At 59.9% G+C, this 57,306-nt stretch carries 55 protein-coding genes, 1 tRNA gene and 1 pseudogene (2 of these 57 only partly in view); 48 read left to right on the top strand and 9 right to left on the bottom strand.

The genetic code is table 11. The features are described from left to right. From BLV09_RS16580 to BLV09_RS16570, 3 genes are all read left to right on the top strand, one after another. Positions 1–141: the final stretch of a TRAP transporter large permease gene (locus tag BLV09_RS16580; RefSeq protein WP_100383505.1), read on the top strand. Its footprint begins 1,143 nt before the window's first position; 141 of the gene's 1,284 nt are visible here — the last part of the coding sequence; its start codon lies off the left edge, out of view; its stop codon occupies positions 139–141. 121 nt (positions 142–262) lie between these two features. Next, positions 263–838, top strand: coding sequence for a Spy/CpxP family protein refolding chaperone (locus BLV09_RS16575; RefSeq protein WP_146688102.1), 576 nt, complete (start codon positions 263–265; stop codon positions 836–838). 270 nt (positions 839–1,108) lie between these two features. Beyond that, a tRNA-Lys gene (locus BLV09_RS16570) sits at positions 1,109–1,184 on the top strand. A 252-nt stretch (positions 1,185–1,436) separates the two neighbouring features. Here BLV09_RS16570 and BLV09_RS38135 read toward each other — a convergent pair. Continuing rightward, positions 1,437–2,453, bottom strand: coding sequence for an integrase core domain-containing protein (locus tag BLV09_RS38135; protein WP_146688101.1), 1,017 nt, complete (start codon positions 2,451–2,453; stop codon positions 1,437–1,439). A gap of 463 nt (positions 2,454–2,916) precedes the next feature. Here BLV09_RS38135 and BLV09_RS16560 point away from each other — a divergent pair, with 463 nt between their 5' ends. From BLV09_RS16560 to BLV09_RS16520, 10 genes are all read left to right on the top strand, one after another. After that, positions 2,917–3,789, top strand: a complete 873-nt coding sequence (locus BLV09_RS16560) for an ABC transporter substrate-binding protein (RefSeq protein WP_146688100.1) — start codon at positions 2,917–2,919, stop codon at positions 3,787–3,789. An 80-nt stretch (positions 3,790–3,869) separates the two neighbouring features. Next, on the top strand, positions 3,870–4,907 hold the full coding sequence (locus BLV09_RS16555) for an ABC transporter substrate-binding protein (protein ID WP_146688099.1): 1,038 nt from the start codon (positions 3,870–3,872) through the stop codon (positions 4,905–4,907). Next, positions 4,907–5,740, top strand: a complete 834-nt coding sequence (locus BLV09_RS16550) for an ABC transporter permease (RefSeq protein ID WP_167558761.1) — start codon at positions 4,907–4,909, stop codon at positions 5,738–5,740. Before BLV09_RS16555 ends, BLV09_RS16550 begins: the two co-directional genes overlap by 1 nt. Continuing rightward, entirely contained in the window at positions 5,737–6,468 is a 732-nt protein-coding gene (locus BLV09_RS16545; RefSeq protein ID WP_197685054.1) for an ABC transporter ATP-binding protein, read from the top strand. The genes BLV09_RS16550 and BLV09_RS16545 overlap by 4 nt, the downstream gene beginning before the upstream one ends. A 189-nt stretch (positions 6,469–6,657) precedes the next feature. Then, positions 6,658–6,789, top strand: coding sequence for a hypothetical protein (locus BLV09_RS38490; protein ID WP_283806853.1), 132 nt, complete (start codon positions 6,658–6,660; stop codon positions 6,787–6,789). Between the two features lie 680 nt (positions 6,790–7,469). Then, positions 7,470–8,258, top strand: coding sequence for an ABC transporter permease subunit (locus tag BLV09_RS16540; RefSeq protein ID WP_167558760.1), 789 nt, complete (start codon positions 7,470–7,472; stop codon positions 8,256–8,258). Beyond that, positions 8,255–8,989 carry an ABC transporter ATP-binding protein gene (locus tag BLV09_RS16535; protein ID WP_146688096.1) on the top strand — a complete coding sequence of 245 codons (735 nt, stop codon included), beginning with the start codon at positions 8,255–8,257 and terminating at the stop codon, positions 8,987–8,989. The genes BLV09_RS16540 and BLV09_RS16535 overlap by 4 nt, the downstream gene beginning before the upstream one ends. 26 nt (positions 8,990–9,015) lie before the next feature. Continuing rightward, the gene (locus BLV09_RS16530; protein WP_146691157.1) at positions 9,016–10,098 is read left to right on the top strand and encodes an ABC transporter substrate-binding protein; all 1,083 of its coding nucleotides are present in this window, start codon (positions 9,016–9,018) and stop codon (positions 10,096–10,098) included. Between the two features lie 4 nt (positions 10,099–10,102). Continuing rightward, positions 10,103–11,482, top strand: a complete 1,380-nt coding sequence (locus BLV09_RS16525) for an LLM class flavin-dependent oxidoreductase (protein ID WP_146688095.1) — start codon at positions 10,103–10,105, stop codon at positions 11,480–11,482. After that, on the top strand, positions 11,479–11,934 hold the full coding sequence (locus BLV09_RS16520) for an OsmC family protein (protein WP_146688094.1): 456 nt from the start codon (positions 11,479–11,481) through the stop codon (positions 11,932–11,934). Before BLV09_RS16525 ends, BLV09_RS16520 begins: the two co-directional genes overlap by 4 nt. A gap of 644 nt (positions 11,935–12,578) precedes the next feature. Here the strand turns inward: BLV09_RS16520 and BLV09_RS16510 are convergent. Beyond that, a complete protein-coding gene (locus BLV09_RS16510; protein ID WP_146688093.1) occupies positions 12,579–13,922 on the bottom strand; it encodes an MFS transporter in 1,344 nt (447 codons plus the stop codon). Positions 13,923–14,103: 181 nt separating this feature from the next. Here BLV09_RS16510 and cyoA point away from each other — a divergent pair, with 181 nt between their 5' ends. The 8 genes from cyoA to BLV09_RS16470 all read left to right on the top strand — a co-directional run bounded on the left by cyoA (position 14,104) and on the right by BLV09_RS16470 (position 22,580). Beyond that, complete coding sequence (gene cyoA / locus BLV09_RS16505; protein ID WP_146688092.1) at positions 14,104–15,273, top strand: ubiquinol oxidase subunit II; 1,170 nt, start codon at positions 14,104–14,106, stop codon at positions 15,271–15,273. A 13-nt stretch (positions 15,274–15,286) separates the two neighbouring features. Beyond that, positions 15,287–17,290 (top strand): cytochrome o ubiquinol oxidase subunit I, encoded by a 2,004-nt coding sequence (gene cyoB / locus BLV09_RS16500; RefSeq protein ID WP_146688091.1) that lies wholly within the window; start codon positions 15,287–15,289, stop codon positions 17,288–17,290. A 20-nt stretch (positions 17,291–17,310) separates the two neighbouring features. After that, the gene (gene cyoC, locus BLV09_RS16495; protein WP_100387075.1) at positions 17,311–17,937 is read left to right on the top strand and encodes a cytochrome o ubiquinol oxidase subunit III; all 627 of its coding nucleotides are present in this window, start codon (positions 17,311–17,313) and stop codon (positions 17,935–17,937) included. Then, the gene (gene cyoD / locus BLV09_RS16490; protein WP_100383325.1) at positions 17,934–18,305 is read left to right on the top strand and encodes a cytochrome o ubiquinol oxidase subunit IV; all 372 of its coding nucleotides are present in this window, start codon (positions 17,934–17,936) and stop codon (positions 18,303–18,305) included. The genes cyoC and cyoD overlap by 4 nt, the downstream gene beginning before the upstream one ends. Beyond that, positions 18,302–19,105, top strand: coding sequence for an SURF1 family protein (locus BLV09_RS16485; protein WP_146688090.1), 804 nt, complete (start codon positions 18,302–18,304; stop codon positions 19,103–19,105). Before cyoD ends, BLV09_RS16485 begins: the two co-directional genes overlap by 4 nt. An 81-nt stretch (positions 19,106–19,186) precedes the next feature. Further along, on the top strand, positions 19,187–20,476 hold the full coding sequence (locus tag BLV09_RS16480) for an ATP-binding protein (protein WP_433994426.1): 1,290 nt from the start codon (positions 19,187–19,189) through the stop codon (positions 20,474–20,476). Then, positions 20,466–20,999, top strand: a complete 534-nt coding sequence (locus BLV09_RS16475) for a response regulator transcription factor (RefSeq protein WP_146688088.1) — start codon at positions 20,466–20,468, stop codon at positions 20,997–20,999. The genes BLV09_RS16480 and BLV09_RS16475 overlap by 11 nt, the downstream gene beginning before the upstream one ends. A 564-nt stretch (positions 21,000–21,563) precedes the next feature. Next, positions 21,564–22,580: a (Fe-S)-binding protein gene (locus tag BLV09_RS16470; RefSeq protein WP_167558759.1), complete on the top strand. Its 1,017-nt coding sequence runs from the start codon at positions 21,564–21,566 to the stop codon at positions 22,578–22,580. 216 nt (positions 22,581–22,796) lie between these two features. On the opposite strand, the gene BLV09_RS16465 is transcribed toward BLV09_RS16470, so the two are convergent. Then, positions 22,797–23,582 (bottom strand): 2-keto-4-pentenoate hydratase, encoded by a 786-nt coding sequence (locus BLV09_RS16465; protein ID WP_146688086.1) that lies wholly within the window; start codon positions 23,580–23,582, stop codon positions 22,797–22,799. Positions 23,583–23,779: 197 nt separating this feature from the next. Between BLV09_RS16465 and BLV09_RS16460 the strand changes: the two genes are divergently transcribed. Genes BLV09_RS16460 through BLV09_RS16415 form a run of 10 tightly spaced genes read left to right on the top strand, consistent with a single transcriptional unit; the run spans position 23,780 to position 32,651 of the window. Beyond that, positions 23,780–25,963, top strand: a complete 2,184-nt coding sequence (locus BLV09_RS16460) for a molybdopterin-containing oxidoreductase family protein (RefSeq protein ID WP_167558758.1) — start codon at positions 23,780–23,782, stop codon at positions 25,961–25,963. Between the two features lie 3 nt (positions 25,964–25,966). Then, entirely contained in the window at positions 25,967–26,839 is an 873-nt protein-coding gene (locus BLV09_RS16455) for a branched-chain amino acid ABC transporter permease (protein ID WP_146688084.1), read from the top strand. Beyond that, the gene (locus tag BLV09_RS16450) at positions 26,832–27,866 is read left to right on the top strand and encodes a branched-chain amino acid ABC transporter permease (protein WP_167558757.1); all 1,035 of its coding nucleotides are present in this window, start codon (positions 26,832–26,834) and stop codon (positions 27,864–27,866) included. Before BLV09_RS16455 ends, BLV09_RS16450 begins: the two co-directional genes overlap by 8 nt. A gap of 3 nt (positions 27,867–27,869) precedes the next feature. Further along, entirely contained in the window at positions 27,870–29,132 is a 1,263-nt protein-coding gene (locus tag BLV09_RS16445) for an ABC transporter substrate-binding protein (RefSeq protein ID WP_146688082.1), read from the top strand. Next, positions 29,129–29,890 (top strand): ABC transporter ATP-binding protein, encoded by a 762-nt coding sequence (locus BLV09_RS16440; RefSeq protein ID WP_146691156.1) that lies wholly within the window; start codon positions 29,129–29,131, stop codon positions 29,888–29,890. Before BLV09_RS16445 ends, BLV09_RS16440 begins: the two co-directional genes overlap by 4 nt. Further along, positions 29,868–30,569, top strand: a complete 702-nt coding sequence (locus tag BLV09_RS16435) for an ABC transporter ATP-binding protein (protein ID WP_167558756.1) — start codon at positions 29,868–29,870, stop codon at positions 30,567–30,569. The genes BLV09_RS16440 and BLV09_RS16435 overlap by 23 nt, the downstream gene beginning before the upstream one ends. Before the next feature lie 12 nt (positions 30,570–30,581). Next, positions 30,582–30,974 carry a RidA family protein gene (locus BLV09_RS16430; protein ID WP_146688080.1) on the top strand — a complete coding sequence of 131 codons (393 nt, stop codon included), beginning with the start codon at positions 30,582–30,584 and terminating at the stop codon, positions 30,972–30,974. Positions 30,975–30,981: 7 nt separating this feature from the next. Further along, positions 30,982–31,311, top strand: coding sequence for a ferredoxin FdxA (gene fdxA, locus BLV09_RS16425; RefSeq protein ID WP_146688079.1), 330 nt, complete (start codon positions 30,982–30,984; stop codon positions 31,309–31,311). An 18-nt stretch (positions 31,312–31,329) separates the two neighbouring features. After that, on the top strand, positions 31,330–32,103 hold the full coding sequence (locus BLV09_RS16420; protein WP_146688078.1) for a ferredoxin--NADP reductase: 774 nt from the start codon (positions 31,330–31,332) through the stop codon (positions 32,101–32,103). Positions 32,104–32,129: 26 nt separating this feature from the next. Further along, positions 32,130–32,651 carry a MarR family winged helix-turn-helix transcriptional regulator gene (locus BLV09_RS16415; RefSeq protein WP_167558755.1) on the top strand — a complete coding sequence of 174 codons (522 nt, stop codon included), beginning with the start codon at positions 32,130–32,132 and terminating at the stop codon, positions 32,649–32,651. Positions 32,652–33,031: 380 nt separating this feature from the next. Here BLV09_RS16415 and BLV09_RS16405 read toward each other — a convergent pair. Next, positions 33,032–33,980, bottom strand: a protein-coding gene (locus tag BLV09_RS16405; protein WP_100384214.1) for an IS630 family transposase whose coding sequence is annotated in 2 segments (ribosomal slippage) — positions 33,032–33,643 and positions 33,645–33,980 — 948 coding nt in all. Because the reading frame shifts where the segments join, the coding sequence is not laid out codon by codon here. Positions 33,981–34,203: 223 nt separating this feature from the next. On the opposite strand from BLV09_RS16405, the pseudogene bioD reads away from it, so the two are divergent. Next, positions 34,204–34,534 (top strand): annotated as a pseudogene (gene bioD / locus BLV09_RS38130) (ATP-dependent dethiobiotin synthetase BioD); the annotation flags it as partial. 903 nt (positions 34,535–35,437) lie between these two features. Here bioD and BLV09_RS16395 read toward each other — a convergent pair. Further along, positions 35,438–36,709, bottom strand: a complete 1,272-nt coding sequence (locus BLV09_RS16395; protein WP_146688076.1) for an MFS transporter — start codon at positions 36,707–36,709, stop codon at positions 35,438–35,440. 146 nt (positions 36,710–36,855) lie between these two features. Between BLV09_RS16395 and BLV09_RS16390 the strand changes: the two genes are divergently transcribed. The 6 genes from BLV09_RS16390 to BLV09_RS16365 all read left to right on the top strand — a co-directional run bounded on the left by BLV09_RS16390 (position 36,856) and on the right by BLV09_RS16365 (position 44,444). After that, positions 36,856–37,317: a MarR family winged helix-turn-helix transcriptional regulator gene (locus tag BLV09_RS16390; protein ID WP_146688075.1), complete on the top strand. Its 462-nt coding sequence runs from the start codon at positions 36,856–36,858 to the stop codon at positions 37,315–37,317. Next, complete coding sequence (locus BLV09_RS16385; RefSeq protein ID WP_146688074.1) at positions 37,314–39,380, top strand: FUSC family protein; 2,067 nt, start codon at positions 37,314–37,316, stop codon at positions 39,378–39,380. Before BLV09_RS16390 ends, BLV09_RS16385 begins: the two co-directional genes overlap by 4 nt. Next, entirely contained in the window at positions 39,377–39,586 is a 210-nt protein-coding gene (locus BLV09_RS16380; protein WP_146688073.1) for a DUF1656 domain-containing protein, read from the top strand. Before BLV09_RS16385 ends, BLV09_RS16380 begins: the two co-directional genes overlap by 4 nt. Before the next feature lie 50 nt (positions 39,587–39,636). After that, positions 39,637–40,482 carry an efflux RND transporter periplasmic adaptor subunit gene (locus BLV09_RS16375; RefSeq protein ID WP_146688072.1) on the top strand — a complete coding sequence of 282 codons (846 nt, stop codon included), beginning with the start codon at positions 39,637–39,639 and terminating at the stop codon, positions 40,480–40,482. A gap of 684 nt (positions 40,483–41,166) precedes the next feature. Further along, a complete protein-coding gene (shc, locus tag BLV09_RS16370; protein WP_244549122.1) occupies positions 41,167–43,209 on the top strand; it encodes a squalene--hopene cyclase in 2,043 nt (680 codons plus the stop codon). 680 nt (positions 43,210–43,889) lie between these two features. Continuing rightward, the gene (locus tag BLV09_RS16365; RefSeq protein WP_174556548.1) at positions 43,890–44,444 is read left to right on the top strand and encodes a UbiX family flavin prenyltransferase; all 555 of its coding nucleotides are present in this window, start codon (positions 43,890–43,892) and stop codon (positions 44,442–44,444) included. Between the two features lie 45 nt (positions 44,445–44,489). Here the strand turns inward: BLV09_RS16365 and BLV09_RS16360 are convergent, their stop codons facing one another. Beyond that, a complete protein-coding gene (locus BLV09_RS16360) occupies positions 44,490–45,002 on the bottom strand; it encodes a TIGR02444 family protein (RefSeq protein ID WP_146688071.1) in 513 nt (170 codons plus the stop codon). After that, a complete protein-coding gene (locus BLV09_RS16355; protein ID WP_146688070.1) occupies positions 44,999–46,663 on the bottom strand; it encodes a UbiD family decarboxylase in 1,665 nt (554 codons plus the stop codon). Before BLV09_RS16355 ends, BLV09_RS16360 begins: the two co-directional genes overlap by 4 nt. Positions 46,664–47,007: 344 nt before the next feature. On the opposite strand from BLV09_RS16355, the gene BLV09_RS16350 reads away from it, so the two are divergent. The 8 genes from BLV09_RS16350 to BLV09_RS38125 all read left to right on the top strand — a co-directional run bounded on the left by BLV09_RS16350 (position 47,008) and on the right by BLV09_RS38125 (position 55,033). Continuing rightward, the gene (locus tag BLV09_RS16350; protein WP_146688069.1) at positions 47,008–47,481 is read left to right on the top strand and encodes a hypothetical protein; all 474 of its coding nucleotides are present in this window, start codon (positions 47,008–47,010) and stop codon (positions 47,479–47,481) included. Positions 47,482–47,790: 309 nt separating this feature from the next. Further along, the gene (locus tag BLV09_RS16345) at positions 47,791–48,828 is read left to right on the top strand and encodes a zinc-dependent alcohol dehydrogenase family protein (RefSeq protein WP_146691153.1); all 1,038 of its coding nucleotides are present in this window, start codon (positions 47,791–47,793) and stop codon (positions 48,826–48,828) included. A gap of 49 nt (positions 48,829–48,877) precedes the next feature. Further along, the gene (locus tag BLV09_RS16340) at positions 48,878–50,260 is read left to right on the top strand and encodes an NAD-dependent succinate-semialdehyde dehydrogenase (protein WP_146688068.1); all 1,383 of its coding nucleotides are present in this window, start codon (positions 48,878–48,880) and stop codon (positions 50,258–50,260) included. Positions 50,261–50,358: 98 nt separating this feature from the next. Then, complete coding sequence (locus BLV09_RS16335) at positions 50,359–51,531, top strand: NAD(P) transhydrogenase subunit alpha (RefSeq protein WP_146688067.1); 1,173 nt, start codon at positions 50,359–50,361, stop codon at positions 51,529–51,531. Between the two features lie 19 nt (positions 51,532–51,550). Further along, positions 51,551–51,901 carry an NAD(P) transhydrogenase subunit alpha gene (locus BLV09_RS16330; protein WP_146688066.1) on the top strand — a complete coding sequence of 117 codons (351 nt, stop codon included), beginning with the start codon at positions 51,551–51,553 and terminating at the stop codon, positions 51,899–51,901. Between the two features lie 9 nt (positions 51,902–51,910). Further along, positions 51,911–53,362 (top strand): NAD(P)(+) transhydrogenase (Re/Si-specific) subunit beta, encoded by a 1,452-nt coding sequence (locus tag BLV09_RS16325; RefSeq protein WP_146688065.1) that lies wholly within the window; start codon positions 51,911–51,913, stop codon positions 53,360–53,362. Between the two features lie 51 nt (positions 53,363–53,413). Continuing rightward, positions 53,414–54,511: a zinc-dependent alcohol dehydrogenase gene (locus BLV09_RS16320; protein WP_146688064.1), complete on the top strand. Its 1,098-nt coding sequence runs from the start codon at positions 53,414–53,416 to the stop codon at positions 54,509–54,511. Positions 54,512–54,658: 147 nt separating this feature from the next. Further along, on the top strand, positions 54,659–55,033 hold the full coding sequence (locus BLV09_RS38125) for a hypothetical protein (RefSeq protein ID WP_433994403.1): 375 nt from the start codon (positions 54,659–54,661) through the stop codon (positions 55,031–55,033). 99 nt (positions 55,034–55,132) lie between these two features. Here the strand turns inward: BLV09_RS38125 and BLV09_RS16310 are convergent, their stop codons facing one another. Further along, positions 55,133–55,540, bottom strand: a complete 408-nt coding sequence (locus tag BLV09_RS16310; protein WP_146688063.1) for a hypothetical protein — start codon at positions 55,538–55,540, stop codon at positions 55,133–55,135. A gap of 49 nt (positions 55,541–55,589) precedes the next feature. Beyond that, entirely contained in the window at positions 55,590–56,279 is a 690-nt protein-coding gene (locus tag BLV09_RS16305; RefSeq protein ID WP_197685053.1) for a general stress protein, read from the bottom strand. A 525-nt stretch (positions 56,280–56,804) separates the two neighbouring features. Here BLV09_RS16305 and BLV09_RS16295 point away from each other — a divergent pair. Then, positions 56,805–57,002 (top strand): hypothetical protein, encoded by a 198-nt coding sequence (locus BLV09_RS16295; protein ID WP_146688062.1) that lies wholly within the window; start codon positions 56,805–56,807, stop codon positions 57,000–57,002. Then, positions 56,999–57,306, top strand: partial view of a response regulator gene (locus tag BLV09_RS16290; RefSeq protein ID WP_244549121.1) — the 5' portion only. It continues 97 nt past the right edge of the window; only the first 308 of its 405 coding nucleotides appear in the window; its start codon is at positions 56,999–57,001; its stop codon lies off the right edge, out of view. The genes BLV09_RS16295 and BLV09_RS16290 overlap by 4 nt, the downstream gene beginning before the upstream one ends.

Below are 57,306 nucleotides of genomic sequence, written 5' to 3'. Positions count from 1 at the left end.
AGCAGTATCGCCAAGATGGGCATCAGCGAAATCACCGTCGCGGTGTTGCCATGGTTGCTCGCGATGCTGGTGTTCCTGGGTCTGATTACCTATGTCCCGGAGATTTCGTTGTGGCTGCCGCACGTGCTCGGCATGATCTGATTGTGTTTCAATTAATGTCTACGGATTACATCTTGGTAAGAGAAGGTACTCTTTCTAATCTGTAAGTTGATTGCACGGGCAAGCGCGCCCATCCTCACGTGACCTTTCAAAGGAGGTTCGCATGAAGAAAGTTTTGCTCGCCGGCGTAGCGGCGCTCGCCCTTGCCGGTTCAACCGTGGTTTACGCCCAGCACCGTCCGTGGTTTCACGAACACATGCGGCTGAGCCCCGAGGACAGGGCGGCCTTTACCGACGCCCGGATCGCGGCTGTGCATGCTGGCCTCAAGCTCACGCCCGACCAGGAAAAACTGTGGCCGCCGGTCGAGTCCGCGGTGCGCGATTTCGCCAAGTTGCGGATCGACCGCGCCAATGCGCGCATGAAGGCGCAGGACGATTCAAAGGATGCGCAGAAGACTGACGATCCGGTGGCGCGCCTGCGTGAACGTGCCGATAACATGGCGACCTCGGCGGCGGCGCTGAAGAAGATCGCGGATGCGGCCGACCCGCTCTACAAGACGCTGGATGACGGCCAGAAGCGCCGCCTCAAGCTCCTGACCCATATGGAACGCCGCTTCGGCGGCGAAGGCTGGCGGCACCGCGCCTTTGAGCGGGGAATGGGCCGCGACGGCGACGGGGATCACGGCTACGACCGGGATGGCGGCAGGGACCACGACGGCCACGGCCCCGAGCGGCTCTGACGCCAGAGCGTTTTCCAGCGAAGTGATCCCGGTTCGCATCAAGAAAACGCGTCAATCGAAGATCTGGGTCTCGGTTCTGATTCAATCAGAACCGAGGCTCTGGGCCCCTTTTCCCGGTTGAAATGCAAGAAAAGCCGCCGGAATCCGGCGGCTTTTCGGTTTTCCCGAACCGGTAAAGCGGCCGTGGAATATCCCGCCAGCTTGCTGGACATCGGGGGGGCGCTTTGCTAAACGACGCCCTCTTGCGAAGGCTTTCCCGGGGCAAGTTCCGGGCGCATAGCTCAGTTGGTAGAGCAGATGACTCTTAATCATCGGGTCCCAGGTTCGAGCCCTGGTGCGCCCACCAAGCTTTTCAAGAGCTTAGCGGGTTTCACCGTTTGAGAAGCATCAACTAAAACGGTTTTTCAAACGGCGTTTTGTGAGCCGGTCTAACTCTCTGCTCCCCACAATGTGATCGGCGAAGGAGCGCTCGGGCGGCCGCGAGGTCGAAGTGAGGCTTCTTCCCTAGTCGAACTCGCCTTGCGTCGATCATTAAACAGATCAGGCTTGGCCCTCTCAAGGCTGAAACAGGGGTTCGATTCCTGTGTGTACCGAAAACTTAAACGCGGGCGTAGTGGTGGTGAAGTCCGCCAAGGATGGCGTGTGATTTGATGCTTCCGATTCGCTGAATTTGGCGAGAGACTGGTGCATCTTTGTCCAGTGACCGGTGCGTCCTGACGTCATTATAATAGCGTGCGTACGATTGCAGAATCTGGCGCAGATGCGCCTCGCCCAAGACGATGAAATGGTCAACACACTCGCGCCGGATCGATCCGATCAGCCGTTCAGCAAAACCGTTCTGCCAGGGCGAGGCCGGTGCAATCGGTTTGTCCCGAATGCCCATGGTTCGCAGTCGCCGTGTGACGACGGCGCCATAGATCCGATCGCAGTCCCGGATCATGTAGCGCGCAGCCTGATCCCAGGGAAATGCTTCCGTGATTTGACGCGCGACCCATTCTGCGTTCGGATTTGCTGTGAGGTTGATCAAGACCTGGTTCCTGCGGTCTAGCCGGACGATGAGCAAGGCATAGAGCAGGTCGAAGCGAATGGTCGGGACAACGAACAGGTCCATGGCGGCAATGTCTGGCGCGTGGTTATGCAAGAAGGTTGGCCATCCCTGGCTGGGTGGCGCCCGCCACTTGACCATGTACTTGGCGACGCTCGACTGCGCGACCTCAAACCCGAGCTTGAGCAGTTCGCCGTGAATGCGCGGCGCGCCCCAAAGCGGGTTTTCGACGCTCATCCATCGGATCAATACCCGCAACTCCGTGTCGATCTGCGGTCGCCCTCCCTGTGGGCGCGACTTCCACCGCCAGTAGCAGCGAAAGCCGGCCCTGTGCCAACGCACGAGCGTGTCGGGCCGAATGATGGAGAGAACCCGCAGGATTGATGGAAACCAGCGATACAGCTGGATCAAGAACCAGCGATCATGGTTCGTGAGCCGGACCCGACCGTGCAGCCTGCGCCTCAAGACATTCAACTGGTGTCGAAGCACCGCGTTCTCAGCTTCAAGCCGCAACTTCGACTTGAACGGTGAGGCCAGGACGGCCAGAGCGAAACAGAGCAGCCCGATCATTCCGCCAGCTTAGGCGATTCCATCACGTCATCAATTCGGATGAGGTTTTCGGTACACACACGGCAAGTATTTTTCCGACCCGCCAAAGCCCATTGCCCGACGCCATGATAGCAATGCTACTTGCGGAGGGCGCCGCCCTTACTGCGCCCGTTGTGGTTACGCGGATTCGTCGGGCGGTAGGTGTCGGTTGGGCGCCCGGAACAACAAGGCGAGGGTGCTGATTGCCCACTCCAACCAGGCAAACATCGGCCCAGCCAGCTTGCGTGCGCCGTCGGTGGAAAGCAAAAACCATTGTGCGTTGCGCCGACGGACAATGAAGATCTTCCGTCGTTTCGCGCCAATATGAAAGCACTCTCCTGCTTGGTTGGCTTAGCATGACATCCGAAACACGACGGCGTCGTTTCGCCTGACGCGGTCGGCGCGGGAGCCGAAATCAATTCTTTCAAGGCGACGGAGGTAAAAAATGGCTTCGATCAGCAACCTGAATCTCAAGATCCGCATCTCGCCCAATCCGCCGGTGTTCGACCTGCCGATCCTGGTCGCCCTGGAGCATGATTTGTTCAAGAAGGCCGGATTGGAGGTCGACTATTCGGTCAAGTACGCCGACCACGATAAGCTGGAACGAGATGTGCTGAAGCGGCAGAAGGAGGCGCTGTTCGAGGGTGGCGCGGCAGAAGCTTTCAATGTGTGCGAATGGGGCGGGATCGATCGCCTGGAGCGTGGCGCGGGCCGGGGAAAAATTGCGGCGCTACGGCCGGCGATTGCCGCGCAAGCGATCGTTTCGTTCGATTCTCAGTTGCAGTCGCCGCGAGATCTCGCCGGCGTTGCGATCGGGATCAACGACTTCACCGGATCGCACTATACAACGATCGGACTGCTTGAGGGCGCGATTCCGAAGGACGAGATCGTAACGACCCACATCGGAGCGCCGGAGGTACGGCTCTCGGCGCTGAAAGAGGGGCGGGTTCGTGCGGTGACCGTCATGGAGCCCTTTATCAGCCTGGCGCTGAAGCAGGGCGCTCATATCATTGCTTTGACGTTCTACCGCGGGGCCGAGGTGGTGTCGCCGGATCTGGAGCCGCTCGATCTCGACAAATACTTCAAGGTGCTCGACCAGGCCGTCGATCTGATAAACGCCGATTTCGCCCGATACGCTCACTACATCGTGGCGATCGCGAAGGACGAGATCAGCCCCGACGAACTCGACGGCCGTTTCGTCCGTTACACTCACGCACAGCGATATTCGACTGACTTGTTCGACCCGGCGTATCATTGGATGAAGGAACGCGGCTTTACAGACGGCAGAAACAGTCACGAATCGCTCGTCGTTTCTTGACCGCGCTGTTGGATTCGACGGTGAGCAGTGATCACTCGCCGCGCCGAAACGGCGCGGCGAACCTTTCTAAGGACCGATCCATGTCCAAGGCGGCAACGGGACACCAGGTGTCGCGATGCTATTTCTCGTTGTCGCGGCGCGACGTCCTGGCAGGCATCGCCGGTGCGGTGGCTTATCCGGCCGTCGTCTCGTCCGAGGCGATGGCGCAGGCGAAGCCGGTCGTGAACGTCACGCTCTCGACGCCGGGAAGCGCGGGCTCGATCTGGCGCGCCGCCATCTCCAGTCTCGATCCGTCCTTGAGTTCGAGCTTCGACATCAACTGGGTGGCTGGCGATCCCGGGCAGATGCAGGTGCAGCTTGCGGCCGGATCTCTGGACGTAGGAGTATTCGGTGCGATCGGCCTTGCGACGCTGGCGCGTAGGGGAAGCGACATCACGTTGTTCGGGCCGGCACTTAACAATCACGGCCGCATCATCGTGAAGGCCGACAGCCCGTTTCATCAACCCTCGGATCTCGTCGGCAAGAAAATCGCCACCCAGCCGAAAACCACCGAGACCTATCAGCAAGCTCGCGTGGCGCTCTCGCTGCTCGGGATCGATATCGATCGCGACTTTGAAACCATATTCGGCCCGCCAACGGCCAATCTGGCGCTGTTCGACCGCGGCGACGTGGATGCCGTCATCGTCATCGAACCGACGGCGACCCGTGCCGTCGGCTCAGGGGCGCGCGAACTGGCTAAAATTGGCGACATTTGGCGGCACGCCTCCGGTGTTGACGCTGCGCCATTCCTGGTCGGATTGGCTGCGAAGCGCACCTGGCTGGACTCCAACCGGGCGCTTGCTACGTCCGTCGCTCGGCTTTTTGCGGCAGCCAACGGCGCCTTGCGCGACAATCCGAACCTCTTCATCGAGCATGCGGCGGAGATGGGCCTTCGACCAAAGGAGACCGCCGCGATCAATCTGCTTCCAGGTAGGCTGGCCGATGTCTATCCCACGGAGTGGGACCGGAGCGTATGGAACGCCATCGACCGGCAGATCGAGGTCGCGGTGAAGCTTAGGTTGCTCGATGCGGCTCCGCAGCGCCCGCTCTACGACGGCCTGGCGCTCGGAAAGGCATGATGGCCGATATCGTACAGGTGGAGAGCGCCAAAAGGCGGCAAGATAGGGGGGCTCCGAGGCTGTCGGCGCTGCGGCGCCTAGCAGCGGTTTGGCTTCCATCCATCGTCTTCTGCGTCTGCCTCCTGGGGCTGTGGGAAGCGCTGGCACGCGCCACGGCGAGCCCGCTCGTTCCGAATGTGAGCGAGGTGCTCGGCGAGGTGCGGCGTCTCGTCATCGGTGGCTTCGCGCTTCGTCAGATCGGAATCACGCTGGGACGCATCCTCGCGGGGTTCAGCGTCGCCTTCGTGATTTCGCTCGTCGTCGGTATCGCGGCAGCAAGAAGCGTGACGTTCCGCAGGTTTTGCGATCCCGCCATCATTCTTGGCCTCACGGTGCCCGGCCTCGTCTGGGCTCTTCTCTGCGTCATCTGGTTCGGAGTCGGTCTGACCACGCCCATCGTGGCGATCGCGCTGGGTATCGGTCCGGTCATGGTCCTGCATGTCCTCCAGGGAATGAAAGCCGTCGATTCCGAGATCGTGGAAATGGCGCATGTCTTCAGGCTTTCGACGCGCGACAAGCTTATCCATATCTGGATCCCCAGTCTGACGCCGCATCTGATCGGAGGCGCGCGCGTCGGCCTCTCATTGGGATGGAAAGTGATCGTTCTCGTCGAACTCTTCGGTCTTTCGAACGGTGTCGGCTACCAGCTAAATTCCGAATTCAGCTCGCAGAACGTCGCCGGAGTTCTTGCCTGGACGATCGTGTTCTGGGCGGTGATGGTCGTGATCGAATACGGCGTCCTGCAGTCGCTCGAACGCGCCTCTTCGAAATGGCGACGGGTGTCCGACCTGTGAGTGCGTCGATTAAGTTCTCGGGGATCGAAAAGGGCTTCGTTCGACAAAACTCCGGCCGGGTCGAGCAGGTTCTGCATGGCTTCGAACTGGAGATCGAGGATGGCGAACTGGTCGCCCTCGTTGGTCCATCGGGCGTCGGCAAGACAACGCTGCTCCATATCGCGGCCGGACTGCAGCGGCCGGATAGCGGTCGTATCGATACGGGGCCGGGCGGTGCGTCCGCCCGCGTCGGCATGGTCTTCCAGCAGCCGCGGCTGCTGGACTGGCGAACAGTGAGAGCCAATGTGGATCTGGTGTCGAAGGCAGCCGGTCGGGGAACGGCGCGGACTGTGGGCTTGCTGACGCAAGTAGGGCTAAGGGACTATCTCGACGCATACCCTCTCGCGCTATCGGGCGGCCAACGCCAGCGGGTTGCCATCGCCAGAGCGTTCTCGATCGAACCGGAGATACTGCTTCTCGACGAGCCGTTCAGTGCGTTGGATGAATTGACGGCGCGTCGGCTGCGAATCCTGATGCAGGACATGTGGCTGGAAGCACCGCCGACGGGTCTGCTGGTGACGCATAACATGCTCGAAGCCGCTTTCCTGGCCGACAAGATCGTCGTGCTCGGTGGCAAGCCCGCTCACACGATCGCGACGATCGCGATCGACCTTCCGCGACCCCGCGATCCAGAAAATCTCGAGTTGTTCGCTGTCCATCGTCGCATCATGGGCCTGCTCTCCCATTAGCTTCCTTCAGGGGTCGCGATGTCATCGCGGCGCTCGCGCTGGGAGGTCTAGGGACGTGCGACCGCTCGCGCCGGGCCGGCTATTCCGGCTTAAATTGGTTTGCCGGCCGCGGTAGGCCCAAATGCGAACGGAGCGTGTTCCCGCTATACAAGCTCCGGAACGGGCCGCGGCATTGAGTTCCGGTATTACTTGCTGCAGAAAGTCATCGAAGCCGTCTGGAAAGTACAGCGGCAGGATATTGAAGCCGTCCGCGGCTTCTTCGACGAATCACTGATCGAGGGTATCGGCGATATCCATCGCCGTCCGGCACAGCCCCAGTGACCGCGCGCGGCAGCCGTCACGTTATACGGGTCGCGCTGCGTCATCTTCCCGCGCCGCGCCTTCGGCTTGTTTACGTTTTCCAACAACCGGCTTTGCTACAGCGCTTACTCCTTGCATTTAATTTGCCTTGATCGAAGCAGCGCGGCGTCGTTGTCCTTCGGAATCGCCTTTAAATGAAACGACTATTTTCAATCAATGGCGGATGCGACAGATGGGAATCGGAGGCGCTCCGCTTTCGCAGCCAGACCCCGCTTAGACGGGATTTTGGCATTACGCGGCCGGCTTCGGAATTGACTCCTCGGCCAATCACAAGAATCGGATGTTACATGTCGCTGATTTGAGCCTACGATGTGCTCGTTTCGCATGATCGGGCGTCCCACTGCGCGCGACGGAATGGCTTTTCCGATTGTTCAGCCTCCAGAGCACAGGCGTGGTGTTGTATCTCGAAATTTGAATTTTGATGCCATCGTGCCGTGCATGAAATTCTGCAAGGATGTCGAGGTCATTCTCGATCAGGAACAACACTCGACATCATGACCGATGCATCGTTGTCTCAGTTCTCGTGCATCCTTGCGACGCCCGAGCGCATAATTGTTGATGAGGCTACGCGGCCCAGGGATGAATTGCGCGTTGTGACGGTGGTAGCGGACATCCCCCTGCCGGGTCGCGTTCGTGAGCCCGTGTCTTTAGATATTGCGGTCTGGCGACGCACGTTTCTGCCATGGCTGTTGCCGTTCGGGCTGATCGGGCTCTGGCAATTGTTTTCCGTGAATGGAATCATCTCGACAGCGATTGTCCCGGCGCCTTCCGAGATATGGAGCGCTGCAGGGCAACTCGCGGGGCGGGGAGAACTGCAACACGACATCCTGGTCAGCCTGAGGCGGGTCCTGATTGGCTTTGGGGCAGGTGCCACGATCGGCCTTTTGCTCGGCGTCATCGTCGGCCTGTCTGAACTGGCTCACGACATTGTCGATCGCTCGCTTCAGATGATACGGACCATTCCGCATCTCGCGCTCGTACCGCTCATGATCTTGTGGTTTGGGATCGGCGAGGAGCCACGCGTGCTGCTGGTGGCGATGGGATCCTTGTTTCCCGTCTACATCAACACTATAGGCGGTATTCGCAATGTCGATCCCAAGCTGATTGAGCTTGGACGGTCCTACGGGCTCGGGGGCCCGGCGCTGGTTTGGTCGATTATCCTGCCAGCCGCGCTGCAACCGATTCTGATCGGCATTCGTTACGCGCTTGGGGTGGCGTGGCTCACGCTGGTTGTCGGCGAGACGATCGCATCGCGCGACGGCATCGGCTACCTCGTTCAGAATGCGCGTGAATTGCTGCGCATCGACGTCATCGTCCTTGCGATTGCTCTCTATGCGATCGCCGGCTGGCTGGCTGATTTACTGACCCGTATGGTCGAGCGCCGCCTGCTGCGCTGGCATCCGAATTACGCGCGGCGGATCGCATCGTGAGCGGCGCCGATGTGACCTTTCGCGGAGTGAGCAAGTCGTTCGGTGAACGACGGGTGCTGGGCCGTGTCGATCTCGAGCTTGCCGCCGGCGAATTCATTTCCATCATCGGCCCCAGCGGGGTCGGCAAGTCGACGATGCTGCGCCTTGCCGCCGGGCTTGAGCTGCCAAGCAGCGGGCGCATCGAGTTGCGATCGAAGTTGCCGCGGCCGGACGTGCGCATGATGTTCCAGGAGGACCGTTTGCTGCCGTGGCGGACGGTGCTGCGCAATGTTACGCTCGGGCTGAAGGGACGCGAGCGGGACGCCCGCGACATCCTTGGTGCCGTCGGCCTTGAGGGACGGGAGAATGAATTTCCGGTGGTGCTCTCCGGCGGCCAGCGCCAGCGCGTAGCGTTGGCGAGGGCCCTGATTCACGAGCCGGATGTCCTGCTGCTTGATGAGCCGTTTGGCGCGCTCGACGCCATCACGCGAGCAGCCATGCAATTGCTGCTCGAGTCCCTGCTCGCAATGCGGCCCCGCACCGTGATCCTTGTTACGCACGACGTGGAAGAGGCGCTTTTGTTGTCCGACCGCATCCTGGTGATGCGCGACGGCGGCATCGCCCGTGACCTCAAGCTCGATCAATCGCGGCCACGACATCGCGGAGATTCAATCCTTTCCGCGCTGAAGGAAGAGCTGTTCGACGACCTGCTTGCGGCTGAAAACGCCATCGACCTGTCGAAGGTGGCATGAGTGAAATCACACCAGGGACGGCCTGCATGACCTCGAAGTTTCCACGAACCAACCTGCCGCGTCCATCCCGGCGGGAGCTTCTTGCCGCATCCGGCCTAGCCTTGCTCGGCGGCGGCCTGCCGCGCATCGGCACGGCCGCGCGGGCCGCGGACGCTGCGCCGTCACAGTTGACGGTCGCCGTGATCGGCGACGGTCGCACCGGCATTTGGGCTTCGCTGCGGGCCGGTGTCGGCGGCCGCAATCTCGAAGCTAAGCTCGGCACCAGGATCGTCTGGCAACCTGGTTTCACCGCATCGCTTCCGGTGATGGAAGCGGTCAAGGCCGGCGCAGTCGATTTTACTTTTGCGACTGCGACCGCCGTCGCGAATGCGGTGCCGGCGCGCGTGCCGATCGTACCGCTCGCTGCCTATCCGCTGCCCATGAGCGAAGTCGATTTCCTTGTCCAGGCCGGTTCTTCGATCAGGTCTGCCGCCGATTTGAAGGGCAGGACGATCGCCCACCAGAACGGAACGACGGGCACTTACAGCCTGATCAAATATTTGGAGACGGCAGGCCTGCGGTTGACGGATGTGACAGCGGTGAGCCTGAGCGGTGCCGACGCCTATACCGCCTTTGCCCAGGGCAGTATCGACGGCTGGATCCATTGGCAGCCGGCGACTGGACTGGCGCTCGCCAAGCTCGGGACCAAAGCGAGGCTGTTGCCGGCCGTCAAAACCTACGACTACGCGTTTTATGTGGCGCGGGCCGAGGTGGCGGAGAGATATCCGCAGACGTTCGCGAAGTTCGTGAAGATCATCCGTGAGACGCAAGCCTATGTCTTCGCCCATCCGGCGGAGAGTGTGAAGCTGTGGGCGTCACAGGGCGGGTTTCCGCCCGACGGCGCCGAGCAGGCCGTCTATGAGCAACTTATCAAGGACGCGCGTCTGTCGGAGTCGGGAGCTGTCGATCTGAAGCCGGTCGACGAGGCCGCCGCCGTTTCCACGCAAAATCTTGCCGACAGTTTCCAGGCGCTCGGGGTCCTGCCAAACAAGATCGATGTTCGCGGTTTCCTGCTGTCATCGAAATTCGATGCGGCCAAGCAAGCCGTTGCTGCTGAACTCGGAGTGTAATTGCATGACTGCCTATCATGATGGATCGATCCGGCTCGCCGCCTTTGTAACCGCCGGCCCCGGCCGTCCGGGAGGCTGGCGCTATGCCGCGTCCGAATCCGGATGGCTGGATGCCGAATACTACAAGCACATCGCGCGCACGCTCGAGCACGGCCTGTTCGATATGGCGTTCTTCGCCGATATCCTCGCGGTACCGGATCGCTACCAGGCCAGTAATGACAGCCAACTGCGTTACGGTGCGCTGGGATCGTTGCGGCTCGACCCGGTGGTCGTGCTGGCGATCATGGCTTCCGCGACGCGCCATCTTGGTCTCGCCTCGACGCGTTCGACCAGCCATTACGAGCCGTTCGAGGTAGCGCGTTCGTTTGCGACCCTCGACCATCTCAGCGCCGGCCGCGCCGCCTGGAATGTCGTGACTTCCTTCCAGGATGCGGAAGCCCGCAACTTCTCGAAGGGAGAACAGATTCCACGCCATAAACGCTACGATCGCGCGGACGAGTTCCTCGAAGTTGTCTTCAAGCTCTGGGACAGCTGGGATGACGATGCGCTGGTGCTGGATCGCGAAACGCCGCTGTTCGCCGACCCTGACAAGGTGCACTACATTGACCACAAGGGGGAGTGGTTCAATGTGCGCGGTCCCTTGAATGTGGCGCGGCCGCCGCAGGGCTACCCGGTGATCATCCAGGCCGGCGCGTCCGACCGTGGTCGCGACTTTGCCGCGCAATGGGCCGACGTCATATTTGTCAGCCATGACTCGCTTGACAGCGCGAAGGCGTTCTATCGCGAGTTGAAGGAGCGTGCGAAGGCGCATGGACGGGATCCCCGCTCGCTCAAGATCCTGCCTGCCGCAACCCCGCTGGTCGGCGAGACCAAAGCGATCATCGACAGCAAGAGGCAGACACTGAGCGATCTCGTCAATCCACATGCCGGGCTGTCGACCTTGTCCTATCACCTTGACGTCGATCTGGGACTGTTCCCGCTCGACGCTCCGCTGCCGGACGTCGAAGTTCCGGGTGTGCAGGGCCACTATCAGGAGGTGCGCGAAGCCACCGCGCGCGACGGGCTTACCTTGCGCGAACTCGGCAAGCGTTATGGCAGCCGCTACGAGGGCGACTTCGTGGGAACGCCCGATCGTGTCGCGGATGGGCTGGAACGTTGGTTCAGGGAGGGCGCGGCGGACGGCTTTACCATCAGCGCGCCCCATCAGCCCGGCGGATTTGAGGAATTCGTGCGATTGGTGGTTCCGGAATTGCAGAAGCGGGGCCTCTATCGCACTCAGTATGAGGGAAAGACCTTGCGCGACAATCTTGGGCTTGTGCGGCCGCAGTCGGGAGCATGGCGCGCGCAGGCGGCAAAGAAACACAAGGTGAAAGAGCCGACATGACGATCATCGAAGACGGAATAGGCGGAGCCGAGCCGATCACAGGAAACGACATCACCACGGTTAGCGCGGTCACCACGAGCACCGATGGCCGCTTCATTGTCGACGCCAACGGCAAGCATTTCGTTTCTGATACCCGTGCCTCGATCGGTGGACCCGGTGAGGCAGTCCAGGCGGGCGAGTTGCTGCTGTCGGCACTCGCGTCCTGCGGCCTGGGGCTGATCCAGACCCACGCCCGAAGCCAGGCGATCGAACTGGGCGAAGTCGGCGTCACGGCAACCTTTAAGCGTCACGCCGACGATCCGACGCGTTACGAATATATCCGGCTGGTCGTGGCGCTGGAAGACAGGATCAGCCGCGAGACCGGGGATGCGTGCCTCAAGCACTTCTCCGATAATTGTCCGATCTACAATACGTTGCGGCGCGGCGGTCCCATTTCGATCGAGCGGAAGTAGGGGCCGGGCCGAAGATGGGGCATGACTCGGAGGAACATGGCAGCCAGGCGGCGTTGGGGACGACTGCGGCAGGTCCTTCGAATGAGCTCCAGCGGTCCACATCAATTCAAAACGATTTTCGACAATCTTCGCGACCCAAAGGGCCCGCGAAGCTCGCGTCGATCACCCGCTCTAGACCGACTGAGGTGCAAGCTGATCAAAACCGAAATATCTTGGTTTGGAGAAGAGGTACTGAACGCGCGTGCGGAAAATCGGCGACGATGGCGAAAAAATAGGACAGGTCGAACACAAGGCTTGCGAAGATTTGCGCGGTGAAATGGTCAGACGATCAGTCGGCAGGAGCGTTCCGCGACGGCGATCTCCACCGCGGTTTAACCAGTCGCTTAAACCAGGCTCGGGACATCGACTCATGACTGAAGGTCATAGGTTCAAATCCTGTCCCCGCAACCACCGATACCGACACTCCCGTAGCGCAAGCTGCGGGAGTTTCGCGTTTCCAAGTCTTTCCAATGGCCTGTGCCTCGATCCAGTCGAGCGTCGAGCCTTATTCGCCGCTCAGGGTGGCATCGATTTCGCCGCGGGCGCAGCGCAATCTTCTCGGGCCCGCGCCCGGTCTCTTCCGCCGCATCGCTGGCGATCATTGCTCAATGGGCGTCCAATGGTCCAGCTTGATCAGCGCGATCAAGTCTGCGGCTAATTCCGAGGGCCAGCAGGGTGCAAGCGGCGCCGGAGAGCAGATAGCCGCCGACCGACAGCAAGCCGAATCTGCTTGCTAGGACGAGGGCGACAAGCGGCGCAAAACCGGCGCCGAACAGCCATGCGAAATCCGAGGTCAGCGCGGACGCCGTATAGCGGTTCGCGCGCGAAAAGTTGGAAGCGACCGAACCGGAGGACTGGCCGAACGAGACGCCTAGCAGCACGAATCCGAGCAGCATGAACAGCGTTTCACCGAAACCTCCGCCGTTGAGCAATTGCGGTGCAAATCCGCTGAATGCGGCAATCGCCACTGCTGATGCTCCGAGCAGCGTCCGCCGGCCGACGCGATCTGCGATCGGTCCGGATGCAATGATGGCGGCTACGCCGAACGCCGCAGCGACCATCTCAATGATCAGGAACCGATCAGGTCCCTCCTGTGTAAACAGGAATACCCATGAGAGTGGGAAGACAGTCACCATATGGAACAGCGCGAAACTCGCGAGCGGCGCGAAGGTGCCGATGACAACGTTGCGTCCTTCCGCTTGCAACGTTCTCGCGACAGGTTCTGGTTCAAGATCGCGGCTGCCGAACAGTTCGGAATATTCCGGCGTGACGACGATGCGCAACCGCGCAAACAGGGCGACGACGTTAATCGCGAAGGCGACGAAGAACGGGTAGCGCCAGCCCCAATCAAGAAAATCGGCCGCGGACAACGTGGTGATGAAGAAGGCGAACAGCGCGCTTGCGACCATCAGGCCGAGTGGTGCGCCTAGTTGCGGGATCATCGCATACCAGCCTCGCCGTCTGGCCGGTGCATTAAGAGCAAGCAGGGAGGGCAACCCATCCCAGGTGCCGCCGAGCGCGAAGCCCTGACCAATTCGCAGCACCGACAGCAGTACGGCGGACGCGGCGCCGATGCTCTCATATCCGGGTAGGAACGCCACCGCGACCGTGGACGTCCCCAGCATGAACAACGCGATCGTCAGTTTCACGCCACGTCCATAGACGCGATCGACCATCATGAAGATCGTGGTGCCGACCGGCCGAGCGATGAAAGCGAGCGCAAAGATCGCGAACGAATACAGCGTTCCCGTCAGTGCATCGACATAGGGAAAGACAAGCTTCGGAAAGACCACGACCGATGCGATGGCATAGACAAAGAAATCGAAGAATTCCGAGGTCCGGCCGATGATGACGCCGATGGCGATCTCACCAGAACTCACGCTGTCGTGAGCATCTGATCCTCGCGAAGTCTGTCCAGCAAGCGATGGCGCGGCAGTATTTGCGATCATGGCGCGCGAGATGTCCTCGAATTCTGACGGTCCATTGACGGAATGCCGTTGGGAGACGGCGGATTATCCGTTTGTGTCATCGATCGGCGATTTCAGGCATTGGGCAAATTGTCCAATGTGCCCGGCGGAGCGATGAGGTTACTGCAAGCCGCTGGAATTTGGAATTGTCGGCAGGCCCGCCTTGAAGCTTCTTCGAACTGTTGCTCTTGTCTCCATCTGCGGTCTCCTTGGCGGCTGCAACGCCGTGGTGCTTTCGCCATCCGGCGATATCGCGCTCCAGCAGCGCGATCTGCTTATCGAAGCCACCATATTGATGCTGCTGATCATCGTTCCCGTCATGATTACAACGGTCGTCTTCGCCTGGCGCTATCGCCAGTCGAACAAGACGGCGGTCTACCAGCCGGACTGGGACCATTCGACCTATCTCGAATTGATGATCTGGTCGTTGCCGCTGCTGATCATCATCTGCCTCGGCGCCATCACCTGGGCGAGCACGCATTTGCTCGATCCCTACCGGCCGCTGAGCCGGATTACCAGCGATCAGCCGGTGCCTGAGGATACCCGGCCGTTGCGGGTCGAAGTGGTCGCGCTCGATTGGAAATGGCTGTTCATTTATCCCGATTTTGGTGTTGCAACGGTCAATGATCTTGCCGCCCCGGTCGACCAGCCGATCGAGTTTCGTATCACGTCTTCCTCGGTGATGAATTCCTTCTATGTTCCCGCACTCGCCGGCCAGATTTATGCGATGCCTGCGATGCAGACCCAGCTCAAGGCCGTGATCAATAGCCCCGGCGTGTATGAAGGATTTTCGGCCAATTATAGCGGCGCCGGATTTTCAGGGATGCATTTTACTTTCCGTGGCCTTGATGACGCTGATTTCAAGTCGTGGATTGCCGAAGCGAAGACGCAGGGGACGCCGCTGGACCGGGCCGCTTATTTGCAGCTGGAGCGTCCAAGCGAGAACGAGCCGGTGCATCGCTATTCGGGCGCGGACGCGACGCTGTTCAAGGCGATCGTCGAACTCTGCGTTGAGCCGAGCAAGATGTGCACGAGTGAAATGGGCGCCATTGATGCGAAAGGTGGTCTCGGCATCACCGGTCTCGCCAACCTGATGCCGCTCGAATATGATAAGTATGCGCGTCGCGGCGCAGTGTTCGGCTCGGCGCCATCCTATGTCGCGAGCTTGTGCACGCCTGAAGACCCGGTCGGATCGAAACCAGACGCGCCGTTTTCGCCTGTGCCTGATACCGCACGGCTGGTCGGCGCCGGCTTGCCACGTCCCTCATTCACACCTTTGCCGTCCATGCCAGCTGCGCTGCCGATCGCGCACCATCGGTCGTCAAGCTCCTGAATCGGATCGTCTCATGTTTGCCGAATCGCCCTTTCTCAAGCTCGTCTTTGGCCGGCTCACGCTCGACGCCTTTCCGATCCATGAGCCGATTCTGGTCATAACCTTCCTTGTTGTTGCCGCCGGCGGCGTCGTCGTGCTCGGCGCCATCACCTATTTCAAGCTGTGGGGTTATCTCTGGCGCGAGTGGTTCACCAGCGTCGACCACAAGCGGATCGGCGTGATGTATATGGTGCTCGGCATCGTCATGCTGCTGCGGGGATTCGCGGATGCATTGATGATGCGCATGCAGCAGGCAATTGCGTTCGGCGATTCGCAGGGCTATCTGCCAGCCCATCACTACGATCAGATATTCACGGCTCACGGCGTGATCATGATCTTTTTCGTTGCGATGCCGCTGGTGACCGGCTTGATGAATTATGTGGTGCCACTGCAGATCGGCGCGCGCGACGTGTCGTTTCCCTTTCTGAACAATTTCAGCTTCTGGATGACGGTAGGCGGCGCGGTGCTGGTCATGATGTCGCTGTTCGTCGGCGAATTTGCACGTACCGGATGGCTGGCCTATCCGCCGCTGTCGGGGATTGCCTACAGTCCCGATGTCGGCATGGACTATTACATCTGGGGCCTTCAAATCGCGGGCGTCGGAACGACCCTGTCCGGGATCAATCTGATCGCGACCATCGTCAAGCTTCGTGCACCCGGCTTGACGATGATGAAGATGCCGGTCTTCACCTGGACCGCGCTTTGCACCAACATCCTGATCGTCGCCTCGTTTCCGGTGCTGACGGCCGTGCTGGTGCTGCTGTCACTCGACCGCTATGTCGGCACCGACTTCTTCACCAACGATTTCGGCGGCAATCCGATGATGTACGTGAACCTCATCTGGATCTGGGGCCACCCTGAAGTCTACATCCTCGTGCTGCCGGTGTTCGGTGTCTATTCCGAGGTGGCAGCGACCTTCTCTGGAAAGAGTCTGTTTGGCTACACATCGATGGTTTATGCGACCCTCTGCATCACCATCCTGTCCTATCTTGTCTGGCTGCATCACTTCTTCACGATGGGTTCGGGTGCCAGCGTGAACTCGTTCTTCGGCATCACCACAATGATTATCTCGATCCCGACAGGGGCCAAGATCTTCAATTGGCTGTTCACGATGTATCGCGGCCGAATCCGCTTTGAGCTTCCGATGATGTGGACCATCGCGTTCATGTTGACCTTTGTGATCGGCGGCATGACGGGGGTGATGCTGGCGGTGCCGCCGGCCGATTTCGTTCTGCATAACAGCCTGTTTTTGGTCGCCCATTTCCACAACGTCATTATTGGCGGCGTCGTGTTCGGTGCGTTCGCGGGCATCAGCTACTGGTTTCCCAAAGCGTTCGGCTTCAAGCTCGATCGGTTCTGGGGATTGATGTCGTTCTGGTTCTGGGTATCGGGCTTCTACTTTGCCTTCATGCCGCTCTACGTGCTCGGCTTCATGGGAGTCACGCGGCGGCTACGGCATTTCGACGATCCGTCGCTACAGATCTGGACTCTCATCGCAGCATTCGGGGCGATCCTGATCTTCCTCGGCATCCTCAGCTTTCTGGTTCAGCTCTATGTCAGCATCCGCAACCGCGAAGCCTTGCGCGACCTGACTGGAGACCTCTGGAACGGCCGGACGCTTGAGTGGTCGACGTCGTCGCCGCCGCCCCCTTACAACTTTGCCTTCACCCCGGTGGTGCACGAGCTCGACGCGTGGTGGGATATGAAGACGCACGGCTATCGTCGCCCGCTGGAAGGGTTCAAGCCGATTCACATGCCGAGCAACACCGGCGCCGGCGTGGTCCTGGCCGCGATCAGCATGGTCTTTGGCTTCGCAATGGTCTGGTACATGTGGTGGCTCGCGGCGCTGAGCTTCGCTGCTCTCGTGGCCACGGCCATCGCGCACACCTTCAACTACGATCGCGATTTCTATTTCCCGAAAGAGGACGTGGTGCAGACCGAGGGTGAGCGGACACGTCGTCTCACAGCGCAGGCCTGACGATGAGTGCAACCGACACGATGACGACGATCGCCGCATCGGGCGGCGGGCAATCGCGGATATTCCACGTAGAAGACGAGCATCACGCCGAAGGCGGCAGCACGATGCTCGGGTTCTGGCTCTACCTAATGAGCGATTGCCTCATCTTCGCGATGTTGTTCGCGGCCTATGGGGTGCTGGGCGGAAACTACGCGGCCGGACCGTCGCCGAAAGATTTGTTCGATCTTCCTACGGTCGCAGTCAATACAGCGATGCTGTTGTTGTCATCGATCACCTATGGCTTTGCCATGTTGACGATGGAGAGGGGCCGCGTCGGAGCTACGCAAGCATGGTTGGCCATCACCGCAATATCCGGCATCGCCTTCGTGTCGATCGAGCTCAACGAATTTTCCCATCTGATCCATGAGGGGGCCGGCCCGCAGCGCAGCGCCTTTCTCTCCTCATTCTTCACGCTGGTCGGAACGCACGGCCTGCATGTGACCTTCGGGCTGATCTGGATGACGACGCTGATGGTGCAGGTCGGGCGGCACGGCCTGATCGCGGCGAATCGCCGGCGGCTGATGTGCCTCAGCCTGTTCTGGCACTTCCTCGACGTGATCTGGATCGGCGTCTTTACGTTCGTCTATCTGATGGGATTTCTACGATGAACGCCGATGCACATGCCGCCGACAGCCACCATGGCGACGAGCCTGCGCACGGATCTCTGCGGGGCTACCTGACCGGCTTTTTCCTGTCTGTCCTGCTGACGGCCGTTCCGTTCTGGCTGGTGATGGGCGGCGCGCTGCCCTCGAAGCAGGCGACTGCCCTGATCATCATGGCCCTGGCGGCGGTGCAGATTGTCGTGCACATGATCGCTTTCCTGCACATGAATGCGCGTTCTGAGAACGGCTGGATCTTGATGGCGCTGCTGTTCACTCTGGTTTTGGTGGGAATCACGCTGTCCGGCTCGCTTTGGGTGATGTATCACCTCAATGCGAACATGATGCTTGATCCCGGCATGAGTCAGATGCCGTGACAGTTGCGGTTGACGGCTTTCGCGGCGGCGCTGGCACCAAATCAACGTCCGTTCCGTTCAAGGATGCCGACGACAGCTTAGGATCGCGTTCGCTTCGCTCCCGCGCCGTCTTTGCCGTCTTTGCCTGCCTCGGCGTCGTAATCCTTGTCGGGCTCGGAATCTGGCAGCTTGAACGGCGGATCTGGAAGCTGGACCTGATCGCGCGCGTCGAGCGGCGGGTGCATGCCGCGCCGGTTCCGGCTCCCGGACTGGAGTCTTGGCCGCGCATCAACGCCGCCGCGGATGCCTATCGGCATGTGACGGCGAGAGGGCATTTCCTCGACGTCCCGCCGGCCCTGGCACTTGCCGTGACCGATCGAGGCGGTGGTTATTGGGTGCTTTCGCCGTTCAGGACCGACGAGGGTTTCACCATTCTGGTCAATCGCGGTTTCGTTCCCTCAGACCATGCATCATCGCCGGACCTTGGCAAAGCGATCGGCGAAGCGACTGTTACAGGGCTGCTCCGCGTCAGCGAGCCAGCGGGCGCGTTCCTCAGGCGCAACGACCCGGCCGCCGACCGCTGGTATTCGCGAGACGTCGCAGCGATCGCAGCGAGCCGAGGCCTTGGCGACATCGCGCCATATTTTATCGATGCAGATGCTTCCGGCGACCGGTCGAAGCTTCCGATTGGCGGATTGACCGTGATTGCGTTCCCGAACAATCACCTTATCTACGCGGTGACGTGGTTTGGCCTCGCAGCGATGCTGGCGGCATGGTGCGTTCACGCGGAATGGCGCGAACGCCGGCTGCGGAATGCGTGACCTGTTGCTGTTGCCGATCCGCGCGATCTGACGCAACATCGGATCAGACGTCCATCGTCCGTCGCATTCGTTCATCCAGGGATTTCGCGCATTTCGATCGACCGCATCACCGATAAAAGGAATCTGCTGCTGCTCGTCCAGTTGCGGTGGCTGGCCGTCGTCGGTCAGGTGGTGACGATCGCGGTCGCCACGTTCTGGTTCGGAATCAGGCTGCCGCTGACCCAGATGGCCGCCGTCGTTGCGTGCCTGATCTGGTTGAACATCGTCAGCGTCGACCGTTACCGGCGACAAAAGAATGTCAGCAATACCCAGCTCTTCCTGGCGCTCTTGCTGGATGTCACGGCGCTGACGGTACAGCTTTATCTCAGCGGAGGTGCGGCCAATCCGTTCGTTTCACTGTACCTGCTTCAGGTCACGTTGGGTGCGGTGTTGCTGAGTGCGTGGTCGACCTGGATTCTCGTCCTTGCGGCCAGCGGCTGCTTTATTCTGCTGACACTGGTTTACAACCCGGTCTTCTCCCAACATCCGCATGGCCAGGAGTTTCTCGGCCTGCATATCGAAGGCATGTTCGTTTGCTTTCTGTTATCGGCAGTCCTTCTCGTGCTGTTTATTGGTCGCATCAATCGTAACCTGCGGGCGCGCGATGCCCATGTGGCGCGGCTCCGGCAGCAGGCAGCGGAGGAGGACCATATCGTAAGAATGGGTCTCCTGGCGTCGGGCGCGGCGCATGAACTCGGAACGCCGCTGGCAACTCTCTCCGTCATTCTGAATGACTGGCAGCACATCCCTGAACTCAAGAACACGACGGAGCTGCAACTTGAAATTGGCGAAATGCAGGCTCAGGTCGAACGCTGCAAATCGATCGTGTCCGGCATCCTGTTGTCGTCAGGCGAGGTGCGCGGGGAGGGGGCGCTGCAAACCACCGTCAAAACCTTCATGGATGACTTAGTTAGCGAATGGCGTGCCGCGTGTTCGCCACGACGCTTCGAATATGTCAATGCCTTCGGCGATGACGAGGCGGTGGTTTCCGATATCGTTCTGAAGCAGGCCATTTTCAATCTGTTTGACAATGCGCTCGAAGCTTCGCCGGACCGTGTCATGGTTGAGGTTGGCCGTGCCAACAATGATCTCGTCATCACGGTGCGGGATGAAGGCCCGGGATTTACCGCGGAAATGCTGGCGGCGCTGGGAAAACCTTATCAGTCGAGCAAGGGTCGCCCCGGCGGCGGATTGGGATTGTTTCTCGTCGTCAATGTTGTTCGCAAGCTGGGTGGTGTTATTTCGGCGAGGAACGCAGCAGTCAAAGGGGCAATCGTCACGCTGACGCTGCCGCTTGCGTCACTTTTGCCTGGAGGCATTGATGGAGACTGAGCGCTCGCTGTTGATCGTCGAAGACGATGCTTCGTTCGCTCGGGCCCTTGGCCGCTCGTTCGAGCGGCGCGGCTATCAGGTCCGTCTGTGCCAGCGGACGGAGGATGTTGCCCAGCTCCTCGATAATTTTGAACCTGGTTACGCCGTTGTCGATCTCAAATTGCCCAGCGGCAACGGACTGGAGTGCGTGAAGTTGCTCCATGGGCATGATCCCGACATGAGAATTGTCGTGTTGACCGGGTTCGCGAGCATCGTGACGGCCGTCGAAGCCGTCAAGCTCGGGGCTTGCCACTATCTCGCAAAACCATCTAACACTGACGATATCGAGGCAGCTTTCCGAAAAGCGGAGGGCGATACGTCGGTTGAACTGACAAAGCGGCCGACCACGATCAAGAATCTTGAGTGGGAGCATATCCACGAGGTTTTGGCGGAAACAGACTTTAACATATCAGAGGCGGCGCGCCGGCTCGGAATGCATCGGCGAACTTTGGCTCGCAAACTCGCCAAGAGCAGGGTGAAGTGATGGATACCAGGTCGTTCGGCATTATCATCCTCTCGCGGGGCAGCACCGCCGTCAGGCGTTTTGGACGTAGCGATCGGCGCCGCCGTTTCCAGGACGGCCCCAAGACCGCATCGACCTTCGGACCTCCAGCCGAGTGCCCTAGCCGATTTTGGCGGGCGGTTCGTTGACCGGCAGTTGTCCCTCCGCGGTGGAGGAGAGACAAAAGTGGCTTGGGGAGGCCAAGATGTTCGGCCAGGCAGTAAGGTAATCCCAACCCTTGCAGTGCTGGCAGCTGAGCCGAGATCGTTCAAGGCTGCCGCGCTGGTGGTCATCTTTAGCGCTACGGCTTTAGCGTTGATCGACGGCGGATGACGCTGTTGAAGTCAACAGCCTTTCAAAATCATTCAACCCTGGCTGACCTCTTCCAGTAGCTATCGGCAGGTCTTTAGCCCCGTTCCGACCGGATTGCGTCCGTGCACAAAGATATTAGATTATCAAATTGCAATGTATTATAGCTATGTTACATACATACACCAAAAGGTGAGGTCCGTTGAGAACATTAGTCGGAAAACGCTGGAGGGATGCATGAACGATAAGAGATCCGTAAATGATGCAAGTGTTATAAATCCAGGCGAGTCTCCTGCCGAGTATTTCGGAAATGTTCGGGCTCTTGGGGATATCATGAGAAGTGATCCTTCACGCCCCTGGTTGACGAGTCTGCCTCAAGAGATCGTTTCACACCGTCTGGTGGTTTGGTTAGGGTGTAATATTCTGCGTACCGCGCATATGGCGGAAACGCTGGATGATATCTTTAAACGTATGGGTCTGGATTTCGTTTTGCTCGGCGGTCCGTCCCACTGCTGCGGCAGCGTACACACTGCCACGGGTCTGGTCGACGTTGCCGACAACATGCTTCAGAGAACAATGGACAAGTTCGATCAGTTTGGCCCAGAGCAATTGCTGTATTGGTGCCCTTCTTGCGACGACCACTTGAGCGGACACGATCAAAACTTGATCACGGATACGGCGAAACGGCGCCTTAACGTAACGACCTTCCTGGGAAGGTTTGTTCCGCAGAATCTCCTCGTCAATCCCGTTCCGCTTTCCGTCGCGATCCACAGGCATAGCGACTTTCCAGAGCAGGAAGAGGAAAGCCGGGCAGTGCACGAGTTGCTGTCCCGTATTCCCGGATTGCGAGTGGTCGACACTCCGTCGGCTGAAAAGCTCGGTCGACACTGCACCGTCCCGCGGATCAAGGATTTCGGCGAGGCTGAATATGTGAGGACGATGGAAGTCTGGGTGAACGAGGCAAGGCAGCTTGGTGCATCTCACATGGTTTCCATATACCACTCTTGTCATAGAAGGCTGACCCTCCTTCAACGCGAACATGACGGGGTGCGGGGGCTTGAGCTGGTAAACTATCTCACCTTGGTCGCCCGCTCGATGGGACTAGCCGAGCGCGAAGATAAATTCGGTCGTATCTCGAAGATGGATAAAGTTGACGATATGATGGTCGAGCTCAAGGTCGAGATAGACGAACGCGGCGTCAACGCCAACCTGATGCGGCGGGCGCTCGAAGATCAGTTCGAGAAACTCCGTTAGCATCTTTAGAAAGATCGATTGCATCACGTTGAACCGGCGAACGACAGGCGTCCCCGCGCTGTTCGGTGCAGGTGACGCTGATCGCGGCTTGATCAAATCTGCAGCTTCGCTGCTCGATCCGAGGAAGGTGACGCTTGTGCTCGATCGAGGCTTTCATCGGGTTCAGAGGCGTTCATTCGGTTCTACGTCGCCTGGACGCACGGCTTCTCTGAAGGTTTAAGAGACGCTCATGTGGACGGATCCGATTCCGTTCAGATCAAAAAGATAGGTTGCCCGATCCATTGGAAAGATTGTCTTGATCAGGCTCCCCGTCATGACGATCTGGCGTGCCTTCAGGCACTGATTTCGCGATGCCAGATGGTTGGCGAGCCAGGCTATCGACTCGAATGGATTTCCCAGGACGTCGCGTCCATGTCCTGTCCCGATAATCGTTGAATCCTTCCGCACCATTCCGGGAACGCTCGGCAGATCGGACCAGGTGTCGGTGAAATCCGAGAGGACAACACCTCCATTCCAGGAATTGTCCGCAAGCAGCGAGAGCACATCCAGCGTCGTATATTCCGCTGCTCGATCATCAACCAGCTCGATGCCGGCGCAGATACTCTCAATGTACGGCCGGATCGTCGTGGCGCTATGGGGGACTCCCGTGTCGGGGATATTCGCTCCGATCCGCATGGCAATTTCGAACTCCAGGCCCAGGCGGCCATAGTCCAAAAGCCTTACGCTAACGCCGGATCGATGAACGCGCCGGGAAAGGAACACTCCGGTGATCGGATGATCGATGCCGCAGAATTCCTGCATCGGCGCCGACGTCAGCCCGACTTTGTATCCCGCCACATCGCCATGGTCACGGCGAAGCCTCGCCACCAACTGGTCCCGGACGTTGTAGGCGTCGGAGATCGTCTGTATGCCCCATTGCGGAGCGAACGTCGTAAACTGGCGTTTCGCTAGATGCGCAGCGATCAGCATGTCCGCTGCGCGCCCGGCTGCTTTCTCATTCATCGCGGTTCTCCACTTTTTCAATTTTCTGCGCCGGATATCGGTTCGGTGCCGGCATTTGCCGCGTTCCTCGGCGGCTTGCTGCCAAAATAGGCCATAAATGGCTATCAAATCAACTTGCTATCTTATATTGCTATTTAATATAGCTAGATAGACAGAGTGGCTCACCTATCCGGCACAGCAATCCGATGCAGATGATGATGTTAGAGAAAAAGAGGCCATCTGCAATCGCAGCGAACAATACCTGCGTTGTTCCCAGCACCTGCTGGGAATGCGGCGCCATCTGCGGATCGCTGCTGACCGTCAAGGACGGAAAGGTCCTCAAGATCGCGCCCAACCCGGCGCATCCGGCCTCGAAAGGCGCCTTCTGCGTCAAGGGAATACGGGCCGCCCATGAATGGACATATCAGTCCTCCCGCTTGCGAAATCCGTTGCGGCGGGTGGGACCTCGCGGTAGCGGCAAATTCGAGACGGTGAGTTGGGACAGCGCGCTCGACCAGATGGCAGAAGGATTCGCAGGGGTCAGGACCGAATATGGACCGCTCGCGCTCGTCGGCGCCGTCAGCGGCGCATTCTTCAGCCGCGGACTGGTGATGGCGCTGCTGATGCGTGCGCTCGGCTCGCCCAACTGGATGATTAACCAGGATCTGTGCGGAGGCTGCAGGGCAGTCGGCGAGAAGATGACCGGCCTCGACATCACCGGCGGCGAAGATATCGAGCATACGGCGTGCGCCATGATTGTGGGGCGCAACCCTGCCGTGGCCGACCCGATCCAATGGATGGCGCTGAAGCGGGCAAAGACGCGCGGCGCGCGCATTCTGGTGATCGATCCGTTCCGCACCTCCGCGGTCGACATCGCCGATCTATGGCTACGGCCTCGCCCGGGCACGGACACAGCGGTCGCCATGGCCATGATCAAGGTCTGTATCGATGAGGGCCTGTACGATAGATCCTTCGTACGAAAATGGTGTCACGGCTTCGAAGAACTGGCGCAGCGCGTTTGCTCCTGCAAGCCGGCGTGGGCGGAGGAACATTCTGGCGTGGCGGCCGCCGATATCATCGCGGCGGCGCGTATGTACGGCGAGGGACCGTCGTGCTTTGTCAGCGGCCACGGCATCGATGCTTCCTCCAACGGCGTGCAGACGTTTCGCGCCTACAACTGCCTGGTCGGCATCAGCGGTAACGTCGACCGGATCGGCGGTAACCGTCGCGGCAAGAAGCCGCCCGGCTTCAAGACCTATTTCGATGTCTTGTTCGATCCGGCATTTCGGCTGTCGCCGGATGTTGAGGCCGAGCGAATCGGCGCCAAGGAGTTTCCGCTGTGGTCGGGTCCGCTCGGCTATCAGATGGCGTGCCACAACCCATCCGTGATCGATGCGATGCTGACGGGGCGCCCTTATCCCGTGCGTGCGCTGTTTGCGAGCGGCGTCAATATCGCGGTGACCTATCCCGATACGCCACGGACGATCGAGGCGCTCAAAAACCTCGACGTTTTCGTGGTTGCGGCACAGACCATGACGCCGACCGCCGCCTGGGCCGACCTCGTTCTTCCAAAGACGACAACGATCGAGGAAGAGCAGGTCCATATCCATCAGGGCGCTCCCTGCGTGACCTATACGCGCCCCGGCGCAGAGCGGGACGGTGACGTCAAATCCGATCTTGAGATCGCACTTGGGCTGATCGAGCGATTGGCGCCCCGCGGCGCCGCGGAGGCTCGTTTCATCCCTTGGGCCGAACAAACCGAATTCAACACCTATCTGCTGGAGGGCAGCGGCATCTCGCTCGACGATCTCAGGCGCGACGGGTTCGCCACCTTTCCCTATCGACTCGGCAATTTCGAGGAAAAGCCATTCGTCGGCCCAACAGGAAAGGTCGAGCTCTACTCCGAGAGCATGGCGAGCGTCGGTCTCGACCCGCTTCCTGCTCATGTGCCACCGAGCTATGTGCTCGACCGCGTCGCGGTGAACGACGCATTTCCGCTCGTGCTGCAGACCGGCCTGCGCGAGAAGACCTATCATCATTCGCGTTTCCGCGAACAGGCGTGGGCGCGGAAGGTATCGCCGGATCCGGTCGTCTACATTCACCCGGACACGGCTGAACGATACGGCGTCGCCGAGGGAAGCTGGATCACGGTGTTAACACCGGGCGCATCCGGTTCCTGCCGTCTCAAGGCCAAGCTTACCACCGACACCATGACCGGCGTCTTGACGACGGGCGTCGGCTGGTGGCTGCCGGAGGCACCGGCACCGCATTTCGGGGCACGCGATGTCAATATCAATGCCGCCTTGAGCTATTCGGGACGCTGGGATCCCGCGAGTGGGTCGGCCGACACGCGCGGGATCGCGTGCCGCATCGAGACAGCGCCTCACGTGGAGGTTGGGTGAGCCATGGACACGATTCCGCTCCTCATCTTCCAGTGCATGAACGGCGTCGTCTGGGGCCTGATCTTCGCGATGATCGTGCTGGGCCTCAGTCTGACCTTCGGGCTGATGAACCTGATGAACGTCGCGCACGGCTCGTTCTACATGCTGGGAGCGATGCTGACCGCGACCTTTGTCAGCGTGCATGGCTTGAATTTCATCCTGAGCGTGGTGCTGTCGGTCGCGATCGTGACGGTCGTCGGGATCGTCGTTGACAGGCTGGTGCTGGACCGCGTGGTGGGTGCCGAACCGTTGATCGGCCTGCTGTCGACCGCGGGGTTGCTGCTGCTGATCGACAGCTTCGCCCTTGCATTCTTCGGATCGGCGTCGATTTCCGTGGACGACCCGGTCTCGGCCTCGATCGAGATCTTCGGCACGTTTTATCCCGTCTACCGTCTGGTGGTCGCCGGCATTGCGATTGCCGCGATCGCGGGCGTGTTCTGTTTCCTGCGCTTCACACGTCAGGGCCTTTGGATGCGCGCGGTTCCGGAATCTCGCGACTTGTCATTGATCGCGGGTGTCTCGCCCCGGCGCGTAAACTGCATCACGGTCATCCTCGGCACGTTCCTCGCCGCTTTGGCCGGCGCGCTGGTGACGCCCATCGCAAGCGCGCAGTTCCAGATGGGGCTTACCATCCTGGGGACCGGCTTCATCGTGGTCGTCGTCGGTGGGGCCAAGAATCTGCTCGGCACCGTGACCGTGGCGATTGCGCTCGGCGTGGTGAGGGGCATCGCGGCTACCTTTGTGGAGCCGACCGCAGCCGAGGTGATCTCGCTGGTCGTGCTGCTGCCGTTGCTGGTGATCTGGCCAAATGGAATCTTCGGAGGGCGGCATGCGTAAGCACCCTCTGCTCGGCCATCTCGGCACCGGAGTTGGCATCCTTCTTCTCGGCGTGCTGGCGCTGCTGCCGGCGGTTTCAAGTCGCTACGCCATCTTCGTCACCGCGCAGATGCTGGCGTTTCTCTACATCGCGCTGGCGCTGGAGATGAGCCACAGCTTCGGACGCGTCTTGTCGTTCTGCACCGGTAGTTTCTTCGCCCTTGGTGCCTACTGCGCGTTTTATCTTTGCCAGTACGTGACATCGGAACTGATTTTGGTTCTGCTTGGCAGTGCGCTGGTGTGCTCGGCGGCGGGGATGCCGACGGCGGTCCTCGTCGTGCGCATGAAGGGCATTCATTCCGCGGTCGTCGGCACGCTGGCGATCGGCGCGATCAGCCTGTTGCTGGCCAATTCGCTCACGAACTATACCGGTGGCGAGGACGGCCTGACACTCAGGCACAAGGTTTCGCTGTTCGGCGCGCCGGCGTCGATCGGCGTCAGCATCGAGACCTATTATCTGGTGCTGGTTCCGGCGGCGCTCTATCTGCTGGCGTATCTGTTGCTGCGGGCGACACCTTTCGGGATCGTGATGCGCGCGGTCGGCGAGAACGGGATCCGCAGCTCGCAGCTTGGCTTCAACGTCGAATTGAGACGCATCGTGGTCTTTGCCGTGTCCGCTGCGATCAGCGGCTTCGGGGGTGCGGCATATTGCATGCTAATCGGCCATGTCTCGACGGCGTTGTTCGATCCGTTGCTTTCGCTTAATGCCGTGCTGTGGGCGACGGTCGGCGGCCTCGGCTCTCCGTTCGGGGCGCTGATCGGCATCATCGTCATCTACCCGACCGTCGAGCTCGCATCCGGCGTCATCCGGTATGTCGATGCGCTCGTCGGCGCATTGCTGATCGGAACAGCGCTGCTGTTTCCGCGCGGCGTCATTGGCCTGTTCGATCGTTTCGCCGATGTGGGCACTAATCCGGCCGAATCCGGCGATGCGCATGCATCCTTCCAAGCAAACGATGACGTCGTCGCCTTATCCCCAGGAGAGTAGCAGATGAAAAGAAGTGAATTTCGGACGTCACGCCGCTCCTTCATCAAAGCCACCGCGGGCATGGGCCTTGCGGCAAGCCTGTCTTCCCGTGCCTTTGGAGGCACCGATTCCGGCAATCCGATCGTGCTCGGCATTCAGGGCGATCTCACTGGCGCCCTGGCGCATGATGGCCTTTGGGAGCAGCGCGCCGTCGTAGCCGCGGCCAACTGGCACAACAAGCGAGGCGGAATAGCTGGTCGACCGATCAAGGTGGTCAGCGTCGATACCGAAACCAAAACCGATGTTGGCATCCGGCGGCTGCAGCAACTGATCCAGGAAGACGCTTGTGATTTCGTCGTCGGTTCGGGCTCTGGCGGCATTGGCGTCGCAAGCGTCCCGATCGCCAAGGACGCGAGCGTGGTCTACCTGCCGCTGTCGCGCACCGATTCGATCACGACCGAGACGGCCAATCCTTATCTGTACCGTTTCGTCGCCAACAGCTCGATTGCCGCACGGGCTTCGCAGAAATGGATGATCGACAAGATCGGGAAGAAGTGGAGCATCGTGCTCTCCGACATCGCGTTCGGCCATTCCCAGCGCGACGCGTTCACCGCAGCGCTGCAGTCGGTGGGAGGAGAGGTCGTTCAATCGATCGCGCTGCCGCCGAATGTGTCCGATCCGTTGCCATTTCTGCTGAAGCTGGATCGCTCGGTCGATGGCATCCTGACCGCGCTGTGGGGACCGGACTCGGTACGCGTCTATCCCGCGCTGGTGACGGTCGGGGTCGGCGCCAAGCCGAAATTCGCCGTCTCCAGCACGACCAACCTGTTCGACGTTCTTAAGATGGGAAAATCGGTCGACGGGCTCTACGCGTTCGACGAGGTGCCGTGGGAGCTGTCCGATTATCCGAACGCGGATGCGACGCGGACGGCATTCACCGAAATCGGCATCGGCCCGACCGGCCGCTCGGTCGAGGGCGACGACTACGTGATGTTGCCCAGCGCCGTGAGTTGCTGGGAATGCGTCTCCTTCATGAAGCGCGCGATCGAAGGATCGGGTTGGGCCTCGCGTGCCGACGGCATCAAGCTCTCCAATTGGACCGTGGCGAATCCGGCGATGCCGACCGGTGAAATGTTCCTTCGTCCCAATCTGACGGTTCGCTCTGCGGATCAACAGGCCTTCGCGGACGTCTATATCCTGCAGGTGCAGTCCGGGCACATGCGCGTGGTCAACAAGATCGCCGCCGGCGACACCATGTACAGCCCGACGGCTGCGATGACGCGATGAGCGACACCTCGGCATCGGTATTGCTCACGGTGCGTGACGTCAGGAAGAGCTTCGGCAACCATGAAGTTCTGAGAGGCGTCACGACGTCGATCGGAGCCAACGAGGTGCGAGCCGTGATCGGGCCGAATGGTGCGGGTAAAACGACCTTCATCAATGTCGTTACCGGCATCTATGCGCCGACGTCGGGCCGTGTGTCGCTTGCCGGAAGGGATATTTCCCGCGCGGCGCCGCATAGCATCGTCCGGGAAGGGATGGCCAGGACGTACCAGATCGCGAGCCTTTATCCGTCGCTCACCGTCGCCGAGAACATCGTGGTGGCCTGTCGGGCGGCGTCGAAATTCTCGAAGGCGAGAATGACAGATGCCATTTCGCCAAGAGAATATCGTGACAGGATGCTTGAGCTGTTCAATCTCACGCGTCTTGCAGGCAGGCAGGTCGCCGAAATCTCCCACGGCGATCAGCGGCTGGTCGAGCTGGCGGTGACGGCCTCGCTGAGGCCGCGGCTGATGCTGCTGGACGAGCCGACCGCGGGAATGAGTCCCGCGGAGACGCAACAATTCATCGAGCTCATCAATACCAGGTTAAGATCGAGCTGCGCCATCATGCTTGTCGAGCACGACATGAAGGTCGTCATGGGAACCGCTGACACGATCACGGTCCTGGCCAACGGCGCCGTGCTGGCGGAAGGCGGGCCGGACAGCATCAGGAACAACGCGAAGGTGCAGGAGGCCTATCTTGGCAGCGCTTTCGCTCACTGACCTGCACGCCTATTACGGAAAGGCGCATGTCCTTCAGGGCGTGTCGATCACGGTTGAATCCGGTTGCGTCGTTGGTCTGTTCGGACGAAACGGCGTTGGCAAGACCACGCTATTGCAGTCGGCCATGGGCCTTGGGCCCAGGGTCATCGGCGGAATCTTTCTCGACGGCGAGGATTTTAGCGGGATCCCCGCCGACCATCGTGCGCGCAGCGGTCTCGGTTATATGCCTCAGGGCGTGCGGGTGTTTCGCGACCTGACGGTCGAGGAGAATTACAGGGTTGCGGCTTATTCGGTGCCAAAGGCGCGCGATCTCGACGAGATCGTCGGCATGGTGCCCGAACTGAAGGACCTGCTGTCACGACCGGCGGGTCGGTTGAGCGGCGGCCAGCAGCAGCTGGTTTCGCTGATGCGGAGTCTGGCGACGAATTGCCGGTTCCTGATGATGGACGAGCCGACCGAAGGACTGATGCCTGCGATGGTCGAGCGCATCGCGGAAGTCACGAAGCGGCTGGCATCGGCGGGTTATGGCGTGCTGCTGGTCGAACAAAGTCTACTGCTTGGCGAGGCTGTCTGCGATCGGATCCATCTCATGGAAAAGGGACGGATCGTTCATTCCGGCAGATTTGACGAATTGTCATCGTCCGGCGCCATCGCTGAAACGCTCGGTTTGATTCACTAGAGAGAAAGAAAAATGGAAAAGCAGATCGTTGACGTCCCGGAATTCTCGGGATGGAGCAAATCATCGACCACGCCGGTGTCGTTCGTGGTCAAGGCCAATGGGCTGGTATTCGTCTCGGGTATCCCGCCACTGGACCCCGACACGGGAACCTTCTCCGTTCAGGACGTCGCGGCTCAAACGCGGCGCGTGATGGAGAACATCGGGCTTTGCCTCAAGGCCGCAGGCTCGTCATTCGATAAAGTCGTGCGCTGCACGGTCTATGTGACCAATGCCGCCTATTTCACAACGATCAACGAAATCTACGGAAAATTCTTTCCGGGCGCGCCGCCGGCGCGAACCTTCGTTGTCGTTGGCTCCTGGCCCGCACCGTTCGATGTCGAGATCGAATGCACGGCATTGAGCTGAGGCGCGCATGACCTACGTCGTCACCGAACAATGCATCCGCTGCAAATACACCGATTGCGTTACAGTCTGCCCGGTCGATTGCTTCCGCGAAGGTGCCGAGATGCTGGTGATCGATCCGGAGATCTGCATCGACTGTGCGGTCTGCGAGCCGGCATGTCCGGTAGAGGCTATCAAGCCCGATACGCATCCCGACGGCGCCAGGTGGAAGGACCTCAACGCACGGCTATCCGGCGAATGGCCCGCGGTGACGGTCAAGTCCGAGCCGATGCCGCAGGCCGAATTGTTCGCCAGGCAGCCGGACAAGTTCGAGAAATATCTAAAGCCTCAGATCGGTTGAGAAGTTGACGGAACGAGCATGTCAAACATCAGAGAATGCAAGATACTCAGTGTCTATCACTGGACCGAACGGCTGTTTTCCTTCACCGCGACGCGCGATCCCGGCTTCCGGTTTGTCAGCGGACAGTTTGCGATGATCGGACTACGCACCGGCGACGCGCAAATCATGCGCGCTTACAGTATGGTGAGCCCCAGTTACGCCGAAACGCTGGAATTCCTCAGCATCAAGGTGCCCGATGGACCGCTGACCTCGCGGCTGAAGCTGATCCAGCCGGGGGATGGGTTGCTGCTCGGTGCCAAATCGTCAGGTACGTTGCTGACGTCGAACCTGATCCCCGGGCGAAGGCTCTATTTGGTGTCCACCGGGACGGGTCTTGCGCCCTTCATGAGCATCATTCGCGATCCTGAGGTGTATGATCAGCACGAGCACATTGTATTAATTCACAATTGCCGCACGGTCGACGAACTGGCTTATCGCGATCTTCTGACCTCAGATTTGCGGGCTGACGAGTGGATCGGAGATGTTATCGCGCAGAAACTGATCTATCTGCCGATGGTATCGCGCGAGCCCTTCGACCATATGGGGCGGGTCACGGACCGGATGCGCGATGGCAGCTTGTTTCAGACCATCGCGATGCCGCCGCCACGTCTTGAGGACGACCGATTTATGGTGTGTGGCAGCCCGCTAATGCTTGCCGATTTCTGTCAAATCATGGATGAATGGGGTTTTCGGGAAGGCAATTCCAGTCGCCCGGGTCAATTCGTAATCGAGCGCGCCTTCGTGGACAAGTGATCTCGATTGGTGAGACAGATCGAGAAATGTCGAAAACAAAGAAGGTTGCACGCAAACTGAGCGTCGACGCCCGCTCGGTCGGAATCAGGGCGTTAGCCACGGAAGGCGACGAGCGCGCGTTCCGCGATTTCATGTCCGACATCTTCGCCGCCGCAGCGACGATGCAGACATTGCGCCGCTCGACGGCAAAGCCATTCGGACTTTCATCCACCGAGCTAGCCGTGATGATGGCCGTCGCGAAACTCAATTCCAGCCCCAGCATCCGGCGCCTCGCCGATCACCTCCACGTGTCGGCGTCCAATGTTACGGCTGATGTGGGCAAGCTGGTAAAGGCGCGGCTTCTCACAAAACTTCCCGATCCCGACGACGCTCGCGCCATAAAAATCGCGCTAACGGAAAGGGGCGCGAAGCTAATCCAGGATATGGCGCCCTCGCTCCGTGCGGTGAACGACCGGCTATTTGCCAACATGTCACGGAGCGATATGCTGATCCTGACGCGACTGCTCAGGCAGATCATCGTTGAGGGCGGCAGGCTGGTGGAGACGTAGGCCGACCTCCTGCCTTTCGTCTGTCCCGTCGGACAGCGAGAACCGACCGTTTGAAAGCAGAACTCAGAGCTTCGAGCCGCCATCGACGCGCAACGTGTTGCCGGTGATCCACCGAGCCTCGTCTCAGGCGAGAAATGCGATGGCGGCGGCTATATCATCAGGCTCGGCGATGCGTTGAGCGCCTGCATGCCCAACGTGAACTCACGACCGGCATCGCTCCGAGTTGGACGTGTCGGTGTCAACCACGCCTGGCGCGACGCCGTTGACACGAATGCCACGGCCGCCCAAGGCCGAAGCCAAGTGCTCGACGAGCGTATCGGTCGCGCCTCGGTGGCTGCATAGGCGGACAGCCTGCCACCCGTCGCATGCGCTAGAGCGTTTCACGTTTTGATGGAAGCGTAACCTGCGTTTACGAAGTAGTTGCTGCATTCGGCAGGGGATATGGTTGTGACGAGGCTGGCGATGTGCTGGCAGACGTCGTCGATGGTGCGTTTCTGGGCGGATCGCATCCAGTGCTTGATCTTTGCAAAGGTCTGCTCGATCGGATTGAGGTCGGGCGAATAAGGCGGCAAATACCAGAGCCGTGCGCCGGCGGCCTTGATGAGACGGCGCAGCGCGGCCGCTTTGTGACTGCCGAGATTGTCCATAACGACGATGTCGCCAGGCTTGAGCGAAGGCAGAAGGATCTGCTCGACATAAGCGCGGAAGCATTCGCCGTTGATCGGTCCATCGAACAGGCAAGGCGCGGTGAAGCTGTCGCAGCGCAGCGCGCCGAGGAAGGTCAGCGTGCGCCAGCGGCCATGCGGCGCAAAGCCTCGTATCCGTTCGCCTCTTGTGCCCCATCCCCGCAGCGGAGCCATATTGGTCTTGATCCAGGTCTCATCGATGAAGACGAGGCGGGAAGGATCAAGGCGGGCCTGCCACGATCGCCAGCGTTGCCGACGGCGTGCGACGTCGGAACGGCCTTGCTCAAGTGCGAACAGCGTTTTTTTTGAATCGCAGCCCCTCGCGGCGCATGAACAGCCACACCGCGTTATGCGAGACATGGACCCCGCGCGCAGCCAGTTCGTCCTTCAGCCGGTGCAGGGTCAGATGCGGCGTTTGCCTGATGCGCTCTCTGATGAAGTCGCCGTGCGGCTCCAAGCCCCGCTTGCGGTGACCACCCATCTGGCCGGGCTTCACCGAGCCGGTCGCCCGGTAACGCTGCGACCACTTGACCACTGAAGACACGGCCACGCCGAAACGCGAGGCCACCGCGCGGCTGCTCTCGCCCTTCGCCACCGCCGCTACGACGCGCTTGCGCAGATCATTGGAGAGCGGTTTGACCATCCGATGCTGGCCTCCAATCCAGCCCGCATCTTGAATCACAATCCGCTCGACAACGGAATCCCTCCCGATTCAATTAATCTGTGAACCGCTCTAGGGTCTGTTCTCCATCGAGGAGGTGGGCGATGCGCAAGAGCAGGTTCACTGAGGGGCAGATCATCAAGATTTTGAAGGAACACGCTGCTGGTTTGTCGGCGGGTACCCGCGGAAACCGGCCGCCAACCGGATCGTGGTAACAGGCACAGATACCGGGTCGGAAAAACGGTTTTACCGCGGGGCTCACCGATCTCCTCGGCGCGAACTATTGGAAATCGATTCAAGCCGGCTTGGAAGGAGAGATCGATACCCAGTTCGTCGCACGGCTGGGCAGTCTCTCAGCCGATCGCATCGTGCCGGAGCTTTACCGTCTTCGAACGCCCGCTTCGCCCTACCGTTCCGCCGAAATTGACGGAGTTCGCATCGACGCGGATTCGCTCGATGTGCCGGACACCGGGGAGCGACCGTTAGTGATCGAGGGCGCCGGCGGGCTGATGGTGCTGCTGATCCTCGCTGCGCTTGCCGAGGAACCGGTGCGCGCCGTTCTGGCAGAACACCCCGATGAGAAAACCATCTCGCTGCTGGCGATCTCGGTTTCGCATCTTGGGAGCACTGGGATCCGGAGCTGGAACTCCCGCTTGGACTTCAAGATGAACCCCGCCGCCCGGGCAGCAGAATAGACAGGGCAAGATGGGCGGCCGACCGTGCCGTCGACAAGATCCGCGATCGCTTCGGATGGGATGCTATCGGATACGGCTTGGTGGCGCTGGGCACCTCTCGTTGCGTTCCCGACGAGTTTCGCGAGCTCGCCGAAAAGGACCTGTGACCGTCACCACTACATCGTCGTCCAAAGGTACGCGCTTCTGAGACAAACCGGGCCGCAGCGACCGTCGTCTCCGTGAGAACGCCGCAACGGAATCGCAACGAATTGGGTGAAACGACCATAAACAAAACGTGGCGGAAACACCTGCCGCAGCAATAAAAATCAACAACTTAGAAGATGTTCACTGCGTTCGGGACGTAGGGGACTGTCCGCTTCAGACCGCCACGATCAGTGAGTGTCGGTATCGGTGGTTGCGTGTCCCCGCAACCACTTTTGTTATAACTCACTCACCGTCCCGGTCTAACCGCCGGGACCGATTTAGCTTTTCTGGGAAACTACGGATTGAGATAGAAGAGAAAATCGGGGCTTAATAAAGAATTTGGGGCAGGAGTTCGAATCTCTTCGGGAGCGCCAAACTCGGTCATTGTTGGGCACCACGGTGCCCGTTTTTCGTGACGCTCGATCAGATTGGAAATCACGTAGTTCGGTACCGTAATGCGGATTTGCTTGGACCTGATGCAGAAACAAAACGACACGGCCACTGACGCCGGAAGGCCAGCGACGGCTTTCTCCAACTGTAACGGGGGAGGCGCAGCCGCTGTTAGATTGGCTCTGGATGGGCGTGAGGTTTGTCCAGACTAGCAGTCTCAGGGCGGGACGACGCGAGCAATCCCGTGGCCGCGATGGCGCCGCACGCTGCGGTGGCGGCCATCGATAATGCCCATGTGGCGTATAACCGGCGATCGATCAGTGCGCCGCTCACGAGTGGCGCGAAGATGTTGGCGCCGGACATCAGCGACTGATTGAGGCCCATGATCATGCCTTGACGATGCGGTGGGACGCTGCGCGATAATTCCGCCGTGAGCGTTGTTCGAATAAACGTCGTGCCGAGGATGATCAGCGTCAGGAGGACGGCAAGAAGGCCAGTCCGGCCCACGATGGCTAGTCCGGAAAATCCCGCGCTCATGATCACGAAGGCAACCACGACGAGGGTTCTGTCGGACGTGAAACGACTGGCCTGGGTGATCAACAGGCCCTGGACGATGATATTGATAAAGCCGGCGTAAGCGAACACGGCGCCGAGTTCCCTGGCCCCGAAAGGATGCCCCTGCCAGCTGAAGCGGGCCGAAAGGAACAGCGCAACCTGGGATATGAACATCGAGTTGGCGAAGAAAAACAAAATCAGCAGGCCGAGCAGGCCCCAGGCATACGGCATCAGCAGCAATACGCGTGCAGCCTTCGGCTCTAGGGTGAGCTCGATGTCGCGTCGAGTGTCAAGTACTCCGGACGCCGGGCAGTCCGATGGAAGCAGCTTGATCGTGGCAGCGATGCTGATCAGCGACAGCGCCGCGGCGGCCCAGATCGGCGCCGTGACCCCGAACTGGACCAGAAATCCGGACAGGGCCGGACCGACCAGCAAGCCTGTTCCGATTGCACCACTGGTTGTGCCAAGTGCCTGCTTGCGCGCCCTCGGTTCGCTGTGCTCGGCCGCATAGGCATGCGCGACCGAGATGTTGCCCGAGGTCAGCCCGTCGATGATCCGTGCCAGGAAGACCAGTGTCAGGCTGTTGGCCGACGCAAGCAGCACGAAGCCGGCCAGGGTCCCGATCTGGCTGACGATCAGCACACGCCTGCGTCCGTATCTGTCTGACAGCGTCCCGACCACGGGTCCGGCAACCAGCTGGCACAGGGCATAGACGGAGATCAGAGACCCGACGATGAACGGGGTGGCGCCGAGCCGCTGCGAATAGAACGGCAGCAGCGGCAGGATGATTCCCATTCCTGTGGCGTCGACCGCGACGACGATGAATGTCGGAAGCAGCGCAAGGATCTGGGTGCGGCTGGCAATGGGGAAATGGTCTGGCGTCGTCATGACGTGGGTCCGGCGTGACGCGCGGGACATGTTTGGATCAGGCAGTGTTTCATGACGCGACCTCCCGACGTCGCTTTTTCGTGATTATCGACCTATTTCATCCTACATAGTTGTAACCTAATGATTAGGATGCTATCTAATTTCGCATGGCTCCCTCCCAGGCAAGCATCCATGCTGAAATCGGCCTTCTGATCTCGCGGATCGGACGGCTGTGGCGGCGCGAGGCGGATCAAGCGCTTGCCGCGCATAATTTGTCGGAGGCGACGGCAATTCCCCTGATGATTCTGTCGCGCCGCGGAAAATGCGTCCGGCAAGGCGTGCTGGCTGATGAGATGGGGATCGAAGGGCCTTCTCTGGTGCGGCTGATCGATCTGCTGCAGGCTGAAGGATTGGTGGAACGCCGCGAAGACCCAACCGACCGGCGGGCCAAAATGCTGCATCTCACGGCGCTGGGCGAGAGAAGGGCCGACGAGATCAACCGCGTGTTGCGTCGCGTCCGGGCCTATCTGTTGAAGGACATCTCGGGCGAAGACCTTGCCGTGACCTTCGAAGTCCTGCAGCGGATCGAGCAGCGGGCCAGTCGCTTGCTTGAGGCTGCTCAGTTATGAGTACGGATCAGCCGTTCCTGGTCCGTTACGCCGATATCGTCTTTTCTCTCAAGACGTTCGCGGCGGCTGTTCTGGCGCTGGTCATCGCGCTTGGGATGGATTTGCCGCGTCCTTACTGGGCGATGGCGACGGTTTACATCACCTCGCAGCCGCTTGCCGGCGCGACCAGTTCAAAGGCGTTCTATCGCGTGATAGGAACGCTGCTTGGCGCATCGGCCACGGTGGCGATGGTGCCCAATCTGGTCAATGCGCCGGAACTGTTGTGTCTGCTCATGGCGCTGTGGCTGGGCGTTTGCCTCTATCTGTCGCTGATCGACGGCACGCCGCGCAGCTATATCTTCATGCTGGCCGGATACACGGTGGCCTTGATCGGCTTCCCGGTGGTCTCTGATCCAGCGAGCATTTTCGACACGGCGTTGGCAAGGGTCGAGGAGATCACGCTCGGCATCATCTGCGCCAGTCTGGTGTCGACGCTGGTGTTCCCCCGCAGCGTCGCGCCCGCCGTTGCCGCGCGGGTCGACAACTGGCTGTTCGACGCCCGGCGTCTCAGCCAAGACGTGCTCAGCGGATGCGGCGCCGAACAGGCGTCACGGGATCGGCGGCTGCGCCTGGCCGCCGACGCCGTCGAAATCGACGCGCTGGCAAGCCACCTGGCCTACGACAGACTCGTCGACGCCAATGCCGCACGCGGGCTGCGGCTGCTGCGATTGCATATGCTCATGCTGCTGCCGCTGCTGGCCTCGATCAGCGACCGCATCGCGGCGCTTGGGGATAGTTTGCAAACGACGCAGCCGGAGCTCGCGCGCCTGCTCGACGATCTGACGCGCTGGATCGCAACCGACACCCATGAGCGGCAACCGGTCGACAGGCTTCGTGCCGCGATTGCCGCGCAACAGCCGACACTCGATGCTGGAGCGTCGTGGCGGCAGATCATGACCGCCAGTTTGCTGATCCGGCTGCGCGAACTGGTCGATCTGTCTCACGACTGCCGGGCTCTCCGGCGCGCCATCGCGACCGGTGACGACGCATCAGGCGTTGAATTGGCATTTCGTCCCGAGGCCGGTGCCGCGCTGGTCAGACATCGCGATCACGGCATGGCGCTGTGGTCCGCGGCGGGCGCCATGCTCGCGATCTTGATCTGTTGCGGCTTCTGGATCGCAACCGGCTGGGCCGACGGCGCATCGGCGCCAATGATGGCTGCGGTGGCCTGTTCTTTCTTTGCGGCCCAGGACGATCCTGCGCCCGGCATTCGCGGCTTCACATGGTGGTCGATAGTCTCCATGGCGGTTGTCGCGGTCTATTTGTTTGCCGTGTTGCCGCGGCTCCCGAACGTCGAGATGCTAATCGCGATGCTGGCGCCATCCTTCCTCGTGTTTGGCATCCTCATCGCGCGCCCGGCGACAGCCTTCATCGGCATGGCGCTCGCCGCCAACACCGCAAGTCTGCTGGCGCTACAGTCGACCTATAGCGCCGATTTTGCTCCGTTTGCCAATTCCGGATTGTCGTTTGTGATCGGGACGGCGGCGGCCGTGATCGTGACGAGACTGACGCGGTCGGTCGGCGCCGAATGGAGCGCGCGGCGCCTGATGTCGACGAACTGGACCACGCTGGCCGTCGCGGCTGAGCGGCGTGGCCAACGCGACAGGGCGGCATTTGCCGGCGTGATGCTGAACCGTCTCGGCCTGCTGGCGCCGCGCCTCGCCGCGATTGGCGACGGTGATCTTCGCGACGCGGACAGTCTCAGCGAACTGCGCGTGGGCCTCAACATCGTCGATCTGCGCCGTGCGCGTCACATGCTGGCGCCGCGGACGCTGCGCGCGATCGACGCCATGCTGGACCGGCTTGCTGCCGCGTTCCGCGGGCATGACGGCGGCCCGATGCCGCCTGAGCTGCTCCCGAGCATCGATTTGGCGCTGGCCGAAGCGATGATCGAGTCCGGCGATAACGTACGAGAGGATGCGCTGATCGGTCTGGTGGGCATCCGGCGCGGGTTGTTTCCGGACGCGCCGGCCTATCAGCCCGAGGCTCCCGATCCTGCACGCGTCAGGAGCGTCGCCGCATGAGATTCGAAATCGACGTCTTCGGGGTCCTGGTCCCCGCACTGCTGCTATGGCTTCTCGTCACCTCCGCGCTGTGCGCCATGCTGCGTCCGGTTTTGCAGCGAACCGGCCTCTATCGGATTGTCTGGCATCGCGCGCTGTTCGATCTCGCTGTGTTCGTCTGCCTGCTGGGGGGCGTCGTTTACCTGTCCTTGGAGTTTCTGTTGTGAAAAACGCTTTCGCATTGGCTCGTCGTTTCGCCGTCACGGCTCTCGCCGTAATGGCCGCAATCGTCGTCGGACATTATCTGTGGGTCTACTATATGGATGCGCCGTGGACGCGCGACGGCCGGGTCCGCGCTGATGTCGTTGCTATTGCGCCTGATGTGTCGGGCTTCGTCACCGAAGTCCTGGTGCACGACAATCAACAGGTGCACCGCGGCGATGTGATCTTCCGCATCGACCGGGCGCGCTTTGCACTGGCGTTGCAGCAGGCCGACGCGGTCGTCGCCGGCCGCCGTGCTTCGCTCGATCAGGCGAACAGCGACCTGAAGCGCTATCGCGGGCTCACCACCGATGCCATCTCGCAGCAAAAGCAGGAGCAGGTGCTGGCCACCCAGCTTCAGGCCAAGGCCGCCTATGATCAGGCGGTTGCCGACCGGGCGGTGGCCCAGCTCAATCTCGACCGCAGCGAGGTTCATGCCGCGGTGAACGGGACCATAACCAACATGGATCTTCGCCCCGGGACTTATGTAACGGCCGGCAAGGGCGTGATGGCTCTGGTCGATACCGACACACTGCATGTGGACGGCTATTTCGAGGAAACCAAACTGCCGCGCATCCACGTCGGCGACCGGGTCGCGGTCCACCTGATGGGCGATGCCGCACAGCTCACCGGTCACGTGGAAAGTATCGCAGCGGGCATTGAGGACCGTGATCGCGGCGAGGGGACTAACCTGCTTGCCAATGTCAATCCCACATTCAGCTGGGTGCGCCTGGCGCAGCGTGTTCCAGTGCGCATCTCGCTCGACGGTATCCCGGCCGATACCACCCTCGTGGCCGGCCGCTCCGCGACCGTTGAGATCATGCAGTCACGCCAGGCAACCGGTCTGGCGTTGCTGTTTTGACGGTGCGAAAAGAGCCACCGGGCGCTCGTTCGCTACCACCTCAGATCCAATGACAACTTCGGAAGGATCACTACTGGAAGACCAAATGAGCCTTTCACAAAACCCGCGGCCAAGGCACCGAACCTTGGATTATATAAGCAATTTCAATAGTATAAGAGTTCATAGTTTTATTCCGAATGGCGCGCCATTCAGAATAAAACTGCGAACTCTTATGTATTTGAAATATTGCTATAATTTAGAAAAGTGGCATGAAGCAACGCGCGCGAATGCATGGGACGAAGAGACGAGGCTGAACGAGCTGACGGAGATCACCAGGGCTGCCGGCATCCCCGCCACACAAGGACACGGCTCCATCGGTCGCGCCGATTTTGGCCGCTGCAGTCACCAGTCAAGGGCGAGATCGTCCACGCCTTTGGACCAGCAAGGGCAGCCGTCGTGGGCGCTTGCCAGCGCTGCCGAGGCCGAGATGTCGACCGCCGCGCGGCTGGAAAGGACGTCGGCCTTTGCGAGAATAGCGTCAGGACAGAACTGGATTGCTACCGTTTGGCGATCCTCGAACCCCGCGCCTTTGGCCTAAATCGCATGACCAGCATCTCGCGCGCCCAAAACCGGTTGGGGGCGGTTTTTTCGTCCTTGAGGCGAGTTGCCTCATGTTCTAAGCGTAGGTTTCGCATACAAAATCGCATGAAAATCCTGATGCATTCCAAAGACTTTGCGAGCCGTGAGGCTTTCGCAGCGAAACCGGGTCGCTTATCGCAGTCCATAGTGGCGGCGATCGACTGGCTGAAGAGAACCCAGGACCCGGCGGGGTTCTGGGTGGGAATGGTCGAGTCAAATTCGGCAATTGAGGCCGAGTGGCTCCTCGCAAGTCATTTCCTCAAATTCCCGCTGCCGTCTGAAGACGCGATCGTCAAAGCGCTGCTACAGCGACAGCGACCGGATGGTTCGTGGGGAATTTATCCCGGCGCCCCCGACGGTGACGTCAATTCCACGATCGAGGTGTATGCGGCCTTGAGGGCGAAAGGCTTTGAACCGCAATGCGATGAGCTCGTGCGCGCCCGTGCCTGGATATTGGCGCACGATGGCATTCGAAAAATCAGAGTGTTTACGAAATATTGGCTGGCGATGTTGGGGGTCTGGCCCTGGGAGCACACGCCCAACCTGCCGCCTGAGATTATCCGATTGCCGGTCTGGTTTCCGTTCAGCATCTATAATTTCGCACAATGGGCGCGCGCCACCCTGATGCCTTTGACCATCGTTTCGGCGCGCAGACCGTTTTGGCCATTGCCGGACGGGAGCAAGCTTGAAGAGCTTTTCCCTTGTCCTTACCACGAGTTTGACTTTTCAACCCCCGCAAAACCCGCCGGGGTTTTCTCGTTGGAGTGGCTTTTTCGGAAGATCGATCGCGCCCTTCACAAGGCGCAGGACTGGAAATTGATCCCGTTTCGAGAGACCACGATCAAGATCTGTCTAGAGTGGATTATCCGGCATCAGGATGCAGACGGCGGCTGGGGCGGGATTCAACCACCCTGGATCTATGGATTGATCGCTTTGGTCAACGAAGGCTACACCCTAGATCATCCAGTCGTTGCGAAAGGCATATCGGCTCTCGCGGCCCATTGGAGCTACGAACGGAACGGCGCCACGCACATTCAGGCGAGCGAATCCCCGGTGTGGGATACTATCCTTGCGCTCCTCGCACTTCACGAGGCCGGCGTCGGATCAAGCACGCCCGAAGTCCGTAAAGCGCTGGAATGGGTGCTCAACCAACAGGTCCTTGTCCCTGGAGACTGGTCCATCAAGATCAAGAATGTCCGCCCCGGCGGTTGGGCTTTCGAACGAGCAAATATTCACTATCCCGACGTTGACGATACCGCTGTGGCCCTTCTCGTGCTCGGAAAGTTGAGGACGACCGCGGGTGGATTGCGGGACCGGATCGAACGCGCAATTGAACTCGGCGTTGAATGGACGCTGGCTATGCAATGCCAAAATGGCGGGTGGGCGGCCTTCGATAGAGACAATAACAAGGAAATCATCTGCAAGATTCCCTTTTGCAACTTTGGCGAGGCAATCGATCCGCCGAGCGTCGACGTCACTGGGCACGTAATAGAGGCGTTTGCCGCGCTCGGCTATGACAAGACGCACCCGGCGATCGCCAGAGCATTGGCTTACGTCAAGCGGGAGCAGGAGGAAGAAGGAAGCTGGTTCGGGCGCTGGGGCGTCAACCATATCTATGGCACAGCCGCTGTCCTGCCCGCCCTGAAAGCCGTCGGTGAGGACATGACTCAGCCATTTGCGCGCCGAGCCGTGGACTGGATCATGTCACGGCAGAATAACGATGGTGGCTGGGGTGAAACTTGCGCTTCCTACATGGACCCCGAGCTGCGCGGCCGGGGCGCCAGCACGCCATCACAGACGGCCTGGGGAATCATGTGCCTGCAGTCGGTCCCTCCAAATGCCGAGATCAATGACGCCATTGAAAGAGGCATTGGTTATCTCTGCTCCAATCAGAAGGAGGATGGCACCTGGGACGAAGATTACTATACCGCGACCGGATTCCCGGGATACGGCATCGGGGTGCGCACCAAGTCGACCGCAACTGAACTCGCCGAGCGTCTCCAACAGGGAACAGAGCTGTCTCGCGGATTCATGCTGAGCTTCAACATGTATCGACATTATTTCCCTCTTCTTGCCCTGGCCAGAGCCGCCACTGCTCCCGGTCGTTGATTGGGGACACCTAGTCCGTACAAAGCGGCCACGCATTCGCCTTGTTGAATTCTGTCGAGTTTGCAGCCGCATTTTTGGCCGTCGTTTGTGAAGACGACAGCTCGCTCGTATTCACGCAGAATCCTCACGCTCGCTCCGATCAAGATGAAGGCGGCGAGCAGCAGAGCCGGTGTGAGATACAGAAGGTACGAATCCGAAAACAACATGACGCTGCGCCTTTTCAGAATAATCGATAGAGAGCCGGATCAAAGTCTCCGCGAAGCGTTTGCGCCTGGTGCCGATGGTCAGCCGGAGTGGCTCGACAAACGACGCGCTGCGATTCAGGCTACACATTGATGAGGCGGCCTCGATAGGTTCGGAAATTACCTAGGGACTCCATTATGGTGCTGCCGAAACAGTTTTCGGGAAAAAGAACGATTCGGTGCCGGTGCTGTCGCAATAGGCAGCGACAGGCGAGGACTGCGTTTAGGTATTTTCCGATGCTGGCGAGCCCGACGGTCGTCCTATATTGCCTAGATTGAGATGCTCAGTGTTGTTCGGTCGGAACGGGAGACAATCCAGGTGATCATGCGAACGTCGGTCTCACCAAGGGCGGTTTCGGGTCCAGTTGTGATAATGGAAGCGGGCGGCGGACGCCGATGGCGCCGCGCATGTCGGTATGCTGCGTGAGCCATAGCCCGATGCCGCTCCTCATCGGCATGACCGGCGCGTCCGGCGCAGTATTGGGCAAGCGGCTCCTGGAGATTCTCGGTGCACTCGGCATCACGACCCACCTCGTGATGTCGAGGTCGGCCGAGATCACCATCGCGAACGAGACCGACTTCAAGATCGCAGACATTAAAGCGCTGGCCACGCATGTGCATGCGGCCCGTGACATTGCTGCCAGTATCGCGTCCGGTTCTTTCCGCACACGCGGTATGATCGTCGCTCCATGTTCGGTCCGCAGCATGTCCGAGATCGCCAGCGGCGTCACCTCAAGCTTGCTGACACGAGCCGCGGACGTAACTCTAAAGGAGCGCCGCCGCCTGGTTCTCATGGTGCGGGAAACGCCGCTTCATCTCGGTCATCTGCGAACCCTGACCCAGCTCGCGGAAATGGGCGCGATCATCGCGCCACCGGTGCCCGCCTTCTACGCCCGCCCCGCCGATCTGGCGGAGATGGTCGATCATACGGTTGGCCGAGTGCTCGACTTGTTCGATATCGACGCGGGCACAGTCAGGCGCTGGTCGCGGTGATCACCGTGACCAATGTTGCAACTGAAACTAGTCAGCCGTCCGCCGTTATGATCTTGTACGGCCAGCATCCAGCGACCTCACCAGCAATGAACATTCCGCGTCGCGCAGTTTAAATCCGATCAGGGCGCTGTAGGCCAACAATCCTGCGCCAGCGGCGCAGGCAGCGGAAGGCTCAGGCTTGCCCTGAGCGTCAACCGAGTGGGCCTCCATGGCTGTATGAAGCAGGTACTCGGCTTCCAGTTCCACGCCCTTTACACGCTCGCGCAACGCCGCGGCCCCTGGGAAGTCCTCGTTCATTGCCTTTATCGCGCGCTGCACCGTTCGTAGCGGCCACACTACCTGATCGCGCCACGCATGGATAAGCTCGATGAGACGTATTAGCTCAGCCCTGTCCAATCGAAAGCCGCACGTAACACGCCAAAGGATGTACAGTATCGTTGCGATATCGGCACCCTCTTCATCTTGTAGCCGCAACAGGACCTGTTGCACCCCGAAAACCTTATAGAGCCGGAGGGAGGACGCCCAGAAGGCACCCTCCCGTTCACCTTCGGAGATCATGGAGCCGCGCCAAGCTTCGCGGGCGTTTCGACCGTACGAACGGGTGTCTCCGGCTTGAGGCCGCCGCGCCGCCGTGTCCAGGTATCATCCCCGTTTTTTGCCCAGGCGCCTTCAACAGCATTACGCGCAAATTTCTCCCAGGCGTCGGTCCAATCGCCAAGCGAATAGCCGTGCCAAGGCGACTTAACATTTAGAGCCGGCAAGCCGAGCTCCTTCCAAAGTGCCTGTGCCCGCTCCATGAACGCTCGGCCTGGCAATGCTAGCGGCGCCATCGGATATTTGAGCGTCGCATCAATAAGCAAGGTCGAGTCCAGCTCCCCTGGTCCAGACTTCGGGGCGTGGCCGGTCGAGCGGTAAGGCTCGACATGCACGTCTTCGATCGGGTTCGACCGGTAGGCGAGCGACCACATCACCGCGTCGGTATTGTCAGGATCGATATCCTCGCTAACTGCGATGACGAGCTTGCCGCAATCGGCCTGGCGGGCAGAGGCCCCCTGCAAGCCCCGCCAGACTTCGGTCCGTGGTGCGCCGTTGGCGAATTGGATGAAGATGATCGGCCGGAGATTGCTCAACGGCTCGTGCATGACCACCCGGAGGACGCTTTTGAGCGATAGATGGTCGCGCAGATGGTTCAGGAATAGTGGTTCCAGAGCCACCTTCTTGATGACGCTGGACTCGCTCGGGGTCACCTGGCTGATGATGGAGACGAAGACGGGAGAACGCTTGTGCGTAATCGCCGTTACCTCCATGGACATATTGAAGTCTTCAAGCGCGACATAGCCATTGCTCTCGCCAAAAGGACCCTCGGGCTCGAGCAAGTCAGTGTCGATAAGACCTTCGACCACGATTTCCGCATCTGCTGGTATTTCGAGATCGACCGTGACGGCTTTTGCTGTGCGGATTGCGACGCCGGCAAGGGCACCCGCCACCGACATTTCGTCCTGGTCGATGGCGAGTTTCTCTGCACCGGTGTAGGCGATCACCGGCGCAGCACCGATGACAATGGCGCAAGGCATCCTCTCACCTCGATCCCGGTATTTGCACCAGTGCAGGTACCCGCCGGCGCCGCCGATCCGTGACGACATGCGTACGCCGAGACGGTCCGTCTTTTTCAAAGCCGCACGATAGGTGCCAATGTTGCGGATACCATTATCCGGATCGGTTGTGATGCACAGCGTGGCGGTAAGATAGGGCGCCGCGTCAAAGCCGGGCGTGGAGATCGGCACCGGTAGGCTTGCCAGCCCACCGCCGGGCAACCGGAGATCACCACCTTTGATGACGACTTCCTGACAGGATGGAGAACTCACGATGATGGGAGCGATCGGGTTGGCAATGGCGTTCAACCAGTCTTTGCCGATTTCAGCGATGGAGCGCCCCATTCCTATTGCATAAATCCTTGGCGACGCGGCGTACGCTCCAACCACAACTGGGATGTCGTAACGACGCCCGTCGGAATCAACGACGTTGGTGAAGAGGAAGGCCCGGCGCTCGTCCTCAGGAATGCCCCCCAAAAACTGGCAGCGAACCAGCGGATGCAGCTCGGTGTCTTTGTTGACCGGGTGATCGATATGCACAAGCAGACCCTGTGCTTCCAATTCGGCGATATGGGCTTGTAGATCAAGGCTCGGAGGCTTGATCGCCTGAGTCCGTGAATCATCCATCTCGGAAGCGCTCCTGTTCTGGTAAACCGGTTATATTGTCGAGGCTAAGCGCGTTGCAATGCAGGCTACCTATGGATCGCGATCTCGACAGGTTCGGAAAATACCTAGGCGACAGCAGGTTCTGCCGAAGGCTCTCCTGAAATGATGGAACGAGAGCGGAAAAATCGGCGCTCGGTGTGGCGCCCGTGCCGTCACGAATGCGGAGGCGTTTGAGTAGTTTCCGATCCTGACGTGCCTGCCGGTCTTTCGGTAGGATGCGACTTCGGCCGGCTGGGAAACATCGATCGGTGCTTTCGGAACGGAGAATTCTCGTGGCCATGATGACGTGCGCTATACCAGGTTCCATGCTTGCACCCGAGTTTGAAAACTTTCTCTTTGCCTCGATCGGCGAGGACGTCAACGGCATGCAGGTGAGCGTGCTTTCGGGATTGGCTCAGTCCGACCTGGATCCGTGGCAAGAAGCTGCCAAACTGGCTCGATTACCAGGAAAGACCGCGATCGAGCGATTGGCCTCGCTCATTGAAGCGCTTCCGGCTAGGGCCTGGACGCATCCCGATGCGCGGGCGATTGCGACGCGCTTGATCGCTCTGCTTCCGCATCCGCTTGCCGACAATGCCGCGTCAAGCCAGGCGCCGCACAATCTAGGTGCGATGATGAGTTCTCGGCCCTGGTGGATCTACGTCATACTCATGTCCTTTGTGTTGGGCTCCCAATTCATCGTCGCAAATCACGAACTTCCGCCGACGGCGGATCGTTCGATCGCGAGCTCCGTAGGCGGCGCTATACCCCCGCACCCGCCAGTGAATTCCGTTCAGTGACCATCACTGCTCTGTTACGCCGTGTGCCATTTGCGAGTGCTTAGGAAATTCACGTAATCGTGACAGAAACGACGTGCCGCGTAAGAGCGAGTGCAGCGGTACAGCCTGATGAAGGCGAAGAGTGCGCTTATCGATCGAAGTCTCACTCAACCTCACGCCCCCCTGAGTAGTTTCCGAACCTGCCAAATCCCACCGAGATCGCTAGTCATGAACGCTTGAGCCAATCGTTAAGCTGAAGGTTTATAGGCCATGACCGAAACGACGATCGTAAAGACGAAAGATCGCACCCCAGTAGCTGTCACGGAAACGATGAAGGCTCTCGTCTATCGAGGTCCAGGCAAGAAAGCTCTGGAAGATCACCCCAAGCCGGATATCACCGCGCCGACGGACGCGATCGTCAAGATCACGAAAACGACAATTTGCGGCACCGACCTTCACATCCTCAAGGGTGATCTCCCAACGTGCCAGCCGGGACGTATTCTCGGCCATGAGGGCGTCGGAGTCGTTGAGAAGGTCGGGCCGGCCGTGACAGCATTCAAACCGGGAGACCGAGTGCTGATCTCATGCGTCAGCGCCTGTGGCAAATGCGACTATTGCCGCAAGCAGATGTACTCCCATTGCACAACTGGCGGCTGGATTCTTGGAAACACCATCGACGGCACGCAGGCTGAGTTTGTTCGAACGCCTTTTGCAGACACAAGCCTTTACCCCATTCCCGACGGGGCCGACGAAGAGGCGTTGGTGATGCTCAGCGATATTCTGCCGACCGGTTTCGAGTGCGGCGTATTGAACGGAAAAGTCGAACCAGGAAGCATCGTGGCTATTGTTGGCGCAGGGCCGGTTGGGATGGCCGCGCTACTCACAGCCCAGTTTTTCTCGCCGGCCGAGATCATCATGATCGATCTCGACGACAATCGCCTTGAAGTAGCCAAGCGCTTCGGGGCTACGACCGTCATCAACAGCGCCGACGGCAATGCTGTGGAGACGATCATGAAGATGACTGGCAAACGCGGTGTCGACACCGCGATCGAGGCGGTCGGTATTCCAGCTACTTTTGAGCTCTGCGAGAAGATTATCGCGCCGGGCGGTACCATCGCCAACATCGGAGTGCATGGCGTGAAGGTTGATCTCCATCTGGAAAGTCTGTGGGACCGCAATATTTCCATCACTACGCGGCTGGTCGACACAGTCACCATACCGATGCTGTTCAAGACGGTCCGATCTCGCAAGATCGACCCCAAGCTCCTGATCACGCATCGCTTCAAGCTCGACCACATCATGGATGCCTATGAAACCTTCGCAAGCGCCGCCAAGACCAAAGCGCTCAAGGTGATCATCGAGGCATAGCGAATATTCGTCCGGCCACCACGCAACAGCATTGAAAGAAAACCAGATCATGGCCTATCAAAGCCTCAACCCCGCCACCGGAAAACTCCTCAAGAAGTTCGACGAACTGACCGACAAGCAGCTCGAAGAGAAGCTGGCTGCGGCCGAGAAATGCTTCAAAACCTGGAAGCTCAAGACCTATGCCGAGCGGGCGGTCGTCGTCGCCAAGGCCGCCGTCTTAATGCATGAGAGGGTCGACGAGCTGGCGCACACCATGACGCTGGAGATGGGCAAGCGCATTGGGGAAGCCAAGGGAGAAGTGGAGTTCAGTTCGAATATCCTCGCGTACTATGCCAAGAATGCCGAGCGCTTCCTTGCCAATGTCGAGCTCCATCCGACGCTCGGCGATGGCCATATGGAGAGCAGCCCGATCGGCGTGATCTTCGGCGTGGAGCCCTGGAATTTTCCCTATTACCAACTCGCGCGGGTCGCCGGTCCGCATCTGATGGCCGGCAACGTCTTGCTGGTGAAGCACGCAGGCTGCGTGCCGCAGTGCGCGATCGCTTTCGAAAAGCTTTGGATAGACGCGGGTGCGCCAATCGGGTTGTATACCAATCTGCTGATTTCGCACGATCAGTCGGACGACCTCATCGATGATCCGCGTGTCAAGGGCGTTGCGTTGACGGGCAGTGTTGCGGCCGGCAGGAGTATCGCGGCGCGCGCTGGACAGAATCTCAAGCCATCCTCGATGGAGCTTGGCGGCAGTGACGCGTTCATCGTCCTCGAAGACGCCGATCTCGAACACACCATCAAATGGGCTGTCTGGGGACGGATGTACAACACCGGACAGACGTGCTGCGCAGCAAAGCGCTTCATCGTCGTCGAAAAGCTCGCCGACAAATTCCTGGAAAAGTTTCAGGCGGCGCTCGGAGCCCTCAAGGCCGGTGATCCCTTGGACGAAAAGACGACACTGGGTCCCTTGTCCACCGAATCTGCCTTGGTCGATCTTCTGAAGCAAATCGATGTAGCGGTTGCGCACGGGGCGAAAGTGCTCATGGGCGGAAAACGCGTCGATCGTCCGGGATCATTCATGCAGCCCACTATACTCACCGACGTCAAACCCGAAAATCCTGCCTTCAGAGATGAGTTCTTCGGTCCGGTTGCGATGTTTTTCCGGGTCAAGGACGAAGACGCGGCCATCGCGCTCGCAAACGACTCGGACTTCGGCCTGGGCGGCTCCGTCTTCACCAAGGACCTGGCACGGGGCAAACGGGTGGCGAGCCGTATTGATACCGGCATGATGTTCATCAACAACATCAGCTGGTCCGACGCCGAACTGCCATTTGGTGGCATCAAGAATTCGGGTTACGGGCGCGAGCTCGGCGATATGGGCATCCAGGAGTTCGTGAACAAAAAGCTGGTTCGCTACGTGTCGGCCGAAGCGCCGATGTAAGGCGCGATGAGGCGTTCGTTTCGGCTGGAATCCTTATCGATTGTCGTGACGCATTCGGCGGACCATCAAAGAACCCAAGGCAAGAAGCTGGAGCCCGCATGTACGTCAACGTCGCCGTTTTGAAGGAAACACAGCCGCACGAACGGCGTGTGGCTCTGGTGCCGTCCGTCGTCCCCAAGCTGGTCAAGCTCGGCGCGAAGCTTCACATGCAGGCGGGCGCGGGAAACGCCATCAAGTTGGCGGACGCCGCATTCAAGGATGTCACGTTCATGGCCGACCGCAAGGAGTTGGTCGCTGACGCCGATGTGGTGCTCGCGGTTCAGCCGCCTGCGCTGGAGGTTATCAACCAGATGAAGGAAGGCGCGATCCTGATTTCCTTCATCTATGCGAACAGGGAACCAGCGCTCGTTCAACTTCTTCTGGACAAGAAGATCACTTGCTTCGCCATGGAACGTGTGCCGCGTATTACACGTGCACAGGCGATGGACGCGCTCTCTAGCCAATCCGCGCTCGCAGGTTACTATGCCGTTCAACTCGGTGCCACGACCCTTGGGCGAGTTTTGCCGAAAATCACGACGGCTGCCGGCGCGATCGGGCCAGCCAAAGTCCTGGTCATGGGCCTTGGCGTCGCCGGCCTTGAGGCCCTCGCGACGGCGCACCGTTTGGGAGCGGTCACGGAAGGATACGATGTTCGCCCGGAAACTCAGGAGCAGGCGCTGTCGCTGGGCGCAACCTTTGTAGAAACTGGCATCGATGCTCGCGGCAAGGGCGGCTATGCCCGCGAACTGACCGTGGATGAGAAAGCCAAGGTCGCCGTCGTGCTGACCAGGCATATCCAGGCCGCCGACCTCGTCATCACAACGGCGGCCATTCCAGGCCGTGTAGCTCCAAAACTCATCAGCAAGGAGCAGGTGGCTGGCATGAAAGCCGGCGCCGTGATCGTCGACCTCTCGGCCGACGGCGGGGGTAATTGCGAGGACACGCGTCCCGGAGAGACCGCACATATCGGCCAGGTAACGATCTTAGCGCCGCTGAACGTTCCATCATTGTTAGGCGAAGACGCAAGCGAGCTTTATTCCAAGAACCAATACAATCTTCTCGCGCTGATGATGAAGGACAACGTCGTCAAGATCGACTGGGACGATGAGATTTTGGCCAAGACGGTCCTTACCCATGCCGGCGAGATGAAGAGCGAAGCGGTCACGCCACATGCCACTTCCGCCAGCGGCGACCATGCGGCGAAAGCCAAGCCTGCCACGAAAGTGGCTTGAATCGAGGGGTGATATCGCCATGCAATTTACGATAGCGATTAGCGGTTTCGTTGCACTTTATATCTTTATGCTGGCTGCCTTCGCAGGCTGGGTCATCATCGGGCACGTTCCGGCGATCCTGCATACCCCGCTGATGTCCGGCTCCAACTTCGTGCACGGCATTGTCGTAGTCGGTGGAATCTTTGCGCTGCTGAACGCCAGCACGGTGCTGGAGCAGGCGATCGGATTTTTCGCGGTTCTGCTCGGGGCGGGCAATGCCGCGGGCGGATTCGCCGTTACCCACCGTATGCTCGCAATGTTTCAGCCCAGTGGCAAGCCCAGCCATGCCGGGCATGGCCACGCCAGGGCCCGTCACCCGAAAAAGGGTTGAGAAACCGACATGATGACGATTATCCCGCAACTCATTATTGGCGTCACAGATCTGGCGGCAGCCTTTCTCTTCATGTACGGCCTCAAGCGCATGTCCTCCCCTGTGACCGCCCCCTCGGGGATCTTGGTTGCCGGCGTTGGCATGCTGGTCGCCGTCCTGGCGAGTTTCCTCTATGCCTTCAATATCGGCGCAGCTGCGAGACCGTTTCTGCTGGTCAATATCGGCCTGGCCGTCACAGCTCTTCTTGTCGGTGGCGGTGTTGCATGGTGGAGCGGCAAGAAGGTGGCGATGACGGCGATGCCGCAGATGGTCGCCCTCTATAACGGCATGGGTGGCGGCGCTGCCGCCGCGATTGCCGCGGTCGAGCTGTTCGGAAACAAGGCCGGTGGTGTTACCCAGCTTGTCGTGACCTTGATCGGCGCGTTAATCGGCGCGGTCTCGCTTTCCGGCTCACTGATTGCATGGGCCAAGCTTGATGGAGTGATCTCGAAGCCGTTTCGGATTCGGGGGCAGCAGGTCTTCAATGCACTGGTCGCGTCGGCCACGGTAGGAATCGGCGGATACATCGTTTGTGTCATGCAAGGCGTCATTACATCGCCGGTCGCGACGCCCGATCTGATCTACCTGTTCTTTGGCTTTGCGCTGCTATTCGGTGTTCTGATGACGCTGCCGATCGGTGGCGCCGATATGCCGGTGGTGATCTCGATCTACAATGCGTTCACCGGCCTTGCGGTCGGCCTCGAGGGGTTTGTGTTGCAAAACCCGGCGCTGATGATTGCGGGCATGGTGGTCGGCGCCGCTGGTATGCTTCTGACTCTGTTGATGGCGAAGGCCATGAACCGCTCGATCAGCAACATCCTGTTCACAAACTTCGGTGCTGCCGTCAAGCACAAGCAAGGTGACATCAAGGGTAGCCTTAAGCCGGTCGAGGCCGGCGACGCAGGTATCTTCATGCGTTATGCGAGCTCGGTCATCATCGTGCCGGGTTACGGGCTCGCGGTCGCCCAGGGACAGCAGAAGCTCTACGAGTTCGTAAAGTTGCTGCAGGCGGCGGGTGTTTCGGTGAAGTTCGCCGTCCATCCGGTGGCGGGACGTATGCCTGGTCAGATGGATGTTCTGTTGGCTGAGGCGGGGGTCCCCTACGACCTCATTTTTCAGCTTGAAGACATCAACGATGAATTCGCCAATAGCGACGTCGCACTCGTGATCGGCGCCAATGACGTCGTGAATCCGGCCGCGCGCACCGACAAATCCTCGCCGATCTACGGCATGCCGATTCTTAACGCCGACAAAGCCAAGAAAGTCTATGTCGTGAAGCGTGGCCAGGGCAAAGGCTATGCGGACATCGTCAATGCGCTGTTCTACGGCGACAATTGCGACATGGTCTACGGTGATGCCGCTGCTGTGCTGACCAAGATGATCGAGGCAGTCCGCGCCTTGGGCACGAAAGCCGCCGCCTAAGCGTTCGCCGAACCTATCGACCGATTCAACCACCAAAAGAGGAGTCATCCTATGGCCGGTAAAATGCAGGTCGCCGTCGTCGAGCACTTCGGTAAACCGCTGCTGCAGCAGGAGTGGGAGATTCCGTCGCCCGGCCCGGGCCAGATTTTGGTCAAGACCGAGGCCTGCGGCGTGTGTCACACCGACCTCCATGCCGCGACGGGCGACTGGCCGCTGAAGCCGAAGCTGCCGTTCATTCCCGGTCACGAAGCCATCGGCCGCGTCGCTGCGGTCGGAGCCGGGGTCAAGATCGTCAGGGAAGGTGACCGGGTTGGAGTGCCGTGGCTCTACTCGGCCTGCGGTCATTGCGAACATTGCTTGGCGGCCTGGGAGACGGTCTGCGCCGAAGCGGAATTCGGAGGTTATACGAGGAACGGTGGCTTCGCCGAGTACGTCATCGCCGATCCGAACTACGTCGCCCATATCCCTGATGGACTCGATCCCAAGCTGGCGGCGCCGTTGATCTGCGCCGGCATCACCACCTATAAGGGAATCAAGGAGACAAAGGCGAGGGCGGGCGAGTGGATCGTCATCTCCGGTGCCGGCGGCCTTGGGCATCTTGCGATTCAATATGCCAAGGTGATGGGCCTTCGGGTCTGCGCTGTCGATATCGACGACGGCAAGCTTGCACTTGCCAAGAAGATGGGCGCTGACTTCGTTGTCAATGCCAAGCATGGCGAGCCGGAAGAGGCAGTCAAGAAAGGCACCAGCGGTGGCGCCCACGGCGTCCTGATTACCGCGCCCTCGCTCGGCGCGTTCAAGCAGGGTGTCGGCATGACGCGTAAGCGCGGCACCTGTGTGCTGGTAGGACTGCCGCCGGGTGATTTTCCCGTTCCTTTATTTGACGTTGTCGCGAACTGCATCACCATTCGTGGCTCCTTCGTGGGCAATCGTGAGGATATGGCCGAGACGCTGGCCTTCGCCGCCGAAGGCAAGATCGAGGCTGATATCGAGCTGCAACCGCTGTCGGCGATCAATGAAATCTTCGACAGGCTTGAGCACGGAAAGGTGGCGGGCCGTATCGTGCTCGACTTCGTCGGTACCAAGCCAGACGATCGCCAGGCCAAAAATCCCGCCATCAGAAAGTCTGAACCCATCACCGCGAATTGATGGCGGCGGCCGACGCAACACGCTGCTCCTTGAAACGAACTGATACATGTGTTCGTCTGAAAATGTGGTGGTCTGCGTTCCGCAGGTCGCCCTTGCTTATATATTGACGGCGGATCTTCCGCGTAAGCGGGGAACGTCATGCAGGCAATGGTGCTCAAGGAACTCAGAACGGCGCTGCAATGGACCGATTTCGACGATCGACACCCGGGGGTCGGGCGAGATCCCGGTGAAGGTTTTAGCCTGCGGGCGTCTGCCGCACCGACCTTCACGTCGTCGACGGCGAACTGCCTGATCCCAAGGTGCCGATTATCCCGGGGCACGATTGCGGGCCGGATCGATGCGATCGGCGCCGGTGTCGAAGGTCTGCGGATCGGTGAACGCGTCGGGATCGATTTCCTGCGCTTGGCACCCAAGATCGGGATTGTCACCAGCACTACGAGCTATCTGCTGGATCAGGCCAACCAGGCTCTTGCTGATCTTCGCGCAGGCCGCTTCGAAGGAGCGGCAGTCCTCATTCCCTGAGGCTCTCTCAGCCTCCGGACTTCGTTGTGCCAAATCGTTTATCGCGGGCGTCGCAAGGGGGAGGCCATTGCCGGCTGTTTTCGCTGTCGGCAGCGCGCCTTATTTGTCCGTGGGATTGACCTTGTGCCAGGCCACGGCAAGTTTGTCCGAGGCCGTCTTGAAGGAGGCTTTGGCGCTGCCCCAGTCCGCTTCGCCAGCCGTCTCCAGCCGAGCGGACGCCATCTTGGTTTGAGTCCAGGCGTCGTCTAGATCTTTCGAGGCGCTCGTCTGCGCCTCTGTTGCCTTGACCTGCACCTTGGCGTCGAAGCCGTCCAGCTTTTGTTGCCAAATTCGGATATCGTCCTGAGCCTTGTGCTTGTAACTGCTTCTTTCGGCCGTCGAATCGCGGCTGGAGGCTGCCCCAACCGATACATTTTGGTCGGATACGGGTTTCGATTGAGCCACGGCGGGTGACGTGCCGGCGAGCGCAAGCGTTCCGATCACGAGCGGGGCGATAAAAATTCTCATGACGTCTAATTCCTTGTGTTTCTCATAAGCTGACGTCTGCGTGAACGGATCAGCCGATAGCAGCGACGGCGGGCTCTGCTGCCTTGGTATGCACATCGACGCGCGAAGGGTTGACTGTGCCGAGGATCGTCTTGGCGTGGGCAATTTCCGCCGCCGGGCCGTGAGCCAGCACTAGAAAGCGGTCGGTTTTCAGCTCGGTTTCATATTGGATCACGCTGTCCTTCGGCACGCCAATGCTGTAGAGCGCCGCGGCGAGGGCACTTATCCCGCCGACAATGACGGCATTCTCGATACCGGCAATCACAATCGTAGCGATGTAGCCGAGCACGACAACTGGTCCGACAACCGGAACGGTTATGAACAGCCCACCCAGGAACAAGCCCCAGAAGCCGCCCCAGAATGCACCGCGCGTGCCCCAGAACTTGACCCGATCGCCAGTGTTGTAGAATCCGACAACCTTTTCGTCAGTGTGATAGCCCTTGCCGACCACACTGAGGTTCTTCATTTCGAAGCCAGCGGCAGTCAGCTTCTTGATCGCCGTTTCGGCTGCGGGATGGTCGGCGAAGACGGCGATGACTGTCTCGTTATTTTCCATCGGTATTCTCCTTGAGGGGTAAGGTGGATCGTGGCGCCGGTTGCCCATATCGCCATTGGGCGCACGCCAAAGGCGCAACTCGGCCGTTGCGGGTTTCTCAGTGTTGATCTTTGAACCAAGGTTAGGTTGGGCGACCCCCGCCAAGATAGGCTCGGAAACTACTCAGCCTTGACATTGAGCGTCCCATCGGGATCGTCGTGTCGAAAGCATATCGCGTGCAAGACGGCGACAGTGATGCAAATCGATCGATCACTTCAAACGAATGCCGACAACTATAAGATTCTCACCAATTTGGTAGCTCCACGTCCCATCGCCTGGGTGACGTGCGTGAGCAGCACCGGTCTCTGTTTATCGGCGAAGTGATGATGTTTCACGTCGCCGATCACTTGCCTGGTCCGCGATTGGACATCAACAATTTTATGCCGATCGGACGACTCGGTTCTCCCTCGATTTACTGCCGCACCACCGACCGCTTTGAGGTTCGATGCTGACGGCGGCCGAGGCAGGTATTGCGGCAGGAGGGGATCGTCCGGAAACCTTGACGTAATTGCGGGCGTTGCCGGATTAAAACTGTCCAAACCGTGCACTTTCGGTGCAGCTTGGTGGTGCGGACCACCGACAGGGCGCACTGAAGTGTGCGACGACACACCTCTGCCAGGGAGGTTTGTCGTGTCCGATACCGACGACGAGATAAAGCGTGATCTGGAGTGCCTGCGTCTAGCATCAGATTTCATGCTGATGTCTCGCGATACGCTCAGTTCGGATCTGCGGGCGCATTGCGTTCGGATGGCGAAATATTGGTCTGATCAGGCAAATGGCGATCCGGAGGAAGACGTCGGCAGCCCAACTGATGGATCAGTATCGTGACGAACGAAGCAGCAGTCAGAGCGCCGGCTGTCATCTTAATTGTAGAAGATGATTCGTTGCTGCGGGAACTTGCCGTCGAAATCGTCGAGGAGGCCGGCTTCATTACGCTGGAGGCTGGCGATGCCGCAGAAGCCGTTGGCTTGCTTGAGACTCGGACGGATATCGCCGTCGTGTTCACCGACATCAACATGCCCGGACGCGTGGACGGGACAAGGTTGGCTTATATGGTGAGTGAGCGCTGGCCGTCGATAAAGATCCTTGTCTCCTCAGGCCAGGCTCGGCTGCAGCAATGCAATCTGCCGTC

The sequence above is a fragment of the Bradyrhizobium canariense genome (genome assembly GCF_900105125.1).
Classification (GTDB): domain Bacteria; phylum Pseudomonadota; class Alphaproteobacteria; order Rhizobiales; family Xanthobacteraceae; genus Bradyrhizobium; species Bradyrhizobium canariense_A.
This window is presented reverse-complemented; position numbering and strand designations above follow the sequence as displayed.

Coding starts and splice junctions, on each gene's coding strand:
- BLV09_RS16450 (WP_167558757.1), top strand. CDS start 26,832: ATGCGTAAGCACCCTCTGCTCGGCCATCTCGGCACCGGAGTTGGCATC.
- BLV09_RS16460 (WP_167558758.1), top strand. CDS start 23,780: ATGTTAGAGAAAAAGAGGCCATCTGCAATCGCAGCGAACAATACCTGC.
- BLV09_RS16445 (WP_146688082.1), top strand. CDS start 27,870: ATGAAAAGAAGTGAATTTCGGACGTCACGCCGCTCCTTCATCAAAGCC.
- BLV09_RS16430 (WP_146688080.1), top strand. CDS start 30,582: ATGGAAAAGCAGATCGTTGACGTCCCGGAATTCTCGGGATGGAGCAAA.
- BLV09_RS16555 (WP_146688099.1), top strand. CDS start 3,870: ATGTCCAAGGCGGCAACGGGACACCAGGTGTCGCGATGCTATTTCTCG.
- BLV09_RS16395 (WP_146688076.1), bottom strand. CDS start 36,709: ATGACGACGCCAGACCATTTCCCCATTGCCAGCCGCACCCAGATCCTT.
- shc (WP_244549122.1), top strand. CDS start 41,167: ATGAAAATCCTGATGCATTCCAAAGACTTTGCGAGCCGTGAGGCTTTC.
- BLV09_RS16335 (WP_146688067.1), top strand. CDS start 50,359: ATGTACGTCAACGTCGCCGTTTTGAAGGAAACACAGCCGCACGAACGG.
- BLV09_RS16355 (WP_146688070.1), bottom strand. CDS start 46,663: ATGGATGATTCACGGACTCAGGCGATCAAGCCTCCGAGCCTTGATCTA.
- BLV09_RS16360 (WP_146688071.1), bottom strand. CDS start 45,002: ATGATCTCCGAAGGTGAACGGGAGGGTGCCTTCTGGGCGTCCTCCCTC.
- BLV09_RS16550 (WP_167558761.1), top strand. CDS start 4,907: ATGGCCGATATCGTACAGGTGGAGAGCGCCAAAAGGCGGCAAGATAGG.
- BLV09_RS16345 (WP_146691153.1), top strand. CDS start 47,791: ATGAAGGCTCTCGTCTATCGAGGTCCAGGCAAGAAAGCTCTGGAAGAT.
- fdxA (WP_146688079.1), top strand. CDS start 30,982: ATGACCTACGTCGTCACCGAACAATGCATCCGCTGCAAATACACCGAT.
- BLV09_RS16365 (WP_174556548.1), top strand. CDS start 43,890: ATGCCGCTCCTCATCGGCATGACCGGCGCGTCCGGCGCAGTATTGGGC.
- BLV09_RS16440 (WP_146691156.1), top strand. CDS start 29,129: ATGAGCGACACCTCGGCATCGGTATTGCTCACGGTGCGTGACGTCAGG.
- BLV09_RS16475 (WP_146688088.1), top strand. CDS start 20,466: ATGGAGACTGAGCGCTCGCTGTTGATCGTCGAAGACGATGCTTCGTTC.
- cyoC (WP_100387075.1), top strand. CDS start 17,311: ATGACGACGATCGCCGCATCGGGCGGCGGGCAATCGCGGATATTCCAC.
- BLV09_RS16560 (WP_146688100.1), top strand. CDS start 2,917: ATGGCTTCGATCAGCAACCTGAATCTCAAGATCCGCATCTCGCCCAAT.
- cyoB (WP_146688091.1), top strand. CDS start 15,287: ATGTTTGCCGAATCGCCCTTTCTCAAGCTCGTCTTTGGCCGGCTCACG.
- BLV09_RS16310 (WP_146688063.1), bottom strand. CDS start 55,540: ATGAGAATTTTTATCGCCCCGCTCGTGATCGGAACGCTTGCGCTCGCC.
- BLV09_RS38135 (WP_146688101.1), bottom strand. CDS start 2,453: ATGATCGGGCTGCTCTGTTTCGCTCTGGCCGTCCTGGCCTCACCGTTC.
- BLV09_RS16350 (WP_146688069.1), top strand. CDS start 47,008: ATGCTTGCACCCGAGTTTGAAAACTTTCTCTTTGCCTCGATCGGCGAG.
- BLV09_RS16510 (WP_146688093.1), bottom strand. CDS start 13,922: ATGATCGCAAATACTGCCGCGCCATCGCTTGCTGGACAGACTTCGCGA.
- BLV09_RS16415 (WP_167558755.1), top strand. CDS start 32,130: ATGTCGAAAACAAAGAAGGTTGCACGCAAACTGAGCGTCGACGCCCGC.
- BLV09_RS38125 (WP_433994403.1), top strand. CDS start 54,659: ATGGTGCTCAAGGAACTCAGAACGGCGCTGCAATGGACCGATTTCGAC.
- BLV09_RS16525 (WP_146688095.1), top strand. CDS start 10,103: ATGACTGCCTATCATGATGGATCGATCCGGCTCGCCGCCTTTGTAACC.
- BLV09_RS16330 (WP_146688066.1), top strand. CDS start 51,551: ATGCAATTTACGATAGCGATTAGCGGTTTCGTTGCACTTTATATCTTT.
- BLV09_RS16520 (WP_146688094.1), top strand. CDS start 11,479: ATGACGATCATCGAAGACGGAATAGGCGGAGCCGAGCCGATCACAGGA.
- BLV09_RS16325 (WP_146688065.1), top strand. CDS start 51,911: ATGATGACGATTATCCCGCAACTCATTATTGGCGTCACAGATCTGGCG.
- BLV09_RS16390 (WP_146688075.1), top strand. CDS start 36,856: ATGGCTCCCTCCCAGGCAAGCATCCATGCTGAAATCGGCCTTCTGATC.
- BLV09_RS16385 (WP_146688074.1), top strand. CDS start 37,314: ATGAGTACGGATCAGCCGTTCCTGGTCCGTTACGCCGATATCGTCTTT.
- BLV09_RS16420 (WP_146688078.1), top strand. CDS start 31,330: ATGTCAAACATCAGAGAATGCAAGATACTCAGTGTCTATCACTGGACC.
- BLV09_RS16530 (WP_146691157.1), top strand. CDS start 9,016: ATGACCTCGAAGTTTCCACGAACCAACCTGCCGCGTCCATCCCGGCGG.
- BLV09_RS16455 (WP_146688084.1), top strand. CDS start 25,967: ATGGACACGATTCCGCTCCTCATCTTCCAGTGCATGAACGGCGTCGTC.
- BLV09_RS16375 (WP_146688072.1), top strand. CDS start 39,637: ATGGCCGCAATCGTCGTCGGACATTATCTGTGGGTCTACTATATGGAT.
- BLV09_RS16380 (WP_146688073.1), top strand. CDS start 39,377: ATGAGATTCGAAATCGACGTCTTCGGGGTCCTGGTCCCCGCACTGCTG.
- BLV09_RS16340 (WP_146688068.1), top strand. CDS start 48,878: ATGGCCTATCAAAGCCTCAACCCCGCCACCGGAAAACTCCTCAAGAAG.
- BLV09_RS16470 (WP_167558759.1), top strand. CDS start 21,564: ATGAACGATAAGAGATCCGTAAATGATGCAAGTGTTATAAATCCAGGC.
- BLV09_RS16320 (WP_146688064.1), top strand. CDS start 53,414: ATGGCCGGTAAAATGCAGGTCGCCGTCGTCGAGCACTTCGGTAAACCG.
- BLV09_RS16575 (WP_146688102.1), top strand. CDS start 263: ATGAAGAAAGTTTTGCTCGCCGGCGTAGCGGCGCTCGCCCTTGCCGGT.
- cyoD (WP_100383325.1), top strand. CDS start 17,934: ATGAACGCCGATGCACATGCCGCCGACAGCCACCATGGCGACGAGCCT.
- BLV09_RS16465 (WP_146688086.1), bottom strand. CDS start 23,582: ATGAATGAGAAAGCAGCCGGGCGCGCAGCGGACATGCTGATCGCTGCG.